At 63.7% G+C, this 53,208-nt stretch carries 63 protein-coding genes and 2 pseudogenes (1 of these 65 only partly in view); 30 read left to right on the top strand and 35 right to left on the bottom strand.

Features of this window, described 5'->3' with window-relative positions; genetic code table 11:
• Both AC1DZU_RS07020 and AC1DZU_RS07015 read left to right on the top strand, forming a co-directional pair.
• On the top strand, positions 1–894 hold the 3' portion of the coding sequence (locus tag AC1DZU_RS07020) for an acyltransferase family protein (RefSeq protein WP_477283030.1). The gene continues 1,146 nt to the left of window position 1, outside the view; the window shows 894 of its 2,040 coding nt (coding positions 1,147–2,040); its start codon lies beyond the left edge, outside the window; it ends in the stop codon at positions 892–894.
• A gap of 132 nt (positions 895–1,026) precedes the next feature.
• Positions 1,027–1,674: a hypothetical protein gene (locus AC1DZU_RS07015; RefSeq protein ID WP_477283028.1), complete on the top strand. Its 648-nt coding sequence runs from the start codon at positions 1,027–1,029 to the stop codon at positions 1,672–1,674.
• A gap of 71 nt (positions 1,675–1,745) precedes the next feature.
• Here AC1DZU_RS07015 and AC1DZU_RS07010 read toward each other — a convergent pair whose 3' ends face one another.
• A complete protein-coding gene (locus tag AC1DZU_RS07010; protein ID WP_477283026.1) occupies positions 1,746–2,495 on the bottom strand; it encodes an SDR family NAD(P)-dependent oxidoreductase in 750 nt (249 codons plus the stop codon).
• A gap of 134 nt (positions 2,496–2,629) precedes the next feature.
• On the opposite strand from AC1DZU_RS07010, the gene AC1DZU_RS07005 reads away from it, so the two are divergent.
• Positions 2,630–3,523 (top strand): LysR family transcriptional regulator, encoded by an 894-nt coding sequence (locus AC1DZU_RS07005; protein WP_477283024.1) that lies wholly within the window; start codon positions 2,630–2,632, stop codon positions 3,521–3,523.
• Between the two features lie 162 nt (positions 3,524–3,685).
• Complete coding sequence (locus AC1DZU_RS07000; RefSeq protein WP_477283022.1) at positions 3,686–3,997, top strand: hypothetical protein; 312 nt, start codon at positions 3,686–3,688, stop codon at positions 3,995–3,997.
• 49 nt (positions 3,998–4,046) lie between these two features.
• On the opposite strand, the gene AC1DZU_RS06995 is transcribed toward AC1DZU_RS07000, so the two are convergent.
• Entirely contained in the window at positions 4,047–4,649 is a 603-nt protein-coding gene (locus tag AC1DZU_RS06995) for a DUF6456 domain-containing protein (RefSeq protein ID WP_477283020.1), read from the bottom strand.
• A 427-nt stretch (positions 4,650–5,076) separates the two neighbouring features.
• On the opposite strand from AC1DZU_RS06995, the gene AC1DZU_RS06990 reads away from it, so the two are divergent.
• Positions 5,077–5,358 carry a DUF982 domain-containing protein gene (locus tag AC1DZU_RS06990; RefSeq protein ID WP_477283018.1) on the top strand — a complete coding sequence of 94 codons (282 nt, stop codon included), beginning with the start codon at positions 5,077–5,079 and terminating at the stop codon, positions 5,356–5,358.
• A 123-nt stretch (positions 5,359–5,481) separates the two neighbouring features.
• Positions 5,482–5,790 (top strand): DUF982 domain-containing protein, encoded by a 309-nt coding sequence (locus AC1DZU_RS06985; protein WP_477283285.1) that lies wholly within the window; start codon positions 5,482–5,484, stop codon positions 5,788–5,790.
• A 179-nt stretch (positions 5,791–5,969) separates the two neighbouring features.
• On the opposite strand, the gene AC1DZU_RS06980 is transcribed toward AC1DZU_RS06985, so the two are convergent.
• Positions 5,970–6,608: a GcrA family cell cycle regulator gene (locus AC1DZU_RS06980; protein ID WP_477283016.1), complete on the bottom strand. Its 639-nt coding sequence runs from the start codon at positions 6,606–6,608 to the stop codon at positions 5,970–5,972.
• 621 nt (positions 6,609–7,229) lie between these two features.
• Between AC1DZU_RS06980 and AC1DZU_RS06975 the strand changes: the two genes are divergently transcribed.
• Positions 7,230–7,934: an XRE family transcriptional regulator gene (locus tag AC1DZU_RS06975; RefSeq protein WP_477283014.1), complete on the top strand. Its 705-nt coding sequence runs from the start codon at positions 7,230–7,232 to the stop codon at positions 7,932–7,934.
• Positions 7,935–7,962: 28 nt separating this feature from the next.
• Here the strand turns inward: AC1DZU_RS06975 and AC1DZU_RS06970 are convergent, their stop codons facing one another.
• Positions 7,963–8,265 carry a hypothetical protein gene (locus AC1DZU_RS06970; protein WP_477283012.1) on the bottom strand — a complete coding sequence of 101 codons (303 nt, stop codon included), beginning with the start codon at positions 8,263–8,265 and terminating at the stop codon, positions 7,963–7,965.
• Between the two features lie 186 nt (positions 8,266–8,451).
• Here AC1DZU_RS06970 and AC1DZU_RS06965 point away from each other — a divergent pair, with 186 nt between their 5' ends.
• Complete coding sequence (locus AC1DZU_RS06965; RefSeq protein ID WP_477283010.1) at positions 8,452–8,820, top strand: hypothetical protein; 369 nt, start codon at positions 8,452–8,454, stop codon at positions 8,818–8,820.
• Positions 8,821–8,922: 102 nt separating this feature from the next.
• On the opposite strand, the gene AC1DZU_RS06960 is transcribed toward AC1DZU_RS06965, so the two are convergent.
• From AC1DZU_RS06960 to AC1DZU_RS06945, 4 genes and pseudogenes are all read right to left on the bottom strand, one after another.
• A complete protein-coding gene (locus AC1DZU_RS06960) occupies positions 8,923–9,939 on the bottom strand; it encodes an ABC transporter permease (protein ID WP_477283008.1) in 1,017 nt (338 codons plus the stop codon).
• Positions 9,936–11,030, bottom strand: coding sequence for a sugar ABC transporter ATP-binding protein (locus tag AC1DZU_RS06955; protein WP_477283283.1), 1,095 nt, complete (start codon positions 11,028–11,030; stop codon positions 9,936–9,938). Before AC1DZU_RS06955 ends, AC1DZU_RS06960 begins: the two co-directional genes overlap by 4 nt.
• Positions 11,004–11,432: pseudogene (locus tag AC1DZU_RS06950) on the bottom strand (ATP-binding cassette domain-containing protein); the annotation flags it as partial. The pseudogene AC1DZU_RS06950 and the gene AC1DZU_RS06955, both read right to left, overlap by 27 nt.
• A gap of 285 nt (positions 11,433–11,717) precedes the next feature.
• On the bottom strand, positions 11,718–12,665 hold the full coding sequence (locus AC1DZU_RS06945; protein WP_477283006.1) for a substrate-binding domain-containing protein: 948 nt from the start codon (positions 12,663–12,665) through the stop codon (positions 11,718–11,720).
• A gap of 376 nt (positions 12,666–13,041) precedes the next feature.
• On the opposite strand from AC1DZU_RS06945, the gene AC1DZU_RS06940 reads away from it, so the two are divergent.
• From AC1DZU_RS06940 to AC1DZU_RS06910, 7 genes are all read left to right on the top strand, one after another.
• Positions 13,042–13,377, top strand: coding sequence for an ArsR/SmtB family transcription factor (locus tag AC1DZU_RS06940; protein WP_477283004.1), 336 nt, complete (start codon positions 13,042–13,044; stop codon positions 13,375–13,377).
• On the top strand, positions 13,374–13,868 hold the full coding sequence (locus AC1DZU_RS06935) for an SRPBCC family protein (RefSeq protein ID WP_477283002.1): 495 nt from the start codon (positions 13,374–13,376) through the stop codon (positions 13,866–13,868). The genes AC1DZU_RS06940 and AC1DZU_RS06935 overlap by 4 nt, the downstream gene beginning before the upstream one ends.
• The gene (locus AC1DZU_RS06930; protein WP_477283000.1) at positions 13,858–14,682 is read left to right on the top strand and encodes an alpha/beta fold hydrolase; all 825 of its coding nucleotides are present in this window, start codon (positions 13,858–13,860) and stop codon (positions 14,680–14,682) included. The genes AC1DZU_RS06935 and AC1DZU_RS06930 overlap by 11 nt, the downstream gene beginning before the upstream one ends.
• A gap of 137 nt (positions 14,683–14,819) precedes the next feature.
• Positions 14,820–15,611 carry a pseudouridine synthase gene (locus AC1DZU_RS06925; RefSeq protein ID WP_477282998.1) on the top strand — a complete coding sequence of 264 codons (792 nt, stop codon included), beginning with the start codon at positions 14,820–14,822 and terminating at the stop codon, positions 15,609–15,611.
• A gap of 133 nt (positions 15,612–15,744) precedes the next feature.
• Positions 15,745–16,491 carry an SDR family NAD(P)-dependent oxidoreductase gene (locus AC1DZU_RS06920; protein ID WP_477282996.1) on the top strand — a complete coding sequence of 249 codons (747 nt, stop codon included), beginning with the start codon at positions 15,745–15,747 and terminating at the stop codon, positions 16,489–16,491.
• 42 nt (positions 16,492–16,533) lie between these two features.
• Positions 16,534–17,580 (top strand): RNA polymerase subunit sigma-70, encoded by a 1,047-nt coding sequence (locus AC1DZU_RS06915; RefSeq protein ID WP_477282994.1) that lies wholly within the window; start codon positions 16,534–16,536, stop codon positions 17,578–17,580.
• Positions 17,581–17,656: 76 nt separating this feature from the next.
• Positions 17,657–18,058, top strand: coding sequence for a VOC family protein (locus AC1DZU_RS06910; protein ID WP_477282992.1), 402 nt, complete (start codon positions 17,657–17,659; stop codon positions 18,056–18,058).
• 137 nt (positions 18,059–18,195) lie between these two features.
• On the opposite strand, the gene AC1DZU_RS06905 is transcribed toward AC1DZU_RS06910, so the two are convergent.
• The 3 genes from AC1DZU_RS06905 to AC1DZU_RS06895 form a co-directional block, all read right to left on the bottom strand.
• On the bottom strand, positions 18,196–18,426 hold the full coding sequence (locus tag AC1DZU_RS06905; RefSeq protein WP_477282990.1) for a GDCCVxC domain-containing (seleno)protein: 231 nt from the start codon (positions 18,424–18,426) through the stop codon (positions 18,196–18,198).
• 128 nt (positions 18,427–18,554) lie between these two features.
• Positions 18,555–18,698, bottom strand: a complete 144-nt coding sequence (locus AC1DZU_RS06900; RefSeq protein WP_269907011.1) for a hypothetical protein — start codon at positions 18,696–18,698, stop codon at positions 18,555–18,557.
• 193 nt (positions 18,699–18,891) lie between these two features.
• Positions 18,892–19,473, bottom strand: a complete 582-nt coding sequence (locus AC1DZU_RS06895; protein WP_477282988.1) for a histidine phosphatase family protein — start codon at positions 19,471–19,473, stop codon at positions 18,892–18,894.
• A 205-nt stretch (positions 19,474–19,678) separates the two neighbouring features.
• Here AC1DZU_RS06895 and AC1DZU_RS06890 point away from each other — a divergent pair, with 205 nt between their 5' ends.
• A complete protein-coding gene (locus tag AC1DZU_RS06890; RefSeq protein WP_477282986.1) occupies positions 19,679–20,128 on the top strand; it encodes a universal stress protein in 450 nt (149 codons plus the stop codon).
• Between the two features lie 10 nt (positions 20,129–20,138).
• On the opposite strand, the gene AC1DZU_RS06885 is transcribed toward AC1DZU_RS06890, so the two are convergent.
• Both AC1DZU_RS06885 and AC1DZU_RS06880 read right to left on the bottom strand, forming a co-directional pair.
• Positions 20,139–20,885 carry a sulfite exporter TauE/SafE family protein gene (locus AC1DZU_RS06885; protein WP_477283281.1) on the bottom strand — a complete coding sequence of 249 codons (747 nt, stop codon included), beginning with the start codon at positions 20,883–20,885 and terminating at the stop codon, positions 20,139–20,141.
• A gap of 24 nt (positions 20,886–20,909) precedes the next feature.
• Entirely contained in the window at positions 20,910–21,107 is a 198-nt protein-coding gene (locus AC1DZU_RS06880) for a hypothetical protein (protein WP_477282984.1), read from the bottom strand.
• 149 nt (positions 21,108–21,256) lie between these two features.
• On the opposite strand from AC1DZU_RS06880, the gene AC1DZU_RS06875 reads away from it, so the two are divergent.
• The 7 genes from AC1DZU_RS06875 (at position 21,257) to AC1DZU_RS06845 (ending at position 27,068) form a co-directional block, all read left to right on the top strand.
• Positions 21,257–22,129: a LysR substrate-binding domain-containing protein gene (locus AC1DZU_RS06875; protein ID WP_477283279.1), complete on the top strand. Its 873-nt coding sequence runs from the start codon at positions 21,257–21,259 to the stop codon at positions 22,127–22,129.
• A 162-nt stretch (positions 22,130–22,291) separates the two neighbouring features.
• Positions 22,292–22,798, top strand: a complete 507-nt coding sequence (locus AC1DZU_RS06870; protein ID WP_184875465.1) for an Lrp/AsnC family transcriptional regulator — start codon at positions 22,292–22,294, stop codon at positions 22,796–22,798.
• Positions 22,795–23,955, top strand: coding sequence for a saccharopine dehydrogenase family protein (locus AC1DZU_RS06865; protein WP_477282982.1), 1,161 nt, complete (start codon positions 22,795–22,797; stop codon positions 23,953–23,955). The genes AC1DZU_RS06870 and AC1DZU_RS06865 overlap by 4 nt, the downstream gene beginning before the upstream one ends.
• 105 nt (positions 23,956–24,060) lie before the next feature.
• Complete coding sequence (locus AC1DZU_RS06860; RefSeq protein WP_477282980.1) at positions 24,061–24,849, top strand: ABC transporter substrate-binding protein; 789 nt, start codon at positions 24,061–24,063, stop codon at positions 24,847–24,849.
• Positions 24,850–24,940: 91 nt separating this feature from the next.
• Positions 24,941–25,612, top strand: a complete 672-nt coding sequence (locus AC1DZU_RS06855; RefSeq protein WP_477282978.1) for an amino acid ABC transporter permease — start codon at positions 24,941–24,943, stop codon at positions 25,610–25,612.
• Positions 25,609–26,283, top strand: a complete 675-nt coding sequence (locus AC1DZU_RS06850; RefSeq protein WP_477282976.1) for an amino acid ABC transporter permease — start codon at positions 25,609–25,611, stop codon at positions 26,281–26,283. Before AC1DZU_RS06855 ends, AC1DZU_RS06850 begins: the two co-directional genes overlap by 4 nt.
• Before the next feature lie 41 nt (positions 26,284–26,324).
• Positions 26,325–27,068, top strand: a complete 744-nt coding sequence (locus AC1DZU_RS06845; RefSeq protein WP_477282974.1) for an amino acid ABC transporter ATP-binding protein — start codon at positions 26,325–26,327, stop codon at positions 27,066–27,068.
• Between the two features lie 9 nt (positions 27,069–27,077).
• Here the strand turns inward: AC1DZU_RS06845 and arsK are convergent, their stop codons facing one another.
• From arsK to AC1DZU_RS06780, 13 genes are all read right to left on the bottom strand, one after another.
• A complete protein-coding gene (gene arsK, locus AC1DZU_RS06840) occupies positions 27,078–28,319 on the bottom strand; it encodes an arsenite efflux MFS transporter ArsK (protein WP_477282972.1) in 1,242 nt (413 codons plus the stop codon).
• Entirely contained in the window at positions 28,312–29,736 is a 1,425-nt protein-coding gene (locus AC1DZU_RS06835) for an NAD(P)-binding domain-containing protein (RefSeq protein WP_477282970.1), read from the bottom strand. The genes arsK and AC1DZU_RS06835 overlap by 8 nt, the downstream gene beginning before the upstream one ends.
• Before the next feature lie 44 nt (positions 29,737–29,780).
• On the bottom strand, positions 29,781–30,101 hold the full coding sequence (locus tag AC1DZU_RS06830; RefSeq protein WP_095091165.1) for an ArsR/SmtB family transcription factor: 321 nt from the start codon (positions 30,099–30,101) through the stop codon (positions 29,781–29,783).
• A 63-nt stretch (positions 30,102–30,164) separates the two neighbouring features.
• Positions 30,165–30,587, bottom strand: coding sequence for an arsenate reductase (glutaredoxin) (arsC, locus tag AC1DZU_RS06825; RefSeq protein WP_477282968.1), 423 nt, complete (start codon positions 30,585–30,587; stop codon positions 30,165–30,167).
• Positions 30,584–31,273 carry an aquaporin gene (locus AC1DZU_RS06820; protein ID WP_477283277.1) on the bottom strand — a complete coding sequence of 230 codons (690 nt, stop codon included), beginning with the start codon at positions 31,271–31,273 and terminating at the stop codon, positions 30,584–30,586. Before AC1DZU_RS06820 ends, arsC begins: the two co-directional genes overlap by 4 nt.
• Positions 31,274–31,340: 67 nt before the next feature.
• Positions 31,341–31,673 (bottom strand): ArsR/SmtB family transcription factor, encoded by a 333-nt coding sequence (locus tag AC1DZU_RS06815; RefSeq protein WP_477282966.1) that lies wholly within the window; start codon positions 31,671–31,673, stop codon positions 31,341–31,343.
• A 116-nt stretch (positions 31,674–31,789) separates the two neighbouring features.
• Positions 31,790–32,488, bottom strand: a complete 699-nt coding sequence (locus AC1DZU_RS06810; protein ID WP_477282964.1) for an RES family NAD+ phosphorylase — start codon at positions 32,486–32,488, stop codon at positions 31,790–31,792.
• Complete coding sequence (locus tag AC1DZU_RS06805) at positions 32,482–32,910, bottom strand: antitoxin Xre/MbcA/ParS toxin-binding domain-containing protein (protein ID WP_477282962.1); 429 nt, start codon at positions 32,908–32,910, stop codon at positions 32,482–32,484. The genes AC1DZU_RS06810 and AC1DZU_RS06805 overlap by 7 nt, the downstream gene beginning before the upstream one ends.
• Positions 32,911–33,078: 168 nt before the next feature.
• The gene (locus AC1DZU_RS06800) at positions 33,079–34,512 is read right to left on the bottom strand and encodes an aldehyde dehydrogenase family protein (protein WP_477282960.1); all 1,434 of its coding nucleotides are present in this window, start codon (positions 34,510–34,512) and stop codon (positions 33,079–33,081) included.
• Between the two features lie 255 nt (positions 34,513–34,767).
• Complete coding sequence (locus AC1DZU_RS06795) at positions 34,768–35,508, bottom strand: SDR family oxidoreductase (RefSeq protein ID WP_477282958.1); 741 nt, start codon at positions 35,506–35,508, stop codon at positions 34,768–34,770.
• 63 nt (positions 35,509–35,571) lie between these two features.
• Positions 35,572–36,174 (bottom strand): flavodoxin, encoded by a 603-nt coding sequence (locus AC1DZU_RS06790; protein ID WP_477282956.1) that lies wholly within the window; start codon positions 36,172–36,174, stop codon positions 35,572–35,574.
• Positions 36,175–36,189: 15 nt separating this feature from the next.
• Entirely contained in the window at positions 36,190–37,173 is a 984-nt protein-coding gene (locus AC1DZU_RS06785) for an aldo/keto reductase (RefSeq protein WP_477282954.1), read from the bottom strand.
• Between the two features lie 28 nt (positions 37,174–37,201).
• A complete protein-coding gene (locus AC1DZU_RS06780; protein ID WP_477282952.1) occupies positions 37,202–37,585 on the bottom strand; it encodes a (R)-mandelonitrile lyase in 384 nt (127 codons plus the stop codon).
• A 155-nt stretch (positions 37,586–37,740) separates the two neighbouring features.
• Here AC1DZU_RS06780 and AC1DZU_RS06775 point away from each other — a divergent pair, with 155 nt between their 5' ends.
• From AC1DZU_RS06775 to AC1DZU_RS06765, 3 genes and pseudogenes are all read left to right on the top strand, one after another.
• Entirely contained in the window at positions 37,741–38,634 is an 894-nt protein-coding gene (locus AC1DZU_RS06775; RefSeq protein WP_477282950.1) for a LysR family transcriptional regulator, read from the top strand.
• 18 nt (positions 38,635–38,652) lie between these two features.
• Positions 38,653–38,940 (top strand): annotated as a pseudogene (locus AC1DZU_RS06770) (IS1 family transposase); the annotation flags it as partial.
• Between the two features lie 563 nt (positions 38,941–39,503).
• Positions 39,504–40,496 carry a carbon-nitrogen hydrolase family protein gene (locus tag AC1DZU_RS06765; RefSeq protein ID WP_477282948.1) on the top strand — a complete coding sequence of 331 codons (993 nt, stop codon included), beginning with the start codon at positions 39,504–39,506 and terminating at the stop codon, positions 40,494–40,496.
• Between the two features lie 186 nt (positions 40,497–40,682).
• Here AC1DZU_RS06765 and AC1DZU_RS06760 read toward each other — a convergent pair whose 3' ends face one another.
• The 8 genes from AC1DZU_RS06760 to AC1DZU_RS06725 all read right to left on the bottom strand — a co-directional run bounded on the left by AC1DZU_RS06760 (position 40,683) and on the right by AC1DZU_RS06725 (position 49,925).
• On the bottom strand, positions 40,683–41,342 hold the full coding sequence (locus tag AC1DZU_RS06760) for an ATP-dependent DNA ligase (RefSeq protein WP_477282946.1): 660 nt from the start codon (positions 41,340–41,342) through the stop codon (positions 40,683–40,685).
• Positions 41,343–41,560: 218 nt separating this feature from the next.
• On the bottom strand, positions 41,561–41,899 hold the full coding sequence (locus tag AC1DZU_RS06755) for a slr1659 superfamily regulator (protein ID WP_184875499.1): 339 nt from the start codon (positions 41,897–41,899) through the stop codon (positions 41,561–41,563).
• A 16-nt stretch (positions 41,900–41,915) separates the two neighbouring features.
• Positions 41,916–42,476, bottom strand: a complete 561-nt coding sequence (locus AC1DZU_RS06750; protein WP_477282943.1) for a slr1658 superfamily regulator — start codon at positions 42,474–42,476, stop codon at positions 41,916–41,918.
• A gap of 1 nt (position 42,477) precedes the next feature.
• Positions 42,478–44,844, bottom strand: a complete 2,367-nt coding sequence (locus AC1DZU_RS06745; RefSeq protein WP_477282941.1) for a SpoIIE family protein phosphatase — start codon at positions 44,842–44,844, stop codon at positions 42,478–42,480.
• Positions 44,841–46,019: a methyltransferase domain-containing protein gene (locus tag AC1DZU_RS06740; protein ID WP_477282939.1), complete on the bottom strand. Its 1,179-nt coding sequence runs from the start codon at positions 46,017–46,019 to the stop codon at positions 44,841–44,843. Before AC1DZU_RS06740 ends, AC1DZU_RS06745 begins: the two co-directional genes overlap by 4 nt.
• A complete protein-coding gene (locus tag AC1DZU_RS06735) occupies positions 46,016–46,489 on the bottom strand; it encodes a ubiquinone biosynthesis methyltransferase UbiE (RefSeq protein ID WP_246462021.1) in 474 nt (157 codons plus the stop codon). Before AC1DZU_RS06735 ends, AC1DZU_RS06740 begins: the two co-directional genes overlap by 4 nt.
• A 209-nt stretch (positions 46,490–46,698) precedes the next feature.
• Positions 46,699–48,390: a putative bifunctional diguanylate cyclase/phosphodiesterase gene (locus AC1DZU_RS06730; protein WP_477283275.1), complete on the bottom strand. Its 1,692-nt coding sequence runs from the start codon at positions 48,388–48,390 to the stop codon at positions 46,699–46,701.
• 395 nt (positions 48,391–48,785) lie between these two features.
• Positions 48,786–49,925 (bottom strand): helix-turn-helix domain-containing protein, encoded by a 1,140-nt coding sequence (locus AC1DZU_RS06725; protein WP_477282937.1) that lies wholly within the window; start codon positions 49,923–49,925, stop codon positions 48,786–48,788.
• A 233-nt stretch (positions 49,926–50,158) separates the two neighbouring features.
• Here AC1DZU_RS06725 and AC1DZU_RS06720 point away from each other — a divergent pair, with 233 nt between their 5' ends.
• The 4 genes from AC1DZU_RS06720 (at position 50,159) to AC1DZU_RS06705 (ending at position 52,537) form a co-directional block, all read left to right on the top strand.
• Complete coding sequence (locus AC1DZU_RS06720; RefSeq protein ID WP_095091148.1) at positions 50,159–50,461, top strand: hypothetical protein; 303 nt, start codon at positions 50,159–50,161, stop codon at positions 50,459–50,461.
• A 116-nt stretch (positions 50,462–50,577) separates the two neighbouring features.
• Positions 50,578–50,808, top strand: coding sequence for a hypothetical protein (locus AC1DZU_RS06715; RefSeq protein ID WP_477282934.1), 231 nt, complete (start codon positions 50,578–50,580; stop codon positions 50,806–50,808).
• Positions 50,809–50,951: 143 nt separating this feature from the next.
• A complete protein-coding gene (locus AC1DZU_RS06710) occupies positions 50,952–51,338 on the top strand; it encodes an ester cyclase (protein WP_477282932.1) in 387 nt (128 codons plus the stop codon).
• 137 nt (positions 51,339–51,475) lie between these two features.
• Entirely contained in the window at positions 51,476–52,537 is a 1,062-nt protein-coding gene (locus AC1DZU_RS06705; protein ID WP_477282930.1) for a YeiH family protein, read from the top strand.
• Positions 52,538–52,614: 77 nt separating this feature from the next.
• Here the strand turns inward: AC1DZU_RS06705 and AC1DZU_RS06700 are convergent, their stop codons facing one another.
• Positions 52,615–53,112, bottom strand: a complete 498-nt coding sequence (locus tag AC1DZU_RS06700; protein ID WP_477282928.1) for a GAF domain-containing protein — start codon at positions 53,110–53,112, stop codon at positions 52,615–52,617.
• Positions 53,113–53,208 lie beyond the last annotated feature (96 nt).

Raw genomic sequence — 53,208 nt, 5'->3', positions numbered from 1 at the left:
GCAATTGCGCTCGCTCCCGCGCTGGCGCTGACCGGTGCCGGCGTGGCGATGGCCTATGCCAATGCGCATCTGGCCCAGCGCAACATCGACCCTGAGCAGCGCGGCATCGAGCAGGCGGCCGAACAACCCTCCATCGCGCGCGCTGTCGACAAGAGTTGCCTGCTCGACTTCCACACGGTGACGCCCAAACCCTGCGTATTCGGCGCCGCTGACGCCGCCCACACCATCGTGCTGTTCGGCGATTCGCATGCCGACCACTGGTCGACGCCGCTGATCGAGGCGGCCAGGCGCAACGACACCAGGGTGGTCACCTATCTCAAATCATCGTGTCGCGCCTCGCGGCTCTCCACCTTCAACACCGTGCTGAAGCGCGACTACACCGAATGCGACGCCTGGCGCGAGCAGGCCATATCGGACATCATCGCCCGCAAGCCGCGCCTGGTGGTGATCTCGGAATTCTCCATCGGCAATCTGACGCGTGACATGCCCGCCGCCAGCCGCACCGCCGAGACCGCGCGCTGGCAGGCCGGCCTGCGCTCGACCTTGCAGGCGTTCAGCCGGGCCGGCGTCGAGGCCGCGGTGATCCGCGACACCCCGATCAACGCAAGCTTCGCCGACTCCTGCGTGGCGCGCGCGCTGTGGTGGCGCGAGGCGCCGTCGCCGCACTGCGACACGCCAAGGGCCGAGGCCGCCAATGACACTGCTGCCGCCGCCGAGCGCGCCATCGTGACCAGCGTGCCCGACACGCTCTATGTCGACCTCACCGACCGCTTCTGCGGCCGCACCTCCTGCCAAGTCTTCATCGGCGGCAAGCTCGCCTTCCGCGACCGCCACCACCTCGCCACCGCGTTTGCCGAGACGCTGGAGGGGCCGCTGGAGCGGGCGTTGTTTTGAGAGCGGCGAAGCAGTCCGCGCAGAACGGCGATCGGTGCCTCGCGCTCCAGAATCCAGAGATAGGTAATCCTCGCCCAATTGATCTTCGCCAGCTACACCGCTAGCTGAGGACTGTCCTTCTGGAGCCAGGTCATGCGTCATCTCGTTTCCTTCGAGCATTTCCTCTCGACTGGCACGCTGGGGCCGCTTTCCGCCGATCTTAACCTGCTGCAGGTCGCCGCCCTGCTCGGCCCCCCACAGCACTGGATGACCAAGAACGTCGAAGCCTATCCGCTCTACTGGATCTATGGCGACACGACTCGCTGGCTCAATCCGGCATTGGAGGTGGAGTTCTATCCGGACGCGCCGCATGCGATGCATATGTTTCAGTTCGAGCATGCAGACATGCTTGAACACGAAGTCCACACTTTCGGCCAGGAGCTTGCGGTTTCAATGGATGGCTTCACCGGCTCGACCAGACCCTCGGAATTTCTGAAGCGCGACATGTGGAAGGGCCGCGACGTCAGGGTCTATTTCACCACGCATCATTTCGAGGTGACGATCGTCGCTGGTCAGGTGATGGTGCACTTCATGATCCACGACGGCGACCAACATGACGAGACGGAAAAGCAGACCTACCTGGAAGCATTCGGCGCCGATAGCCGCTTCGGCGACATCGACCAGCGCTGCGAACTGAACAGCATTGCAGCTTTGCCCAAGGGCGGGAACACCTCCCCTGGGCCCTATTTCGACATGAAGAACTGTTCTGGCCAAGAGTATTTGAAGGCGTTGGCGGGTTGATAACGCACGCTGCACTCTTTTGCCGCTGGCGGCCACCGCTGCCGGCCCCGTGCTTGCGGTATATCCGCCCCCTACCGCCACCCACCTGACGCCACAATCCGCTCGCCCGTCACCCAGCCCGCCTCGTCGGAGGCCAGAAACACCGCCACCTTCGCAATGTCATCCGGCTGGCCGAAGCGGCCGAGCGGGGTGATCGCCACCAGCGCCTTTTCGTGTTCGCTGCCAACGATGCCGACGCGCTGCAGCCCTTCGGTGTCGACACCGCCCGGTGCGATCGCATTGACGCGGATATGGCGAGCGCCGAGTTCACGCGCCATCGACAGCGTGATCGAATCCACCGCCGCCTTGGTGGCGGCATAGACCAGCGAATTGGGCTGCGGATTGGAACTGGCGACCGAGCTGATGTTGATGATGCTGCCGCCAGCCGGCCCGAAATGCTTCACCGCTTCCTGGATGGTCAGCACGACGCCCAGTACATTGGTGTCGAATTCGCGGTGGAACTCGGCCTCTGTCACCGCATCCAGCGGCTCGAACTGGAACACGCCGGCATTGTTGACCAGGATGTCGACGCCGCCGAACGAGGACTTTGCCGCTTCGAACAGGCCGCGCACGTCGGCCGCCTGCGCGACATCGCCCTTGACTGCGACCGCCCGGCCGCCGGCATCCGCGATGGCGGCCACGACGCGCTCGGCCCCTTCCCGCGATGAGGCATAGTTGACCACCACAGCCGCGCCCGCCGCCGCCAGCCCCTTGGCGATGGCTGCTCCAATGCCCTTCGATGCGCCGGTGACGATGGCGACCTTGCCGTTCAGACTGCTCATCCATTCTCTCCTTGTGATCCTGACGATCAGCGGTATTTAAGCGCGCCTAAAAAGCGTATTAGATTATCGGAATGCCGTTCTTTCTTGCCTGGAATTCCGTAATCTGTTTCTTCTCGACATGCGATGATGCCACCATGACCACCATTCTCGAAAAGACCGCCGGCCTCGTCGCCTTCGTGCGCACGGTGGATGCCGGCTCGTTCCAGGCCGCCAGCCGGCTGATCGGCTCCAGCCCGTCGGCGGTGTCGAAGAGCGTGGCGAAGCTGGAGCGGCGGCTCGGCGCAAAACTCATCCAGCGCTCGACGCGCCGGCTGGGGCTGACCAGCGAAGGCATCGCCTACTACGAGCGCGTGGCGCCGCTGCTGCGGGCGCTCGACGATGCGCAGGACATCGTCCAGAGCACCGGCACAGCGCGCGGGCTGCTGCGCGTCACCGCCCCGGTCGAGCTCGGCCGCGGCCTCATCGCTTCATGGGTGCAGCTGTTTCTGGCCGAGCAACCGGAAGTGAAGCTGGAACTCAGCGTCACGGACCGCCACGCCGACCTGATCCGCGAGAACTATGACGTGGCGGTGCGCATGGGCGCGCTGGCCGATGCCGGGCTCACGGCGCGGCGCATCGCCAGCCTGCCGATCGTGTTGGTGGCCGCTCCCGCCTATCTCCAGCGTAGAGGCTTTCCAGCCTCGATCGACGATCTGCGACGCCACGATTTCGTCCGCTATGTCTCGGCCGGCCGCCCGCGGCCCATCGCCTTCGCCGACGGCACGCAAATCGTGCCCGACGGCCTCTTCGACACCGACGACGGCGGCGCCATCCGCAACGCAGCACTTTCCGGCGCCGGCATTGCTCACCTCATGCAAGTCGCCGTACAAGATGACCTCGACACCGCCCGCCTGGTGCGCCTCCTGCCGGAGGTGCCGATGCCAACCATGCCGGTCCACATCGTGCACGCTTTCGGCCGGCAACTGCCGGTGCGGGCAAGGCTGTTCGTGGAGTTTTTGGCACGGCAGATGGGGAGGTTGGGAAGGTAGTTCCCTCTCCCGTTTACGGCAGGGCAATCGCCTATAAAATTCCTGACATGTCGCCCGGCATGGCGCCCTCAGTGTCCGCATTGTTCGTCTCATCTTACAAATCTATGGAACGGGGCCGCGCCTCGGGGGTTATATTAGGCTAACCTTGAAAAGGAGGTAGCCATGAAGAAGCTCCTGCTTGCTTCGGTTATCGCCATTGCTTCGGCGGCGGCGATGATCGCTCCCGCGGATGCCGGTAGTCGCATCACGATCGGCATCGGCGGCTATGCCGACGACTATTACGGCAACGGCTATTACAATGGTTATGGTGACTACGGCGATCGCTACGCCTATCGCCGCTACTACCAGGACGAGTCCTACGACAACGGCTACAGGCCGCGTTATTACCACCGGCACCACCGTTGCCACATCGAACTGGTCAAGCACTGGCGCCATCACCACAGGATCATCGAGGAAATACGCGTCTGCGGATGACCTGATCCGGGAAGACTGATCCGGCCGGCATTGCCGGTCGGGTCGCCTGTCACCCGACCCTTCTCCCCACCATCATCCCATAGTGCACCGCCAGCAGGTCCAGTCCGACCTTCAAGAACTTCGTCACCACATCCCGCCCCTCGCCGGTCTGCTCGGCCAGGCTCTTGATCGAGCCGCCGGCGCAGCAGACTTTCTGCACCACAGCGGCCACCTCCCAATGGCATAGCACCCTGGTGGCGGCGGCATGCGTCCGGCCGGCATCGAGCACGCTGTCGGCGATGCCGCCGCCGTGCCGACCGCCGTCGACGCGCTCGCTCCAGCGCATCGGCTTCACGCTGGCCTGCTGGCTGCAGCGGAATTCCTCGCGGTAGCGCAGGCCAGCCTCGCGCTGCTGGCGCGACAGCGAGGTAATGCCCAGCAGCGGATCCACATTGCGCACCCGCACGATGCCGCCGGTGGAGGTGTAGCCGTCATTCGACACCTCGTACACGCGGCTCGCCTCCAGAGTGCCCGCGGCCAGCCGCTTGCGGCCGAAGTCGTCGTCCTTCAGCGCGAAATCGTGGCCGATCTCATGGCGGATGCGCACCTGCTCGGCCTCGCCCTTCGGCAGTTTTGGCGCCTGCGGTCTTGCGGCTCTGGTTCTCTTGCTCACGGGAGGCTCCTGGTTGGGGTGTTGGGATTGGGTTGGGCCGCGCGGAACCTGGGTTCCTCGCCCCCGCAGAGCGGGGGAGAGGTGGCTCGGGCGAAGCCCGAGACGGAGGGCGGCAGCGCGGCGGATCATGGTTGAGTGCCCTATCCTCAGCCGGTATTGACTGCGCGGAGGTTGCCCCCCTCTCCGTCTCGGCTACGCCAAGCCACCTCTCCCCACTCCGTGGGGCGAGGAACCAAATTTCTGAAGCGCCGCCCTTCCGGCCAGCAGCTCGCAGATGGCGCGGCGTTTCGAACAGCTCGACGCAGAGCTGCGTTGGAGGGGCAAAACCACGCCTTGCCGAGACTGCGGCCATATCCGCGTCAGGACTAATGGAACCAGCGCGAATTTTCCACGTTATGTCGCGTCCATACCAAGGGGAGGTTTGCGTATGACAGCTTTCATGCCGGTTACGCTGCGCTTTTGCGACAGCAGAACCATGTTGGTCGGCTCGGTGGCCGAGGCCGCCGACGCGCTCAGGCAGCAATGGCCAGACAAGACAGCACCTGGCTATGTCGAGGCGGCCAGGCTCGTCGCCCTGGCCGTGGACGGCACTTGCAGCCAGCGCATCGCTTTCGACGCCCTCACCAGGGCGGCTGGGCAACAGAATATATTGGTGGCCAGGCCAAGAAGCCGCGCCCATGCCTGGCTGGACGCCGTGGTCAGCCCGTGAGGGTTGTGAGGTTGGTGGGCAGGGCCGGGCCGAAAATGTGATGCAACCGCCAGCCAGCGTGGCGCGTTGATAAGAGCGGGGTTTCCAGCCCCGCGCAGAGTGAAGGTGAACGCCGTGGGTACGATGAAGACCGGAGTGCCGCTCAAGGTGCGGATCGACGGGCAGACCGAAGAGATCGACTGCGTCAACGACGCCGCCGACTTCCTGCAGCGCTGGCCGCTCGAGCGGCGCGGCCATGTCTACCGCAGCGCCCTCAACGCCTGCAGCGCTGCCATCGCAGCGCAGATTTCCGAATCCGACGCCATGAAAGTGTTCACCGGCTTTGCCAGGGTGGCCGACATCCTGGAGGCCGAAGGCGGACCGGCCATGACGCTCGAGACAAGGACCGTGCAAAGCCGCATGCCCAAGCAAGGCCGGCAGATACCGAAATAGGGCGAGGAGGTTTCTTTCTCCCCGTTCACGCGGTGAAATGCCCGCCAGGGCAATGAAGGGCGGCGCCAGCGCTTCGGTCGGATGCTTGAAGGTCATGTCTATTTTCAATCCCGCCACGTCAGCGCCCCCCCTCATCCGCCTGCCGGCACCTTCTCCCCCGTAAACGGGGAGAAGGAATGCTAACCCGCCTCCGCCTCAAAAACGCGGCGGCGAAAGCGGGCCTGGTGGTAGGGGCAATAGCTTTTCAGCGCCTTGGTGCGCATGCCGCAACACACCATGTCTGTGCCAGGCCGGCTGCCCGGCGCATCGTTTTCAGGATCTTCTTCCAGCGTCAGGTCCAGCGGCGCGCGGCAGCGGCCGAATAGGCAGTCTATGAAGCGCATCGCCACGCCATGCGGCTGGCGGCCGAGACCCGCCCGCTGCGGCAGCGGCACCTCCAGGCGATAGGCTTCGCCGTCGGCCACCAGCACACCCCCGCGCACCAACAGTCGTGGCGGCTCGCGCTTCGGCCGGACCGGCATGCTGGCGACGCCGGTGACGCGCGCGATGTCGATCGTGCTGGCGGCCACCTTGGCGATGGCTATGCCCGTTCCATTCGCCCGCTTGCTCGCCTTGCGTTTGCCGGCTGGCAGCCGCTTGCCACTGGCAAAGCCGATCGCGTCCAACATGGCGTTGCGGTGCACGATGCCGATGATGGCGTTGCGTGACACGCGCGCGCCGCACAGCGCAGTGAAAGCCGCCGCGATCTTCGAGGCGGAAAGCCCGTCCTTCAGCCAGCGGGCGATCTCTTGCAATTCGGCGTCGGTGTAGCTTGCCATCTCAGGGCTCCATCCAAAGTTCCAAAGTTTTGCCTTCGGCTGCCCGACGTCAGGCAAGCGTCAGGGGTTCGCCCCGGTTGGCCGGGCCGCAGTCAGGGTTGTCCTGTTCGGGGCCGGCTGGCGCCGGTTCGCCTCAGGCTGCGCGGGCCCGCCGCCTGGCCGGGTGAGCGAGGCGTGAAAGCCGTGCCTCGGCAATTTTTCTGTCGGAGGCGGAAACCGCCCTACCCGTCAGCGCGTCGAGCAGGATGACAGTGCCGTCCTGCGTGCGGATGCATGACCGGCCTGCTGGACCGGCAGAACCCGGGCCAGGGCCATCTCGATCGAATGGGGGGCCGGAGCCGCTGGGAGCGGCGGCTCCGGCCGTTCCGGTCGCCGGTGACGGGCGGACCGGATCCGAGGCCGATGCAATCAGGCAAGGCGCCTCGGGCTTCACCCCGGCCGGGGAGGATGGCCGGGACGGAAGGGAATGGCTGACGGTGGTGACCGCCGGGTGCGCCTCATGCGAGGCCGGCGCCACGGCGCCATCGAATCTGGACAGATTTTGCATGTCGGTATATAAGCATAACTCAAAAATATATGCAAGCCATTCTTTCATAGACGAGAGCCACTTTCATCGCTCACATGCGCGCCATGGCAAAAACGCAACTGTCGATCAAGGTCGGGGCGGCGATCCGCCAGGCGCGCAAGCAGCGCGGCCTGGTCATGCGCCACATTGCCGAGCACAACGACACCGATGTCGCGGCCGTCGGCAATTGGGAAACCGGCCGCAACCTGCCCAAGACCGAGAACCTGTTGAAGACCGCCGCCTTCCTGCGCGTCGACCCGGTGGCGTTGGGCAAGGGCGAGGTCGTCTTCCTCGACGATGCCGGCCCGGTCGCCGACGTGGAGATCGTCACCGATGCCGGCCCACCGCCCGCCGGACCGATGGATATCCCGGTGCTGGGCGCTGCCGTCGGCGGCGATGACGGCGATTTCACCTTGAACGGCGAGCCGGCCGGCTATGTCCAGCGTCCGCCCGGCATCCGCAACCTCCCCAAGGTGTTTGCGCTGCACGTGCTGTCCGATTCCATGGTGCCGCGTTACGAACCGGGCGACATGATCTATTGCGGCGGCCGCGAGGCGGTGCCCGGCGACCATGTCGTCATCGAGACCTTTCCCGAAGAAAACGAGCGCAACGGCAAGGCCTTCATCAAGAAGCTGGTCAAGCGCACCACCGCCGAGTTGGTGGTCGAGCAGTACAATCCGCCGAAGACGCTGACCTTCAACCGCTACGCCATAAAACAGGTCTGGCGCGTCATCCCGCTCAAGGAACTTCTGGGGTATTAGAGCGCCGGCTCCCGCAGCGCCCCTCTCCTCACGCCCGCCTCGAACCCTCCAGCGGCGCCTCGCGGTCGTTCAGCATCCGGGCTTCGCTGCGCACGCGCTGGCGTTCGTCGATGAACGCCGCCTGGATCGAAATGGCCACGCCCGGCAGCCCGTCGGCGCGGCAGGCCGAGCAGACGATGCGGCCTGAAAGGGCGGCCAGCGACGTATTCCCCGACACCCCGAACCGCTTCAGCTGATCGGGCCGCCACCATCTGTTGCGGCCGCAATCGGCGCACTCGACCGATATTGAGGCGACATGCGCGATCACTGGTTCCTTGCCTGGCAATGCCATCGCCCCTGCCTCGTCTTTTGTTCCTGATTTGTTCGCATAATCCTGTGTTTTAGGCCGCGAGTCGAGTCGCCCATCTCAAAGATTTCCAAAAGTTTTTCTTCTACATTTATTTGAGTTATGCTTATATCAACTCGCAAATGTGAGTCGGGGCGCGAACCGCCCGCCGCATCGTATCCGGGAGTGACGATGGACGCCCTTGCCGCCGATTTCGCCCGCGCCTGCGGTTACACCGGCGACAGCCCTGCTCTGCTCGAAGCTTTCGAGGCGATCCGCCGCAACGGCATCGAGCGCGCCCGCCAGGATCATGTCAGGCGCAAGGCCGTCATCGACGCGCTGAAGCATTCGCAGGCGCTGTTCCTGGCGGCGATCGGTCCGGCGCTGTCGGCGCAAGAAGCCCTCGAGGACGCCGCCCGCTTCATCGCCTTCTGGCGCAACATGCCGCGCTGGCGCCAGGAGCGGCGCCTGCCCGACCTCATCAGAGCCAGACAGCAGCGCCTCGTGGCGCGCTACTTCCGCCGTTACGGCCACCGGATATGGGCGTTGGAAGCGGCCTGACGACCAGGCATCCAATAGCCTTGCCTCCCTATCCGTCCAGCACCCCTCATCCGTCTCGGCGCTGTGCGCCGACCCAACCTTCTCCCCGAGAGGGACAAGCGACTATCTTCTCACCCGCGACTTCAGCCAGCGGTCAAACGCGACCGCCAGAATCAGGATCAGGCCGATGACGATGCTTTGCGTGTAGGACGAGACGTTGTTGAACTGCAGCCCGTTCTGCAGCACGCCGATCAGGGCGGCACCCACCACCGTGCCGCCGACCGAGCCGATGCCGCCGAACAGCGAGGTGCCGCCGATGACCACGGCCGAGATCACCGTCAGCTCGTAGCCGATGCCGGCCACCGCTTCCGAGGAGTTGAGCCGCGCCGACAGCACGAAGGCGGCCAGACCGGCGAAGAAACCGACGATGACATAGACCGAGACCAGGATACGGTCGACGCGCAGGCCCGACAGCCGTGCCGCTTCGGCATTACCGCCGACGGCATAGACGGCGCGGCCGTAGCGCGTGTAGCGCAGCACGATGTGGCACAGGATGGCGGCGGCTGCGAATATCAGCGCCGGCACCGGCACAGGTCCGATCAGGCCAGTGCCGAACCAGCGCATCGAAGCGTCGAAGCCCGAGATCGGGCCGCCATTGGAAATGGTCAGCGTCAGCCCGCGAAACACCGTCAGCCCGCCCAGCGTGACGACGAAGGGCGGCACTTTCAGCCTGGTGATGGCAAGGCCCTGCACGCCGCCTGCTGCAGCGCCAACCACGACGGCGGCCAGCAGGGCGGCGAACCAGCCATAGCCCAGCGTGCCTGAGGTTGACAGCGACAGCGTGTTGGCGGTGCCGCCCTTGGCGACCACGGCGGCGACCATGCCGCAGAAGGCAAGCAGCGAGCCGACCGACAGGTCGATGCCAGCGGTGAGGATGACGAAGGTCATGCCGAGCGCGATCAGGCCGGTGATCGAGATCTGGCGCGTGATGTTGAACAGGTTGATCGGGTCGATAAAGCTCGGCTTCAGCACAGTGAAGACGACGACCAGTGCGGCCAGGAACAGCAGTGGCCCAAAGCTCATCAGCAGCCGCGCGATGTTGATGCCGCTACGCTGGTTCTGCTCTCCCGCCACGCTCATCGTGCCTGCCCCTTTGCTTCCGGCCCGTTCGCATCCCGCTTGTCGAGTGCCATCAGTTCCATCAGTTTTTCCTCGCTTGCCTCGATCCCCGGCATCTCGCCGGTGATGCGCCCTCGGCGCATGGTGACGATGCGGTCCGACACCGCCAGCACCTCGGGCAGTTCGGACGAAATCATCATCACCGCGATGCCGCGCGCCGCAAGCTGCACCAGGATTTGGTGCACCTCGGTCTTGGCGCCGACATCGACGCCGCGCGTCGGCTCGTCGACGATCAGCACTTTCGGATCGCGCGCCAGCCAGCGCGCCAGGATCACCTTCTGCTGGTTGCCGCCAGACAGGCCCTCGATCGCCTGTTCGACCGAGGCCATGCGGATCGACAGCATCTTGCGAAAACCGGCAAGCGCGTCGCGTTCGCGCCGCTCGGCCATGAAACCCAAGCCGTTGCTGAACGTGCCGAGCGACGCGACGGAGAAATTCGGCAGGATGCCGAGTGCGGCAAAGATCGCCTGGTGCTTGCGGTCCTCCGGCACCAAGCCGATGCCGAGTGCTATGGCATCCGCCGGTGACGCGGGAGCGATTGGCTTGCCGTCGAGCGTGATGGTGCCCGCCGCGATGCGGTCGGCGCCGAAAATGGCGCGCGCCAGTTCCGTGCGGCCCGAACCGACGAGGCCGGCGACGCCGAGGATTTCGCCGGCCTTGAGATCGATATCGACGCCGTCGAGCACGATGGCATGCGGCGCCTCGGGGTCGCGCACCGTGCGCAGGCCGCGCACCGACAGCACGACATCGCCGGCGACCGCGCGCTGCGCCGGCCGCGCATAGAGTTCGGATGCGGCGCGGCCGACCATCTTCTCGATGATCTTCGGCAGCGCGATCGGCCCGCCCTGGCGGTCGAGGTGCCCGGCCAGCCTGCCGTCGCGCAGCACCGTCATGCGGTCGCAGATGGCGGAGGCCTCCTCCAGCCGGTGGGTGACGAACATAATGGCGACCTTGTCCCTGCGCAGCCGGTCCATGATTGACAGCAGCCGCTGCACCTCGGTCTCGGTGAGCGCCGAGGTTGGCTCGTCCATGATGATCAGCCGGCTTTCCAGCGACAGCGCGCGGGCAATTTCGACCAGCTGCTGTTCGGCCACCGACAGCGCCGACACCGGCGTCATCGGATCGATCGAGAGGCCGACGCGGGCGATGATCGCGCGGGAGTCTTCCTCCATCTTGCGCCAGCTGACCAGCCCGAGCGGACCGATCGGTGCGCGGCCGATAAAGATGTTCTCCGCCACCGTCAGAGTCGGGATCAGGCTCAGCTCCTGGTAGATGGTGACGATGCCTAGCCGCTTGGCATCCTGGGGGCTGGACGGGTGATAGTCGGCGCCGTCGAAGGTGATGCGACCGCTCGACGGCGGCATGACACCCGACAGGATCTTGAGCAGCGTCGACTTGCCGGCGCCGTTTTCGCCAAGCAGGCCGAGGATTTCGCCCGGCCGGATGTCGAGCGAGACGTCGCTCAGCGCGGTGACGCCGGAGAAATGCTTGGTGACGCCCTCGACGGCAAGCAGGAGGGGCGGTGACGATACGGCTTCAGCTAACGGCAATGGTTGCTCCCTGAGTCATCGAACGTCAGCGCTGCCCCTCACCCTTACCCTCTCCCCGTATAGAGACGGGGAGAGGGGGTCGCCAGCGTCAGAGCGATTCCCTTCTCCCCGTCGCTACACGGGGAGAAGGTGCTGGCAGGCGGATGAGGGGCGGCGCCAGCTTCGGCGATCTGTGCGCAACCTGCCCAACTACTTCGTCTCGCCAATCCGCTCGGCCTTGTCGAGATTGTCCTTGCCGATGACGATTGGCGTCAACAGCACCAGCTTCTCCTTCGGCTCGGTCTTGTCCTTGGCGTAAGCCACCGCGATGCGTACCGCCGTGCGCGACTGTTCGCCGGGGAACTGCTCGACGGTGCCGGCGAGCTTGCCGTCACGTACAGCGACCAGCGCTTCCGGCAGCGCGTCGAAGCCGTAGATTTTCACATCGGTGAAGTTGCGCGCCGCACACGCCTCCATGGCGCCGAGCGCCATGTCGTCATTGGCGCAGACGATGGCATCCGGCTTGCCGTTGGCGGCAAGGCCGGCCTCGGTCACCGACAGCGCCTCGGCGCGGGCGAAGTTGGCGGTCTGCTCGAATACGACCTGGTACTTGTCCTTCAACGGATCGAGCACATTGTGGACACCCTTGTTGCGATCGATCGCCGGGCCGGCGCCTGGCTGACCCTGCAGATGGAAGATCTTGGCGCCATCGGGGAACGCCGCCACCATGGCGTTGGCCTCCGCCTCGCCGCCCTTGACGTTGTCGGCGCCGACATGGGCCAAAATGCCATCGACACCGTCGACGCGGCGGTCGATCGTCACCACGGGAACACCGGCCTTGACCGCTTCCTCGATTGCCGGCGCCAGCGCGTTGACGTCGAGCGGCGAGATGACGATGGCGTTGACCTTCTGCACCAGCGCCGCCTCGATGTCGGCAGTCTGCTTGGTGGCCGAGTTCTGGCCGTCGCTCTCGGTCAGGTTGACGCCTTGCACGGCGGCCTCGGCCTTGATCTCGTTCAGCATGTGCACGAAGAACGGGAAGCCGAGATTGGGCACCGAGCCGAGGATGGTGAGCTTGTCCTCGGCAAACACCGAGGGCGCGGCAAGCATCATGGCGCCAAAGGCCGCGGACGACAGCAGGAATTCACGTCTGTTCATAGAGTTCCTCCTCCACAGGGACGCATCATCCCCAAGGCCGTGATTGGTCTTGGGAAGGGATCATGCGCCGGTTCAAAGTGTTGGAGCATCCTCCGTGCGCCCGAAAACGCGTGCAGCTCCAGCTGATCGCCGCTGTTGAAAAGTGCCTCCCATCGACGTCAGCGCGGGATGCTAACCCAGGGTCATCCGTTTACGCAATAATCGATAGAACGGAACTGTTGGGCAAATTATCGGAATTGTCGGATTTTTGGATTTCTGGGGTCGGCAACGCCTTACCGTTCGCGGCCAGCGTTCTGTTTGCGAGCGTTTTTCCGATTGACGCGGCAATGGGCGTCTTTTATAGAACCAAATAGTTCCAGAACTAAATGGTTCCAAAATGGCAACCCAGATCTCCCTCGACGACACATTCGCAGCGCTGGCCGATCCGACGCGCCGCGCCATCCTTGCCCGATTGCTTGACGGCGAAGCCTCGGTCGCCGAACTGGCGCAACCTTTCGCGCTGACCGTGCGGGCGATCTCCAAGCATGTCGGCGTGCTGGAGCAGGCAGGCCTGGTCACCCGCAGCCGGTCGGCGCAGAAGCATCTGAGCCGCATCGAACTCAGGCCGCTGCGCGACATCGACCGCTGGCTGGACGGCTATCGCAAGCTTTGGGAAGGCCGCTTCGACCGCATGGAGGACTTGTTGCGACGCGACGCGGACAAACCGGCATGAGCGAGCCCATGACCTCGACGGCCGACCGCAGCTTTGCCATCGAGCGCACTTTCGACGCCCCGGTCGAGCGTGTCTTCCGGCTGTGGACGGATCCTGCACTGGTGGCGCAATGGTGGGGTATCAAGGACTGCACCATTCCCCATTGCGTGCTGGACGTGCGTGTCGGCGGCCGCTGGCGCATCGACATGCGCACCTCGAGCGGTGCGCTCTACCGCAACCAGGGGACCTATCTCGAAATCGTGGGGAATAGCCGACTGGTTTATTCCGACGAGCCGGATCCCGAATTGCGCGAATGGGCCGGCAAGCCGCCGGGGCAAAGCCGCCATACGGTGACCTTCACGCCGGATGCGCAGCGAACCCGCGTCCATTTCGAGGTGACGCTGGCCAGCACCGCCGACCGCGAGCGCCTGCTGGCACTCGGCATGCGCGGCGGCTGGACGCAGAGCTTCGACCGGCTCGAGCAACTGATAGGAGCGACCCATGCTGGCTGAAAACGCCGAGCCGACCACGCAGGCCGTCCTGTCGCGGGATGGAACGCCGATCGCCTGCGAGCGCCGCGGCAAGGGCCATCCGCTCATCCTCGTCGACGGCGCGCTTTGTTCCCGCACTATGGGCCCGAGCCTTCAACTCGCCAGGGCGCTTGAAGCCAGCTTCACCGTGTTCCGTTATGACCGCCGTGGCCGTGGCGACAGCGGTGACACCACGCCCTACGCGGTCGAGCGCGAGATCGACGACATCGAGGCCGTGCTCCAGGCAGCTGGCGGCGAGGCCTTCGTCTGGGGCATGTCGTCAGGTGCCATGCTGGCGCTGATGGCGGCAAGCCGCCTGCCCGGCATCGGCAAGCTGGCGCTCTACGAAGCGCCGCTGATCGTCGACGACAGCCGCGAGACCACGCAAGGCGACTGGGCAAAGATCCGGGCCGCGATCGCTGAAGACCGGCGCGGCGACGCGGTGACCGCCTTCCTCAGATCGGTCGGCATGCCCGGCCTGCTGATTGTCTTCATGCGGCTGACGCCGATCTGGCGCAAACTCAAGGCGGTGGCGCATACATTGCCCTATGACGGCGCCATCGTCGCCGGCGATCAGCTCGGCAAGATGCTCGACCCTGCCCGCTGGGCCTCTGTGCGCGTGCCGACGCTGGTGACCGATGGCGGCAAGAGCCCGCTCTGGATGCAGCGTGGAAACAAGGCGCTGGCCGAGGCGCTGCCCAATGCCCGCTACCGGACGCTGGCCGGCCAGAATCACATGCTGAAACCCACCGTGCACGCACCGGTGCTGACGGCCTTCTTCAACGGGCTGGAGTAGCCTCGTCCGGTAAGAATGGCTTCGTGGAAGGAGACAGCCCGCCATCGCCGCATGTGAGCGGGCCTCGCCGCATTCGGCTTGCGAAACCGTCGTGGCCCATGGCATCTGTCTGACACAACGGACCGATCCGCAGCAGCATGGCAGCACGACCACCACCGCCCAACAGCAGGCCACCTGCCCGCAACGCTAGCACTGGCAAGCCGCACACTGGCAAACCGCCTGGCGTCAGCCTCAACCGAGCTTTGTCGAAGCTCGGCCTGTGCTCGCGCACGCAGGCCGAGGTGCTGATCGCCGAGGGCCGCGTACGCGTCGGCGGCAAGGTGGTGCGCAATGCGGCCCTCCGCGTCGACCTCAACCGCGACCGCATCGTCGTCGACGACCGGCCGGTGGTTGCCGAGCGCAAGGTTTATCTCATCCTCAACAAGCCGCGCGGTCTGGTCACAACCCGCGACGACCCGCAACAGCGCGACACCGTCTATGCCTGCCTCGACGGGCTCGACCTGCCCTTCGTCTCGCCGGTCGGCCGGCTCGACAAGGCGAGCGAAGGCTTGCTGTTGATGACCAACGACACCCAGTTTGCCAACCGGCTGATGGACCCGGCCTCGCATCTGCCCAAGACCTACCACGTGCAGATCGGCACGGTACCCGACGCCGCGATGCTGGAAAGATTGCTCGCCGGCGTGACCGTCGACGGCGAGACCCTGACCACGAACGTGATCGAGCTTCTGCGCAGCGGCGGCCGCACCGCGTGGCTGGAGATCGTGCTCGACGAGGGCCGTAACCGCCACATCCGCCGCCTGCTCGCCGCGCATGACATCGAAGTGCTGCGCCTCATCCGCATCGCCATCGGAAGCCTGCAACTCGGCGACCTCGCCAAGGGCACCGCGCGGCACCTGACGCCGGAGGAATTGGCGCTGCTGGCGGGGTAAGTGGCGGGTGCAGGCCCCTTCAACCGCGAGACCTCAAAAAATTCTTGCCCCCCACCGATGATTTCCGCTCACCCGCGCTGTCCTGATCTACAGGCGCTGGAATGGTCCAGACGCCGGACAAGCGAGGTGATCCATGGGATCGTTACAAGGTCAGAATGTCGTCGTCGTCGGAGGCAGCCGGGGTGTCGGCCGCGCGATCGTCGAAACCGTGTTGAGCGAAGGCGCGACGGTGCTCGCCGTTGCCCGCGGTACAGCCGATCTGAAGCAGCTCTCCTGGGAGAAACCCAAGGTGAAGACGCTAGCGGTCGACGCCACGCAGGAGATCGCGCCCGATGCGGTGTTCGCCGCGTTGGAGCCGGATGTACTGGTGATCTGCGCCGGCGCCCTTGCCCCGTCGGCGCCGGTCCAGGACCAAAGTTGGGATGACTTCTCCGCGAACTGGGACATGGACGTCAAGGCATCGTTCCTGTTTTGCAAGGCCGCACTTCAGGGCCGGCTGAAGCCGGGTAGCCGGGTGGTGCTGATCTCCAGTGGCGCGGCGCTCAGCGGCGGCCCACCGAACTCCGGCGGCTATTCCGGCGCCAAGCGCATGCAGATGTTCCTTGCCGCCCATTGCCAGAAGGAAGCCGACCGGCTCGGCCTTGGCCTGCGCTTCATGGCGCTGGTGCCCATGCGGATCATGCCGGACACTGGCGTCGGCCAGCGCGGCATCGACGGCATCTCGGCCTATCTCGGCATCAGCCCGGCGGATTTCCTCGCCAGCATGACCGACATGCAGACGCCGGGCGATGTCGGACACGCCGTGGTCGCGCTTGCCGGCGGCACGCTGCAAGGCGTCTCCTTCACCGTCAGCGGCAGCGGACTTGCCGCGGCGGCATGAGGCGCGCAGGATGCCAGTCGAATTCAACACGATGGGCTCGACATGACAGACGCTCCTGGCCCGCTTGAGCCAATGGGCGAACAAGGCCAGCCGGCCCTCGACCGGCTGGCCTTCGAGCGCCTGACATTGGCCCACCGCCGCGAACTCAAGCTGCACTGCTACCGGATGATGGGCACGCTGCACGAGGCCGACGACCTCGTCCAGGACACGTTCCTGAAAGCCTGGCGGAGCCGGTCGCAATTCGACGGCCGCGGCTCGCTGCGCGGCTGGCTCTACACGATCGCCACCAACAGCTGCCTCAATGCCATCAAGGCGAGGTCATCGGCGCATCGCATTGTCGAGCAGCCAGGACGGCCGCCGAGCGAAGGGCGGGCCGCTGCCGGACCCGCCGCAGAACTCGCCTGGCTGGAGCCCTACCCGGACACCGAGCTGCCGGACCTTGTCGACGGCGAACCCGGCCCGGAAGCGCGCTACGAGGCCCGCGAAGCGGTGCAACTCGCCTTCGTCGCCGCGATCCAGTCCTTGCCGCCCAGGCAGCGCGCCGCCCTTTTGCTGTGCGACGTGCTGGGCTGGTCGGCGCTCGAGAGCGCGCAATTGCTGGGCGGCTCCACCGCTTCGATCAACAGCGCCCTGCAGCGGGCCCGCGCAACGCTTGGGGCCCGCTATCCGCAGGGGCGTCCCGTGCAGCGGTCACGGCCCACCAGCGAAGAGGGCCTGTTGCTGGAGCGCTACATGCAGGCCTGGCAGGCGGCCAACCTCGACGACTTCATCGAACTGCTGCGCGAGGACGCCACCTACCACATGCCGCCATGGCTGGACTGGTATCAGGGCCGCCAGGCGATCCACGGTTTCTTCAAGACTGTGTGGGGCAATTTCGCCGGCTATCACGCGGTCGCCACCCGCGCCAACGGCCAGCCCGCGGTTGCGATCTATGCGCGGCGCCACCAGGATTCCGAATGGCGCGCCCAGTCGCTGCATGTCATCGAGCCGACCGACGGCGGTATCGCCTCGCTGACGGTCTATGTCGGCCCGATCGGCCCCGGCCTTTTTGCTCCCTTCGGCCTGCCGCCGGTCTGGCAGCCCTCCTGACGGGAAGCTGTCAGGAGGGCTGGTCTATATCTGCGCACGGGGGCCGGCAGCGGCCCCGGCAACCAGGGAGCATGCAATGAATTTCGTCTCCGTCCGCATCATCACGTCGGATGTTCAGCGCCTCGTGCACTTCTACGGCGAGATCACCGGCATGCCCGTGACGATCTACACCGAAGACTTCGCCGAACTGGCGACACCGGCCTGCACGCTGGCGATCGGCAGCACGCGCACCTTGCAGCTGTTCGGCGGCGACGTCGCCCGCCCCGCAGACAACCACACCGCCATCATCGAATTCCGCGTCGGCGACGTCGATGCGGAGTTCGCCAGGCTGTCCGACACCATCAAGGACGCGACCGTGCAGAAGCCGACCACCATGCCCTGGGGCAACCGCTCGCTGCTGTTCCGCGACCCGGACGGCAATCTGGTGAATTTCTTCACGCCGGTGACCGCCGAGGCGATCAAGAAATTCGACAAATAGCTGCCGATGGCGACCCTGCCGCAGGTCGCCCCAGGTTTCCATGCTGTCGCGCCTTTGGCAAACGAGGCGCCTTGCGGGAGTGGGTCAGTTTGGAATTCAACGCTCCATCATGCGCATGACGCGCACGGCATTGCCAACTAAGCCGGCGGAGGCTTCTGGCAGTTAGGAGCGGCGGTCACGGCTATTTCCTGAAGCGGCGGGCATGCCAGATCGGCATATGAGCAGAAAACGCAGCAATCACCCGCTAAGGGCTTCAAGAGCACGCTGCAGTTTTTGCATTCGTAGAAGTGAACACAGGCGTCGGTCGGCATCGTTTCCACAGACTGATGTCCGCACTCAGGGCAAGTAAGGGTGCTCTCAAGCTTCATTGCCACTCCGAAGCATTGCGATCGGGGCGAATTTCAAACTGAGACACTAGCCTTCACGATCACTACAATGGCATTGCCGATCACGTCGGCGGGCGTTTTGGCCCTTTGGTCCAATCGCCAGCTATTTGTCACCCTGCCTTGCTGAAGACGACCGTGCCGTCATCTTTGCGAACCTCCACCGCTACAATGCCGTCCTCCAGCTTTCGAGCGGGGAAAGTCGCCATGGCGTGATCCCTCGCAGCCTTCTCGGCATCGAATGGCGTCTTTGCCACAATGCCTGTTTTCCCATACCATATGACAGTGAAGGCCATGGCCGATCCTATGCCGTGCACTAAGCATATAGGAGATCGGAGATGCGACAACGGATCGATGTCGATCAAGGTGCAAGCCGACACCGCGCGCTTTTCTGAGCCACGTCGAACCATTCGGTCGCGGGACAGCTTTGGCAGTTGGCGCCTGCGCCCCCTATTTCTGGTTCCATTTGCGGATGACCGGCTCGGTCAGATCGTGCTCGTGGCCGAGCACGCTGATGCTTGCGGTGTCCAGCACGAACAGCCCGCCGCCTTCCGGCGGCAGGCCGATCCAGCGCGCCGCCAGCACGCGCAGGAAATGCGCGCTGGAAAACACCAGGATGTCGGCATTGGCCTTGCGCAGCGCGGCGATGATCGTGTCGGCCCGGGCGCCGACATCGGCCGCCGTCTCGCCCTTCGGGCAGCCATCGCGAAACACGTTCCAGCCCGGGCGCTCGGCCAGGATCTGTTTTGTCGTCAGCCCCTCGTAGGCGCCGTAGTCCCACTCCTGCAGATCGTCCTTCTTGACGCTCTCTGCGCCGAAGCCGGCCAGCACGCTGGTGTTGTAGGCACGCTGCGACGGGCTCGACCAGACGGCTGAAAACGACAGGCCCTTCAGCCGTTCGGCAACGCCGCGAGCGGCAGCCTCGCCGGCCGGCGTCAGCGGCATGTCGGTGCGGCCGGTGTGCTGCCCCGAAAGGCTCCACGCCGTCTCGCCATGGCGGACCAGATGGATCTGCGGAAACGCGCTGCTCATATGGATGCCCCTGAAAGTCGCCGGCACCTTAGAGGAGGACGCGGCAAAGGGGAATCCGGCTGACGCGAAAGTGTGTGGTTGCCTGGCCCTGTTCCGCATCAAGCTGGCCCCTGTGACGAGCCCGGTGGCGCAACTATATCAAGGTAGCCCTACAGGCTCTCACCACCACAAGGGCATCGGCCCTTGCGCAACAGGTCACATCATCATGTACACACATTTGCTGATCGCCACCGACGGATCGGAACTGGCCGACAAGGGCGTTGCCCACGGCCTGGCACTGGCCAGCCGCCTCGGCGCCACTGTTACCTTTGTCCACGTCACCGAACCATTCCCGATCTTCGCCTGGGGCGGCACCATGGCCGGCTATGCCGCCGGCGATGAATTCGTCGCCTATCAGGAAGGCGGTCGCCGATACGCCAATGACGTGCTCGACAAATGCAAGGCGTCGGCGGACCTCGCCAATGTGCGCGCTGAGGTGGTGCATATCGAGGACAAGAAGCCCGCCGAGGCGATCCTGGAACTGTCGCGGGCTGAGGGCTGCGACCTGATCGTGATGGCCTCGCACGGCCGCCGGGGACTGGGCAGGCTGCTGTTGGGAAGCCAGACGGCGGAGGTGCTGTCCTTCACCGAAATCCCGGTCCTGGTGGTGCGCTAAGCCTGCGCGGCTACAGCACCACCTCTCCCGCGAGATAGACCCCCAGGGCCAGCAGCCCGACGAAGAACACCGTGCGGAAGGTCTCGACGCTCATCCGTTGGCTCAGCGCCTGGCCGATGACCATGCCGGCCAGCGCCGGCACAAGGGCGGCGACCGACCCCGCCAGTTGCGCCGTCGGCGATGCGAAAGCGCCCGTTCTGAACAATCCGACGGCCAGCGCTGCCGTCGAGACGGTGAAGGACAGGCCGAGCGCCTGGATCAGGTCTTCCCTGTCCAGCCGCAGCGATTGCAGATAGGGCACGGCCGGGATGACGAAGACGCCAGTGGCGCCGGCGACCAGCCCGGTCGCCACGCCGACCAGCGGCGACGCCCACGCCTCGTGCCGCGCCGGCGTGGTGAAGCCGGCCCTGGCGAGGCCGACAAGCCCATAAAGCACCAGCGCCGCGCCCAGCCCCGCCGAGGCAAATCCCGTGTGCGAGCCGGTCAAAAGGCCGGCGCCGGCGACGCTGCCGAGCACGACACCGGCCATCATCGTCCACAGCCGCTTGCACAGGCCGCCGAAGGACGGGCCGGTCAACAATTGCCAGAGGTTGGTGACCAGCGACGGGATCAGCAGCAAGGCGGCGGCCTGCGCCGGTGGCATCGTCACCGCCAGCAGCCCCATTGCCACGGTCGGCAAACCCATGCCGACGACGCCCTTGACCACGCCAGCGGCGAGAAAGACCGCACCGATCCAGGTGATAACACCGGCGCTCAGCGCGATCGCACCTTCAGGACAGGATCAGTCATGCAGCAGCATGTCCGTGGCATCGGCCTCAGGGCTGGACATTGCCGGCGCGGCATCGCGGCTGACGGGGGTCGCGGTGCATCCCCGCAGGCCGGGCTCCGCCCGCACCATCGCAAGGCACGCCACAGCGACGGCCAGCACGATTGCCGTGCTTTCAAGAATGCCGGGCCGGCCTGATATTCGTTCGCTCATCACACATCTCCACCCGAAACTGTTTGACGCAGATGCGGGCCGGTCACAATGTGGAAGTTGCGCTGTCAGCCTTCGGCCAGGACGAAGGCTGACCTATGGAAGAAGCCACTGGCTTTGCCTGGCTGCCGAACCGTTTGCAGGAGCAGAAAATGCGCTTCGATCTGGTCGATCTCCGGCTGTTCCTGCTGGTGGCCGAGCGCGGCAGCATCACCCATGGCGCCGAACTCGCCGGCCTTGCCCTGGCCTCGGCCAGCGCCCGCATCAAGGGCATGGAGGATCGGCTCGGCGCGCCGCTGCTGGAACGTCGCCGCCGTGGTGTGGTGCCGACAGCGGCCGGACAGGCCCTGCTCCATCATGCGCGCGCCGTGCAGAACCAGATCGAGGCGATGGCCGGCGACCTCGGCGCCTACGCCACCGGTCTTCGCGCCCGCGTCCGGCTGCTCGCCAACACCGCCGCCACCGGCGAGCTGCTGCGTGGTGTCCTGCCGGCTTTCCTTGTCACGCATCCCCAGATCGACATCGATCTCGACGAGCGCCCCAGCCATGAGATCGCCGAGGCGGTGGCCAGCGGTGCGGCCGATCTCGGCATCGCCGCGACATGGGCCGGACTGTCGCATCTCGAGCAGAAACCGTTCTTCATCGACCGCCTGGTGGTGATCGCCGCGCGGAACTGGCCCGGCCTCGAAGGCCGCACCACCATGCTCGCCGACATTCTCGGTCAACCCTTCGTCGGGCTCGGCACCGGCCATGCGCTGCAGGAGCACGTCACACGCCAGGCCGCCCGCCTTGGCGGACATCTGCATGTCCGCATCCGCGTGCCCGGCCTCGACAATGTCTGCCGGCTGGTCGCGCAAGGCGCGGGCATCGCCATCGTGCCGGAAAGTGCGGCGCGCCGCTCGGCCCGCACGCTGCGCAGCCTGCGGCTGACCGACGACTGGGCAACGCGCCAGCTCAATCTGTGCGCCCGCCGCTTCGACGAGTTGACGCCGCAAGCGAAATTGCTGGCCGCCGCGCTGGTCTGAACCCGACAGCCCAATGGCCAGCAACCGCGACCGCGCAAGACGGCGCACCATGCCGCTTGGTGCGAAAACTACACCTTGCTTTTCAAAAATTCGTGACATAGCTTGTTTTCATATAGGCAAACAATTTGCCAATCTTTTTTCTTTTTATGAAAGACAGAGCTTTTGCGGGAACATCTCGATCTGACCGATCGGCGGCTGGTCAAACAGCTGTCGCAGGACGCGCAGCCGGGCATCAACCGCCTCGCCGAGATGTTGGCGATTTCGGTGCCGACGGTGCGGACGCGGCTGCGCAACCTGCTCGACCGCAACCTGCTGAAGATCGTCGGGCTCTTGAACCTGACCGAGCGTCCGGAGCTGATCTCGGCCATTGTCGGTATCAATGCGCAAGGACGCGGCCGGGCCCGCGAACTGGCGCAGCGCATTTCCGAACTGCCCTTCGTCAACTCGGCTTCGGTGGTCACCGGGCGCTTCGACATCATCGTCGATGTGACCGTGGCCGGTGACGTCGCCGATCTCTACCGCGTCACAAGCGAACTGATCCCGGGTGCCGGCGAGCCAGGCGAAGTCGTGCGCAGCGAGACCTTTGTCGTCATGGCGTCCTGCAACAAATGGGTCAGCCTGCCTGAAGGCTGCTGGTCGGACGACAGCGTCCGTAAGGAGCCGGCATGAAGATCGCGGTTCTCGGCGGCCTCGGCCTGCAAGGCCGGGCGGCCATCGCCGATCTCGTTGCCAGCGGTGTCGAGGAGGTGGTCTGCATCGACACGGCACCGGACGGTGCGGCTCGCCTTGACGGCCTGACCAACCTTGCCCGCGTGCGCTTCGTGGTACCGCAGGGCGCGATCGGGCCGGCGCTGGCCGGCGTACTGGCGGATGTCGACGCCGTCATCGACCTGCTGCCGCAGCCGCTGATGCGCGAGGCGGTCCAGGCCGCGATCGCAACGCGCACCCCGCTGGTCACCACCAATTACGGCAAGGCCATTGCCGACCTCGCGCCGGCCGCCGAACAGGCCGGCGTCCCCATCGTGACCGAATGCGGGCTCGACCCCGGCATCGACCTGGTGCTCTACGCGCGCGCCGCAAGGCAGTTCGATACCATCGCCGCGATCGATTCCTATTGCGGCGGCATCCCCGAGCCGACGGCGATGGCGAAGCCCCTTTGCTACAAGGTGAGCTGGAACTTCGACATGGTTCTGGTCAGCCAGAACCGTGACAGCGTGATGATCGAGGACGGCGAGCGCGTCGCGGTGCCGGCCGGCCGGCAGCACGACAATCCTTTCATCCACGAGATCGAGGTTGCGGGTCTGGGCACGCTTGAAGCCTTCCCCAATGGCGATGCGCTGCACTATGTCGAGATGCTGGACGCGGCAAAAGGGCTGAGCCGCTCGGGCCGCTATACGCTGCGCTGGCCGGGATGGTCGGCCTTCTGGGCGCCGCTGAAGGAACTCGGCTTCCTTTCCGAAGACAAGGTGCCGGGCACCAGTTCCAGCCCGCGCGAATTCCTAGGCCGGCTGCTCGGGCCTCAACTGCAGTACGGCCCCGGCGAAAAGGACCTTTGCGTGATGCGCAATGTCTTTTCCGGCCTCGAAGGCGGCCGCCGCAAGACGGTGACCTCGGACCTGATCATCGAGCGCGACCTGGCCTCCGGCCTGTTCGGCATGAGCCTCGGCGTCGGCTATCCCGCCAGCATCGTGGCGCAGATGCTGGCGCGGTGCGAGATCACCAAACCAGGCCTGCTCAACCCGCTGCTCGATGTGCCCGATGGTCGCTTCTTCGACGAGTTGGCCAGGCGCGGCATCACTGTGACCGAGACGGTGGCCTGGGACTGAGGGTTTTCGAACGGTGGATGCCGCCGGCAACGGCGCTGCCGCTCAAAAAAGCACCCCGAAGGGTGAAACAACAACGTGGAACAATAAAACAAGGAGGAATGCCAAATGAAGATTGCCAGACTTTTCATCGCTGGACTTGCGCTCGCCGGCCTCACCGCGGCGGCCAGTGCCGGAACGCTCGACGACATCACCAAGCGTGGCGAGTTGCGCGTCGCCGTGCAGACACAGGGACCGCCCTTCTCGCTGGTCGGCGCCAATGGCGAACGCACCGGCAGTTCGGTTGAACTGGCCGAACTGATGGCCAAGGAAATGGGCGTCAAGATCACCTTCCTGGACTTCGACTGGGACGGCCTGATCCCAGCGCTGCTGTCGGGCAAGGCCGATCTTCTGGTCGCCGACATGACGCCGACGCTGGCGCGCGGCATGAAGGTCGCCTTCACCAAGCCTTACATGTATACGGGCAGCACCGTCTTCACCAAGGCCGATAGCAAGTTCAAGACCACCGAGGACTGCAAGGCCAAAGGCACCAAGATCGCCGTGCTGCTCGGGGCCACCGGCGAGAAGGAGGCCAAGGCCGTCTTCACGGATGCCGACATCAAGAGCTACAAGGGCGGCGGTCCGCTGCTGCTCGACGCCGTCAACAACGGCCAGGCCGATTGCGGCGTCAACGACGTCTCGGCGGTGACAGGCCAGTCGACCGCCTATCCTGCCGGCACCTTCACCATCATGCCGGAGCTTTTGTCGAAGGAACCGCTTGCCTTCGCCACCCGCTATGACGAGCCCGACCTGCTGGTCTGGATGAACCTGTTCCTCGACCAGGTCAGCATCGACGGCCGCTTGCAGAAGAACCTCGACTACTGGGTCAATTCCGACGCCTGGAAGAAGGACCACTAACCAAGCCTTGGAATCCAGGCGGTTTCGCGCGTCTTAGGCGCCGCGAAGCCGCCTGGCTTTTCACTTCGCCCGCTTTGGGAACCGCCCAGCGATGCTCGAAAATTTCAGTTTCCGCACCATCGTCGAATATCTGCCGCTGTTCGGGCAGGGCCTGGTCACGACCGTGTGGCTGTCGGCGCTGTCCTTTCTCGGCGCGCTTGCCGTCGGCATCGTGCTGTGCGCCATGAATCTGCAGCGCGCCCGGCTGTTTCGTGCCCCGGCCAAGGCCTATATCGACGCCGTGCGCGCCACGCCCTTGCTGGCGCAGCTCTATTTCCTCTATTTCGGCCTGCCCCGGCTCGGCTTCGTGCTGCCCGAACTGGTCGTCGGTATCCTCGCGCTGTCTCTGAACAGCGGCGCCTATGTCGCTGAAATCATTCGTGCCGGTATCCTGTCGATTCCGCGTGGCCAGGTCGAAGCCAGCGTCGCCTCCGGCATGACCTATGTCCAGCGCATGCGCCTGGTCATCCTGCCGCAAGCCTTCAAGGTGACGATCCCGCCGTTGCTCGGCCAGGCGATCGTACTGGTCAAGGATTCCGCATTGCTGTCGCTGATCTCGGTTGCCGAGCTGACCCGCGCCGGCCAGTTGCTCGCCTCCGACCGCTTCATGCCGGCGGAAGGTTTCCTCACCATCGCCGCCTTCTACCTGCTGCTCTACTACTGCCTGAAGGGGCTGGCTGCTCTCTCCGGTCGTTGGCTCGGCACAGCGGGGGCGCGGACATGATCTGGCAACAGCTGCAAAGCCTCGCCGGCAGCTATCCGCTGGCGCTGCGCGGCCTCGGCATGACGGTGGTGCTGTCACTGATCAGCCTGGTGCTCGGCACGCTGCTCGGCTTCGGCCTCGGCATCCTGCGCACCGGCGGCAACCGGCTGGTGGGCAGCGTCATCGGCGCCTGGGTCGACCTGATCCGCGGCACGCCGTTCCTGGTACAGATCTTCCTGATCTTCTTCATCCTGCCGGAGTTCGGCATCGAGCTCGACGCCTTCACCGCCGGCATCATCGCGCTGACCAACCTTGCCGCCTGCTTCATCTGCGAGATCGTCGCCGCCGGCATTCGTTCGGTGCCGACCGGCCAGGTCGAGGCTGCACTGGCATCCGGCCTATCGCGCTGGCAGCGCATGCGCCAGGTGGTGCTGCCGCAGGCGATGCGCATCGTGCTGCCGCCGCTGGTCGGGCAATATGTGCTGCTGATCAAGGACTCTTCGGTGGTCTCGGCGATCGGGCTGACCGACCTCACCCGCGTCGGCTGGCTGGTGGTGCAGCGTGTGCCCAACGGCCTGCTGGTCTTCTTCCTCGTCGGTGTCGGTTATTTCATCGTCTGCTATCCCCTGATCATGCTCGCCCGCCGGCTCGAGCGCCGCATGGGCGCGGCGCATGGCGAGGTGCAGCTGTGACATCGAACTCCAAAGGTCCGGCAACTATGAGCAAAACGGGCATGACCAAAACCGGTATGATCGACTTTCGCGGCGTCAACAAATGGTTCGGCGCGCTGAACGTCCTGAAGGACATCACGCTCAGCGTCGAGCCGCGCGAGGTGGTCGTCGTCTGCGGCCCCAGCGGCTCCGGCAAGAGCACGCTGATCCGCTGCGTCAACGGCCTGGAGACGATCAAGGACGGCGATCTCGTCGTCGACGGCCAGCGCCTCGGCGATCCCGCCACCAACATGACGCAGCTGCGCACCGAGATCGGCTTCGTCTTCCAGTCGTTCAACCTCTACCCGCACAAGACAGCGCTCGAAAATGTCACGCTGGCGCCCATCCATGTCCGCAAGATCCCGCGCACTGAAGCCGAAAAGGCCGGGCGCGAATTGCTGGCCAAGGTCGGGCTGGCCGACAAGGTCAACGCCTATCCGGCGCAGCTCTCCGGCGGCCAGCAGCAGCGCGTCGCGATCGCGCGCTGCCTCGGCATGCGGCCCAAGATCATGCTGTTCGACGAGCCGACCTCAGCGCTCGACCCCGAGATGATTTCGGAAGTGCTCGACGTCATGGTGGCGGTCGCCGAGGAAGGCATGACCATGATGGTGGTGACGCATGAGATGGGCTTTGCCCGCAAGGTCGCCCAGCGCGTGGTGTTCATGGATGCCGGCGCCATCGTCGAAAGCGGCACGCCCGACGAATTCTTCTCGCACCCCAAGACCGACCGCAGCCGGGCTTTCCTGAGCAAGATTTTGCGGCACTAAGTATCCGGGCTAGCTCGCCTCTTCCGGACTGCCGCCAATCGCAAACGCAACCCGGCTTTCGCCCCGTCTCAGCAGCGCGATGGCGGAGAAGGCGATGACGCCGCTCGCGGCGACGATCACCAGCACCCACAGCGAATTGGCGACGGATGTCCGCGCCATCATGAAGGCGAGCGCGAACGGTGCGAAGGCCGAGGTGAACTGGCGGGCAGCGCTCGCCCATCCCAGCCGCGCGCCATAGCCTTTGCGGCCGAAGAGCTCGAGCGGCAAGCTGCCGCCGACGATGCTGGTGAGGCCGGAACCAAGGCCGAACAGCAGCACGAACAGGAAAGCGCCGGGCAGCCAAGGCGTGGTCAACAGCAGCGTGCACAGCCCGGCCGTGAGCAGCGACGCGGCAATGACGGCGAGATGCGTCTGCTGAAGGCGCCCGCCGAACAGCATGTTGATCAGTCGGCTGGCGACCTGCGCCGGCCCGAACAGGGTCGAAACGAAGAGACCGGCCGTGCCGAGCCCAAGTGCCGCCGTCAGCGGCACCATGTGGATGAGGATCGCCGACAGCACGAAGCCCTCGGAGGCGAACCCTGCCAGCATCAGCAGGAACACGGCCTGCCCGCGTCGCGGATCGAGTGCCGCGCCCGCTTCATGGGCCGGCCCGCGCTCTGGCGGCGCGGCCGTCGCGTGGCGGCGCGACAGGCGCATCAGCCAGGCGTGGATCGGCAGGCAGAGCCCGAGATTGAGCGCCGCGAACAGCAGATAGACCTCGCGCCATGTCAAATGCGCATGCAGCGCCGAGGTCAGCGGCCAGAACAGCGTCGAGGCGAACCCTGCGATGAGCGTCAGGTGGGTGATGCTGCGTTGCGGCCGGGGAACCCCGATCTGCACGATCGCCACGAAGGCGGCGCTGTAGAGGACGAAACTGGAGGCCAGCTCCATCGCCAGCAAGGCCAGAACAAAGGTCACGCGGCCGGGCGAGACGGCGCACAGCGCCAGCGCGACGGCTGCCGCGACCGAGCCGATGGTCATGATGCGCCCGGCGCCGAAGCGGTCGGCCCAGCGCCCGGCCGTGGGCGCGAACAGGCTGCCGGCAAACAGCGAGGCGGACAGCCCGCCGAACACCCACCCTTCCGTGAGACCGAACTCCCTGGCCATCGCCGGAGCCAGGATCGAAAAGCTGTAATAGAGCGTGCCGTAGCCGATGATCTGCGTCAGCCCGAGCGCCCATATCGCCTTGCGCAGGACAGACCGGTCAGGCATCGACGCCCACGGCTTCCGTCGCCTTGGCGCCAACCGATGGGCCTGTTGCGCAGCCGCAGCCCGACGCACCCTTTGCCTTGGCGTCCGCGTCCTCGACGCAGCAGGCATCGACATTGGCGGGCGCGGGCCCGCCGCAACAACCAGCACTGTCCGATCCCGTCACGACATCGGCGCTGCACACGCCGGTCTCCGGCAGCACCAGCCGCACCTCGCGCGCCGCGACATGGTCTCCGGCAATGTCGGCGACCACCGAGCGGACCTGCTCGTAGCCGGTCGCCGTCAGGAAGGTCGGGGCGCGGCCGTAGGATTTCGAGCCGACGATGGTGAAGCCGGGTTCGGGATGGGCAAGTTCCCGGATGCCATGCGCGGGAACCGTGCCGCACGAGTGGAAATTCGGATCGATCAGCGGCGCCAGCGCCGGCGGCGCTTCGACGGCGGGATCGAGCGCGAGGCGGATTTCGCCGAGGAACGACAGGTCGGGCCTGAAGCCCGTAGTGACGACGATGCGATCGACGGAAAGGCTGAATGGCTTGCCGGCCAGGCTGGCGTCGACGGCAAGCCCCTCGCCTTGCATTTCGATGCGGTTGACGGCGAAGGCCGCCAGCATGTTCAGCCTTCCATCGGCCATCGCCTGCTTGGCGGCGAGGCCAAGCGCGCCACGTTCCGGCAATTGGTCGTTCAGCCCGCCGCCAAGCAGCCGGTCGACGCTGGCATGACGGAGCGCCCAGAAAATCTCGGTGCCGGGTGCTGCGTCCTGCAGCTCCATGAGCGCCAGGGCGACGTTGATCGCCGAATGCCCGCCGCCGATGACGAGGACACGCTTGCCCGCATAGCTGTCCCTGGCATTGCCGACCACGTCGGGAATGCCATAGGCAATGCGCCCGCAAGCCGCGCCTTCGCCGGCAACCGGCAACCCGTCGACGCCGATGGGGTTGGGCCGCGACCATGTTCCGGACGCGTCGATGACGGCGCGCGCGAGAACGCGGTGCTCGCCGCTCGCATCGCTATAGCGGATGACGAAGGGGGCGTCCTTGCGACCGTCATTTGCGACCTTGTCATGTCCCTGGCGGGTGATCGCGGTGACCTCGGCGCCGAGCTTCAAATTGGCTGCGATGCCGGCAAGTGCGGCAAGCGGCGCCAGATAGTCGCGCACGATCTCGCCCCCGGTCGGCAAGCCTCGCATGTCCGGCGCCGTCCAGCCGGAGCGGTCCAGCAGCGCCCGCGCCGCCGCGTCGATATTGTATTGCCATGGCGAGAACACCCGCACATGGCCCCATTCGAGCAGTGCGGCGCCAACGCTTTCACCGCGCTCGAGGATCAGCGGGCGGATGCCGCGCTCGACCAGATGCGCGGCGGCGGCGAGGCCGACCGGACCTGCGCCGATCACCGCGACGGGAAGGTTGGCCATCATGTCCATATGTTCGATCCTTCCGGTATCTTCGAATTACAAAGCGAAAAAAATCAGGCCAGCGCTTTGCCGACGGCAGGCGCACAGGCGGCATCCGCGCAGCACTCGTCGGCGAGATAGCCGATCAGCGCATTCATGCCCGGATAGTTGGCGCGGCAGATCAGTGTCGTCGCTTGCCGTTCCTGCGTCACAAGGCCGGTATCGACCAGCCGCTTGAGGTGATGCGACAGCGTCGAGGACGGAATATCGAGCTTGCCCTGGACGCTGCCGACGGCAAGCCCATCGTCACCGGCGCGCACGAGAATGCGGTAAAGCTGAAGCCGCGTCGGATTGCCGAGCGCTTCGAGCTGGGCGGCTGCTTTTTCGAGTTTCATGGAAATAAGCTACGCGGCGCCTGTCGAGTCGTCAACCCAATTTCGACAAATATGGAAATAGCGTCAGCCGAGCCGCTTGCCCGAAGTGTCGATGACCGCCTCGCCATCCTCCTTCGTGAACCCGCCGATGTCCGGATTGGGCAGGATGCCCAGCACCTTTTCCGACGGCCGGGCCAGCACCACGCCAAGCGGGCTCACCACGATCGGCCGGTTGATCAGGATCGGATGCGCCAGCATGAAATCGAGGATCTCGTCGTCGGACCACTTCGGGTCGGCAAGGCCGAGTTCGGCGTAGGGCGTGCCCTTCTCGCGCAGCAGCTCGCGCGGTGTCATGTCCATGGAAGCGATCAACTCGACCAGCTTTTGTCGTGACGGCGGCGTCTTCAGATACTCGATCACCTCCGGTTCCTCGCCCGACTGCCGGATGATGGCCAGCGTGTTGCGCGAGGTGCCGCAATCGGGATTGTGATAGATGGTGATGGTCATTTCGCGGCCTGCATCTGTCTGGCTGGTTTCGGTTCGGCAAGCAACCAGCCCGCCAGGGCCATGGCCAGCAGCGCGCCCAGCAATTCGGCTGAGATGAAACCCGGCAGGTCGACCGGGCGGATGCCGGAAAACGTGTCCGACAAGGCACGGGCGATGGCGACGGCCGGATTGGCGAACGAGGTCGAGGCCGTGAACCAGTAGGCGGCCGTTATGTAAAGCCCGACCAGCCAGGGGATCGCGTCGGAACGGAAGCGCAGGCCTGCCAGGATGGTGAAGACGAGGCCGAAGGCGGCGACTGTCTCCGCGAGCCATTGCCCGGCTCCGGTCCGCACCGTCACCGAGGCCTGCAAGATCGGCAGTTCGAACATGGCGTGCGCCAGGAATGTCCCGGCGATGCCGCCGACGATTTGGGCGACGACATAGGCGAGCGCCGCCCTCGTGTCGATTTCGCGGCGGAGCGCGAACACCAGCGTGACTGCCGGATTGAAATGCGCTCCTGAAACCGGTCCGAGTATCGTGATCAGCACGACAAGGATCGCTCCCGTCGGCAGCGTGTTGCCGAGCAGCGAAATGGCAACGTCGTGCGTCAGCCGGGATGCCATGATGCCGGAGCCGACCACGGCCGCGACCAGCAGCGCGGTTCCCAGCGCTTCGGCAACGCAGCGGCGTGGCAGGTCGCTCGCCACGGCGCTTAGCCGGCCTTCGGCAGGGTGCGGGCGATCTCGTCCAGCCACTTCGCTCATCGGCGTGCTCCTAGCAGTCACAGGTCACGGCATTGATGACGGGACGGCAGAGTTCCGGCGCGCCGTTGCAGCAATCTTCCATCAGATAGGCCAGGAGGTCCCGAAACCCGGTCATGTCGGCGACGTAGCGCACGATCCGGCCATCGCGTTGGGGGTGGATCAGCCCGGCATGGGCGAGCACCTTCAGATGCGCCGACATGGTGTTCTGGACCGCGTCCAGCCTTGTGGCGATCTCGCCCGCCGGAATGCCTTCCGGACCAGCGCGGACGAGCAGCCGGAAAGCATCCAGCCGCGTCTCCTGGCCAAGGGCCGCCAGCGCGTTCAACGTGCCTTTTTTATCCATATATCCGAATCCTTGGATTTATGGATATCGACTCTCCCGCGACCTGTAAAGCGGGATTCCGGACGGCCGCAACCAAGCGGGTCTTCACCTCGGATGCAATCCGCCCTCGCCAGCCATCAGGTGACGGCCAGAACCTTGCCCGTATCGTGCTCGCGCACGAAATCCACGCGGGCGCCGTCCCAGTGATAGCTGTAATGCCGGCCCTGCACCGGAATGGTGATGGCGTCCGGCCAGAAGATGCCGATGCAGCCGCCGCCCGGCATGCGCACGCTGTTCCACACCAGCCCGTCGCTGCCTGTTTCCCGCAGCGCCCGCCCCTCCGCCTGCGAGGCGATGTAGTCGTCGGGATCGAGCACGCCGGGCACGGCGTTCACGTCGTCGAGGTCGCGGTCGACGCTGCCGACCAGCACGCGGAAATCCGCCGTCCAGCCCGGATCCTCGTTGGTGGCGCGCATGAATTTCTGATGGTGGTGGATGGTCTCCGCGAGCGCCACCTCCTCGCTGTCGCCGGCATAGTAGATCCCGTAGCTGCCATCCGAGAACCGACCGGGCCGCAGGGTCGAACAATGCACGAAGGGCGCCATCACGAAGCTGGCGCCAGGGCCGGAAACCCGCCTTGTGGCCGCAACCTTGCCAAGGTCGCCGATCTCGAGCCTGATGCGTGGGTTGGTCTTCTCCTCGACCGCCGCCAGCGCCTCCCAGTCGCGCGGGTCGGCAATGTCCTCGAAGAGGTCGATCGGGGGATGGATGGAGCGGATGATGCGGAAGGTCTGGTGCCAGTGGACGCGGCGCCGGACCGCAAGCCCACTCACCATGCACCACGCTCCGCATCGAGCCATTCGCGCATCGCCGCAAGGTCGGAGATTTCGCCGCGAAGCATCAGGTCGAGCGCCGACTGGCCGCCGAAAGCGGCATTGGGCTTGCGGATCCAGGCATAGCCGCGCGCTGGCTCCGTAAAGAGATAGCGCAGGCCTTTGTGGATGCCCATCAGGTGCGCCATGCGGGTGCGCAGGTCGCGGTCGATCCTGCCGACGCCGCCCTCCTTCCAGCGTGCCCCAGTCTTCCAACGTGCCCATGTGCGCGCCGACATGCCGCCGAGCAGGATGCAGGCCTCCAGGTCGGTGAGGTTCCAGGCCTTGAACAGGTTGATGGTGGTGCGCGCCAGCGCGCCCGCCTCTTCATCCGAAATAGCGCTTCCAACTGTGGCCGGCGTGGTGACTATGGGCTGAAGCTGCATTTTGCGTCCTCGCTATTGGCAGATATATAGCATGCATTTGCCAATTGGCAAGAAACAGATCCAACGGCGGATCAGACGCATACCGTCAATCCCCATCCAATCACGCGGACCGCGCCCCTGAATTGCAGGACGGGCCGGCATTGACGCCGGCCCGGAACTGCGTCGTGCCTATTCGGCCGCCTCGTAGCCGGCGATGCCCTTGATCTCGAGGAAATCCTCGAGCCCGTATTCGGCGTATTCTCGACCGTTGCCCGACTGCTTGTAGCCGCCGAACGGCAGGCCGGCGTCCCAGGTCGGATAGTTGATGTAGACATTGCCGGTTCGCATGCGCGCCGCCACTTCGCGCGCCTTCTGCATATCCTTGGCCTGGATGTAGGAGGCAAGGCCGTAGACCGTGTCGTTGGCGGTTTCGATCACCTCCTCGACGCTGTCATAGGGCATGATCGCCAGCACCGGTCCGAAGACCTCCTCGCGCGCGATGCGCATGTCGTGGGTGACGTCGGCGAACACGGTCGGCCTGACATAATAGCCGCGGTTGAGTTCGGCCGGACGACCCGGGCCGCCGGCGACCAGCGTGGCACCTTCTTCGATGCCGCTCTGGATCAGCTCCTGGATCTTGTCGAACTGGACCTGGCTGACGACCGGGCCAAGCTTGGTGCCGGCAGCATCTGCCGGACCGACAGTGAACTTTTCAGCCGCAGCCTTGGCATAGCCGGCGGCCTCGTCGTGGCGGTCGCGCGGCACGAACATGCGCGTCGGCGCATTGCAGGACTGGCCGCTGTTGCCGAAGCAGCCGGCGACACCCTTGGTGACGGCCTTCGCGAGGTCGACATCGCCAAACAGGATGTTGGCCGACTTGCCGCCGAGTTCCTGATGCACGCGCTTGACGGTGTCGGCGGCTGCCTTGGCCACCAGGATGCCGGCGCGGGTCGAACCGGTGAACGACATCATGTCGATGTCGGGGTGGCTGGACAGCGCCTGGCCAACGCCCGGTCCGTCGCCATTGACGAGGTTGAAGACGCCCTTCGGCACGCCGGCCTCATCCAGGATTTCGGCGAAGATGATGCCGTCGAGCGGCGCGATCTCGGACGGCTTCAGCACCATGGTGCAGCCGGCGGCAAGGGCGGGACCGACCTTGCAGGTGATCTGGTTCAGCGGCCAGTTCCACGGCGTGATCAGGCCGACGACGCCGATCGGCTCCTTGACCACCAGCGAGCTGCCCTTGACATGGCGGAACTCGAAGCTCTTCAGCACGTCGGCCATCTTCTGCAGATGCGCGAGGCCGACGCCGACCTGGCTGTCGAGCGCGAACTGGCGCGGCGCGCCCATCTCGCGCGATACGGCAAGCGCCAGATCGGCGCTGCGTTTCTTGTAGACCTCGATGATGCGGTTCAAGAGTTCGAGCCGCTCGCCGACCTCGGTGAAGCCAAAGGTGTTGAAGGCGCGCTTGGCGGCGGCCACCGCCTTGTCGACATCGGCCTTGGAGCCGAGTGAAATCTGCGCGAAGGCATCCTCGTTCGAGGGATCGATGACGTGGAATGTGTTGGGCACAACAGGATCGACCCACGCGCCATCGATATAGAACTGCAGATTGTGTGACATGGTTTTCTCCTTGGGGTGCGCCGCATGGCTTTGCCGGCCGTCATATGTGGCTGGAGATAACGATGCACAAACGCCGCTGTCAAACGCAAGAGCCAAGTGATTGAGCCAGCGTGTGCAATTTGCCTTCGTCGTTCCAGGACGAAGCCGCTACGCTTATCGGAACCGGTCAAGAACCGCCGTCGAGTTCCTTCGCGCCCCCCTCTGTCCTGGGCGCCACAGAGCGCTACCTTGAGCCGTTCACGCTCTTCGCCCCGGTCAATACTCCTGCGCCGTTGGCCGAAACAGGATCTCGTTGATGTCGACCTCGTCCGGCTGGCTCATGGCAAACACCACTGTCCTGGCGAAGGAATCGGCTGGGATGGCCACCCGGTCGTAGAGTGCGCGCACGCCTTCGGCGACATCGGGTTCGGTGACGCTGTCGGGCAATTCGGTCGCCACGGCGCCGGGCGAGATGATGGTGGTGCGGATGTTGTAGGGCTTTACCTCCTGGCGCAGGCCCTCCGAGATGATGCGCACCGCGTGCTTGGTGGCCGCATAGACGGCGCCGCCCGGCCCTACCTTGTGGCCGGCGACCGACGAGACGTTGATGATATGGCCGCTCTTCTGCGTCTTCATGTGCGGCAGTACGGCGGCAATGCCGTAGAGCACCCCCTTGATGTTGACGTCGATCATCCGGTCCCAGTCCTCGACCTTGCCGCGTTCCAGCGGCGAGTGCGGCATCAGCCCGGCATTGTTGATGATGACGTTGACGCGGCCATGTATCTCGACGGCATGATCGACCAGACGCCGGACCTGGCCGACATCGGTCACGTCGGTTGCAAGGATGGCGTCCTGGCCGAGCGATAGCTCATCGGCGAGTGCCTGCAGCCGGTCGAGGCGGCGCGCGCCCAGCACCAGCTTCGCGCCCTCTTTCGCCAGGAGCCGCGCGGCCGCCTCACCCAACCCGCTGCTTGCGCCGGTGATGACGACCACCTTGTCCTTGATATTCTCGGTCATGATCTCTTCCTTCTGATTTTTGGCATTGCTGTCCCCGGCAGCTTGCGCGTTCGAATTGGCGGCTCAGCCGGGCACGTCGACCCTGCCGAGCCAGCCTATGACCTGCTCGAGCGTCTCGCGTTCCTGGTCGCACTGCTTGGAAAATCCTTCGATGAGCCGCGCCCCTGGCGCGTGGTCGCCGAGGACTTTCAGGCTCTGCCCGAGGCCGTAGCCTCCATGGGTGATGAACGGCACCAAGGTCTTGCCGGACAGGTCGTGCCGCGACAGGAAGGAGCGGATCACCGAAGGCGCGGTCATGCCCCAGATCGGAAATCCCAGGAAGACTGTCTCATAGGATGCGATGCCCGGCACGGTGGCGGCGAGCGGCGGTTCAAAGCCTGAATCTCGCTGCTGTTGCGCGACAGCGACCTGTTGCTCGTAGTCTTCCGGGTAGGGATCGACGGTCTGGATCTCGAAAATGTCAGCTCCGAGAGCGCGACCGATCTGACGGGCGACGACACGCGTATTGCCGGTGCGGGTGTAGTAGGCCACCAGAATCTTGGCGCCGCCCGCCGGCCGCGCGTTCGACGCGCCGGCAGGCTGGCTCAATCCGGCACTCAATCCAGTGCCCAGTGGCAATGCAAGCGCGGTCATGAGTGCACCTCGTCTTGAGACCGACTGGCTCATCCCGCTCTCCTTGCGCTAACGCCCAACCCGCGCCTGCAGATGTGCCGGATAGCGGTCGCCCTGCACGGTGATGGCGGACACTGCGTTCTCGATGTCGCTGAGGTCGTCGGCGGTCAGTACGACACTGGCCGCGCCGATGTTTTCCTGGAGCCGGCTGAGCTTGGTGGTGCCGGGGATCGGCACGATCCACGGCTTCTGCGCCAAGAGCCAGGCCAGCGCAATCTGGGCCGGCGTCGCCTGCTTGGCCCTTGCAATGGTGCCGAGCACATTGACCAGCGCCTGGTTGGCCTTGCGCGCCTCGGGCGAAAAACGCGGCACGATGTTGCGGAAGTCGTCGCTGGCGAAGGTGGTGGTCTCGCTGATCGCGCCGGTCAGAAACCCCTTGCCGAGCGGGCTGAACGGCACGAAGCCGATGCCGAGTTCTTCAAGCGTCGGAATGATTTCCTTCTCGGGTTCGCGCCACCACAGCGAATATTCGCTCTGCAAAGCGGCCACTGGCTGCACGGCATGCGCGCGGCGGATGGTCTGCGCGCCCGCTTCCGACATGCCGAAATGCCCGACCTTGCCTTCGGCGATGAGTTCCTTCACCGCGCCGGCGACATCCTCGATCGGCACGTTGGGGTCGACGCGATGCTGGTAGAAGAGTTCGATGTGGTCGGTCCTGAGGCGCTTCAGCGCCGCCTCGGCGACCTCGCGGATATTTTCCGGCCGGCTGTCCATGCCGCGCGACACCTCGCCGCCGGCAAAGCCGAACTTGGTCGCGATGACCACTTTGTCGCGGACCGGCGCCAGCGCCTCGCCCAGCAGCTCCTCATTGACGAAGGGGCCATAGGCCTCCGCCGTGTCGAACAAGGTGACGCCGTTGTCGACGGCCGAGCGGATGAGCTCGATAGCCTGCCCCTTGTCCGTCGCCGGGCCGTAGCCATAGCTCAGCCCCATGCAGCCCAGCCCGATGGCTGAGACTTCGATGCCGCTGTTTCCAAGTGTGCGCTTTTGCATTGTTGTTCTCCGTTGTTCAGGCTTGGTATTACGCGTCGGTGACCTTCTCCATCCAGTCGACGGCCTTGCCGTCGAGCGCTTCCTGGATGGCGATGTGCGTCATGGCTGTGGTCGGTGCCGCGCCATGCCAGTGCTTCTCGCCCGGCTCGAAGCGAACCACGTCGCCGGGCCGGATCTCCTCGACCGGGCCGCCCTCGCGCTGCACGCGGCCACAGCCGGCTGTGACGATCAGCGTCTGGCCGAGCGGATGGGTGTGCCAGGCGGTGTGCGCGCCGGGCTCGAAAGTGACCGCGTTGCCGGCCGCGCGCGCCGGCGCGATGGCTTGAAACAGCGGATCGATGCGGACAGTGCCGGTGAACCAGTCGCCCGGACCCTTGGTCGAAGGCTGCGAGCCGCTTCGCTTGATATCCATGGTTTTGTCCCTTCTCGAAGCGGGGCCAGACGCGGCCGCCGGCCTCAGAGCCGGCGCCCTTTGGGCCGCCCGATTGCGATGGTGCCTATTTAGGGCCTGCGATTGATCGCGATTAGCTGCTATATCCGGCATGTACTTATGAGGAGGGCTCATGAATGCCGCGCGACAATCTGAACGAGCTGACCGCCTTCCTCGCCGTCGCGCGAGAGCAAAGCTTCACCCGAGCGGCGGCCAGGCTGGGCGTCTCGCAATCGGCGCTCAGCCATACATTGCGGGCGCTGGAGGAGCGGCTGGGCGTGCGGCTTCTGACCCGCACCACACGCAGCGTCTCGCCGACCGAGGCGGGCGAGCGCCTGGCTCGCAGCATTGGGCCGAGGCTCGACGAGATCGAGATGGAACTCGCCGCCTTGAGCGCATTGCGCGAAAAGCCCTCCGGCACCATCCGCATCACCGCCGGCGAACACGCCGCCGATGCGATCCTGTGGCCGGCGATCGCCGGGCTGCTGCCCGACTATCCCGACATCAGGATAGAGATCATCGTCGATTACGGCCTGACCGACATCGTCGCCGAGCGCTACGACGCCGGCGTGCGGCTGGGCGAACAGGTAGCGCGCGACATGATCGCGGTGCGCATCGGCCCCGACATGCGCATGGCGGTGGTCGGCGCTCCAGCCTACTTCGCCGCCCGGCCAAAGCCGCGCGCGCCGCAGGACCTGACCACCCACAACTGCATCAATCTACGGCTACCGACCTATGGCGGGCTCTATGCCTGGGAATTCGAGAAGGCGGATCGCGAACTGAAGGTGCGGGTCGAGGGTCAGCTGGTGTTCAACACTGCCGCGCTGCGGTTGAATGCCGTGCTTGCCGGCTTGGGTCTTGCCTATTTGCCCGAGGACCAGGTGACGACCTATCTGGCCGACGGCCGGCTGGTGCGGGTGCTGGCCGACTGGTGCCCGCCCTTCCCCGGCTACCACCTCTACTACCCCAGCCGGCGACAGGCGACGCCGGCCTTCTCGCTGCTGGTCGATGCCTTGCGCTACCGCGGCTAGGTAGTGGGTCAGTTTGAAACGTCGTTTGCAGAGCGCCAGAACCTTACCATGCGGATGCACATGCGCCGCTTCACCCGCCTGACCAATGGCTTCTCAAAGAACGTGGAAGCCCACGCCAACGCCGTAGCCCTGCACTTCATGTACTATAATTTTGTGCGCATTCATAAGACGCTGCGCGTCACGCCTGCCATGGCGGCTGGCGTGACTGACAAGCTTTGGGAAATCGCGGACATCATTGCGTTAATCGAGGCAAAGGAAGCCGAAAAACCGGTAGTGCGCGGCCCCTACAAGAAACGCATTGGCTAGAGCGGTCATTTCCGCGATGTGGATGGCCCACGGGTAGGAAAGCGAAGTGGGGTTGCCGGATCAAGCCCAACCTCGGAAACCCGAAGCGGTACAACTGTATCGTGCGGATGAGCGCGACCAACCCAATTTCCCCATACCACTTCAGCCATAAACCTGCGGCCGCGACATTCGACCTCAATCAAGTCACCGACCACCGGAGCCGTTCCAGCAAATACGTTTTCGTCTGCGCGAAGCTCACGTTCCGTGACTACTTCGCCGTCCTTCAGTGCAATACGCTTTACCCAATAGGCCATAGCGACGGTATAATTCCTGCGTCTGTCAGGGTCCAGTCGGTCTTTCAAATTTCAAACTGACCCACTACCCGCGGCTAGATGGAGTTGACGAAGCAGGACCGCATCGGCATCATCTGCGCGGCGTGGCCTGCGCCGAACCTCCAAGGGCTGTCCCGAGCACGGTCTTGAACGGAGGCAAAGGGACTTCGAGTCTCAGGCCGCTGTCTTTGGTCCGATCGTTTCGAATGTGGTTGCTGGGGAACTCCGTCCGGAACGTGAAAGGCCATGACAATGACCCAAAACGCAAATTTCAAACGTCGCGTGCGGGCTCGCGCCGCCAAGACAGGCGAGTCCTACACGGCCGCTCTCAGGCATTTTCACCGCGACGCGCCGGATGATCCCACGCCCGAAGCCAGGTCGCTGCGATTGGCCGTGGCGCAAACCACTGTCCATGATGACCCTCGCAACATCGCCAAGCTGCGCGACAGCGGGATGGAGATGCGACGCCTGATGCGAGAGGCGCGGCAGGCGGGAGCGAGGCTGCTGCACTTTCCCGAAGGCGCGACCTGCTCCCCCAACAAGCGCATCATGTCGGCCAATGGTCCCGCAACAATCGGGCCGGCCGATTGGGACCGCTTCGAATGGACCGTCCTGCGCGAGGAACTGGAGGCGACGCGCGAACTTGCGCGCGAGCTAGGGTTGTGGGCGGTCTTCGGTTCGGTGCATCAACTCAGCCAACCGCACCGGCCCCACAACAGCCTGTACGTCGTCTCCGATCGTGGCGAGCTGGTAACGCGCTACGACGAGCGCATGCTTTCGAACACCAAGATCTCGTTCATGTACACGCCAGGTTCGATCCCGGTGACGTTCGAGGTCGATGGGTTCCGCTTCGGTTGCACGCTCGGCATGGAATCGCACTTTCCCGAGATTTTCATCGACTATGAGAGGCTCGATGTCGACTGTGTCCTGTTCTCGACAATCTCTCCCACCGATGGCCCGGCTTTCGCCGTCGAGATGCAGGGACACGCGGCAAGCAACAATTATTGGGCCAGCTTCTCGGTCGCTGCACAACACGGCCAGACCGCCCCTTCGGGCGTCGTTGCTCCCGGCGGCCGGTGGGCGGTGCAATGCCCTGCCGATGGAACGCCCTCGATCGCCGTCGTCGATCTCGACAACAATCCTGGAGACCCGGCCCGGCCATGGCGGCGAACGGCACGAGCCGGAATTTATCAGTCGCATCTGGTGGAAGACGACCGGCGGAGCAACGACCGCGGCATGTTCTGACGCGTGTCGCCCAAAAGTGCACAGCGGTTTTGGGTGAAGTAATGATTTGAATCGCGTCGCATGGATCCGTTTCGACGCGACGCACTTTAGGGTCAAAGCTCAATCAGCAGGTTGCCGCAGACGGCCCGTCAGGAATTGACTGGATCAAGGCGATGATAGTGCCGCCGGCATACCCGTCTTTCGCCCTCATGCGTGGCCATCAGGGCCGAAATACTTGGCCTTCAGCCATGTGTTCGACGGTCCGCTTCTGTAGCGGCTGTCGGCGCGCTTCGAGATGATGATCTCGAGCTTCTCGATGGTGCGGAAGATCGCCAGCGCACGGCCCTCGAAATGCTCGCTGTACTGGATCTTGCCGAGGCCGTGCTCAACCAGTTGCCACAGCGCCTGCTTGCGCCGCAGCAGGGGCAAGGAGGTTAGATTGCGACCGTCGAGATGGAGGATGTCGAACGCGACGAACACCAGCCGGCTCGGTTCGTTCCAGATCGCGGCTTCCAGCGCAGGGCAATCGGGAGCGCCCTGCTCGCCCGGCACAATGACTTCGCCGTCGATAATGGCCGACCGGCATGGCAGCTCGACAGCCAGCGCTATGGGCCAGTATTTCGTGGTCCAGTCACGGCCGTTCTTGCTGTAGAGACGCACGCCGCCTTTATCGATGATGATCTGCGTTCGGTACCCGTCAAGCTTGACCTCGTGAACCCATCCCTCACCTTCGGGCGGCCGCTCGACCCGAGTCGGGATCTGCGGCGGAATAAATTCCAGCCGGCCGCTGCTGACCTTGGCACGCTTACTCAATGACGCCACCTTTGACCGAGCAGCGGCGGCTGATCGGCACAGGCAGCCCGACATCCTCCCAACCTGGACGCCTGCCGCCTGTGCCGAGCCCCCGCCGAGCATTGCGAGCATCTGCGCACGGGGCCGGATTGTCGTTAGCTTCGCATCCAAAAATTTATCCTGGCGTACATATCGCACTCGGTGCGGCGCTCTTGCGCCATCACCGACTGGCCTATCTATCCCGGATGGCCTCCGGCCCACGCATTGCCCTGTCAAATTTCGGGCGACCCTGGTTAGTCCATCAAAAGCACCAGGGCGGGATGCAGCTTCTTCAGATTCGGCAATGATTTCGATTGCCAGGGTATGTCGGGCGTTCCGCGAACGACGAGCCGAACATCGGGATGTTTGCGCACCTCGATGGTAAATTTCGCCAGCAGGTTGATGCCGGAAGAGTTGAGAAAGTGAAGGTCCTTCAAGTTGAGCGTAATGGAAGGGGGATTTGCGGCAAGAACACTGGTCGCCAAGGCCGTGACAGGGGCACCTGCTTCTGAACTTGCAAGCCGCATGGCGCCGTCGAAGAAAATTTCACTTCCTTCGATCCACACACGATAGTCGTCTGTCTTGATTTCCATGGCCTTGCTTCGTGACCTAGTTGTGAGTTTGCGAGATCGGAATGGAGGCATATGTCTCCAGGCAAATCCGATCGGTTTCGTCGGCGGGGCTGAATATCCAGGCCAGGCGTGCGCCATAGTCGCTCATCAACGTCAGCAATCCGAGTCCGGAGCCTGTCACGTCGGGGTTGGCAGCATTCGCTTCAATTCGCTGTATCAGCAGGTCTCTGGGGTCCCCAACCGTGATATCCGCCAGGAGACTTTGGAACTCGGACGCGTCTTCACCATCGAGGTCATTCGACACCTTGAGCTTGAAGCACTCCGAATCCATCGACGCCTCGATCACGATTTCACCCGGTGCGCGAAACTTGACAGCATTTTCGATGAGCTCGTTGGCCAGGTATCCGATGCTGTGCCGCACTTCCCTGTAGTCATTGCGGGACGACTGAAAGCGCAATGCGAAAAGATCGGCGATGAAGTCCGAAGTCGTCGCGCAATGACGCCAACTCAAGTCGAGAGGTCCGTCGAACAGCCGCACCCGGCTGACGCTTTCCATCATTCCGATTGCAAGGTCAGGGGTACCGAACAGCGTGGTCATCCTATGTGTGCCTTATGATCACGAGGGTGATGTCGTCGTGGATCTTCTGGATTCCGATATGGGCCATCAGATCCTCGATGATCCCGGTTTTGATTTCCTCGGCGCTGCTGCCATGACGTTTTCGGGCGCTCTGGCAGAGGCGCTCGAACCCGAACAGTTTTCTGTCATGGTCTTCCGCCTCGGTCACACCGTCGGTGTGCAGCACGATCACATCGCCACTCCCGAACAGAATGTCACGCGTGGCAATGAACTTCGAGATGTCTTTCTCCAGACCAACCGGCAGACCCAGATCAAGCGTATCGATGCGTTCGACTTCGCCACCCGCACGGACAACGAGAACATCCTCATGCTGGCCCGATAGCGTTACGCGCTCATCCTCGAAATCAAGAAAGGCCAGCGAGAGATGCTTGTCGGTGTTCGTCCGCTCGATGTTCTTATAGATCGCTCTGTTCAGCCGATCCAGAAACTGGTGTGGATCGGCTTCGTTGGTCTCCTGTAGCGCGCGTGCAACGGATTGGACCATCAGCATCAGCACGCCGCTCTCGAGACCATGACCGGTCACGTCGCCGATGCCGATCTTGACCCGTGACCCGTTCTGCAGGACGTCGTAGTAGTCACCCCCGACCTCGTCGGCCGGTCGCATGTATGCCGCGATCTCCAGCCCTGGAATCGCTCGGAGTTCGAATGGTTTCGGCAGGACCATCATCTGGATATGCCTGGCGACTGCGAGCTCGGCACCGAGGCGGACGTTTTCGTCCCGCAACTTTTCGTTGAGTGCGGATATTTCCTGATTTGCGTCCCCGAGCTCCCTGGTTCGTTCGTCGACGAGTTGCTCGAGGTTTTCCGTGTGAAAGCTAATCTGCTCGGCCATCCGGTTGAAAGCGATGCCTGCCGCTCCAACCTCGTCGCGCGTCGGAATGCTCACGCGGACTGAATAATCCTTGGACTGGAGCCGCTGGGCGGCGCTGGCAAGCGCCCTGAGGCCCGCGGTGATGCGCTTCGAAATTCCGAGTACGGCCGCGAAAACAATCAGAAGCGAAACGATGATCGCACCGACCTGAAAGAGCAGGATACGATTGGTTGCCCGCGAAATACTCTCTTGCGCGGCGAACAGGGACGCATAGATCTCCCGTTCGGGAACGACGATCCCGACCGACATCGTTTCGGACTTGATCGGTCCCGAACTCCACAGATTGGTCGGCTTCAATCTCTTGAGGACGACGATGTAGGGTACGCGCTCGCCCTTGCTGTCGAGCATGATGTGCTGAATGACGCCGTCATTGTTCTGGTCGAGAGGCAGCGACGCGATTGCCGGCTGCAGACTTCCCCGCAGGGACCTCTCCAGGCCGGTGACGCCTTGCGTGCCCGCATCGCTCGATGAAGTCAGGCCGATAATCGCCTGGCCCGACGGATTGATCGCCACCACGTTGCCAGTCGACATCGTGAGGAAGCCGAACCCTGTTTCAGCGATCTTCACACGCTCGACGACTTGCGCGAGCTGGTCGAGAGTGATGTCGGCCCCCGCCGTACCGGCGATGCCTGTGCGATCGCGCGTCCACAGCGGGTGGAAAAAGCTGACGATCAGCTTTCCGGTGATTGCATCGGTGTAAGGCGCTGTCTGGGTAATGTCGTCAGGGACGGGACGAGAGGCCGGATTCCCGGCCCATTGCTGCCATGAACCATAGATACCTGGAAAGAAGAACTCCCAGAACTCCGCCTTGTTGTGGCCCGGATAGAGCTTGTCGAAGGTCTGAGCCTGGTCCGTATACGGAACCGTCCTGAAGATCGGCCGTTCTTTAGGGCCAATATAGTACATCTGCAATTTGGACGACCCGCTGGCCATGAGAGTCGGCGCGACGAGATCGATCACGGTACTGTCTTCTATTTCCTTCTGAACGCCCGGCAGCGGGGTGTGGTCGGCACCCAGCAGATAGCCCCAAACGCTTACCACCGAAGGCGCGCCCGGCAGATTCTGCGCCCAATCGCCCCGCGCGTCATAGACGACCTTCACGGAGCCGGGCGCCTCATGCGAAAGCGTCGCGCCGACCTGTTGCTGCCTGCCCGGATCGTCGATCTGGGCCTGCAGCACGCCGGCCAGCGCCTTGACGTCGCCATGAACTCGGTCGAGCAGCAGGTCGACGCTCAACGCGGTCGATTGGGCATAGGAACGAATGTATTCCTGGTTTGCGGTCGTCAGGCCCTCACCGACTTCCGATGTGGCATCGCGCGACAGCTTTTGAACGTTCCAAAGCGCCAGACCACCGCTCAGCAGGAGGTCGAACAGTACGGCGCCGCCAACGACCAATACGAATTTCGCTCGAAAGGAGCGCAGGCCGAAGCGCGGTGTGGGCTCATCGTGGGCGTTCATTGCGGCCGTCGCCCCGATGCGACCCAAATCGGCCACGCCGCATAACCCTTGGGGTGGAGCGCAGCGAAAATGTGGTCCTGGAAGCCCTGCCGGAACCGTGCGACGAACTCCGGTCCGTCGCCGCGTCTGGTCGCCATCTCGCCCGCATAGACATCCGCCCAGGCTACAATGACATCGGCGAAGTCCTGCGGATCACCGTCCAGGTTAGTGACCATGAAGGTCTCGACACGTATATCTTCGAACCCGGCCTCGATCAGGTACCGCCGACTCTTGGGCCCAAGCTCGACGTCCATCTCGAAATGCCCGAACAGCTTCGCCACCTCGTTGTAGGTCCAACGAATGCTCTCGGCGCGCGGCTCGCCGAGGCAATGCGAATTCTTCTCGTTGGTGATATAGACCCGACCGCCTGGCTTGCATATGCGGTAGAGCTCCTTGAGGATGAGTTCAGGTCGATTGAAGATTTGAAGGGAATGCCGGCAGGTGACCAAGTCAAACTGGGCTTCGTCAAGCAGCATCTCCGACGCATCGCCATAGGTATATTCCACGCCCCGGATATCGAACTCCCGCATCACGCGTCGAGCATAGCTGAGGCTTGACATGGAGTGGTCGAGGGCGACGATCCGCGATGGCTGGAATTCCTTCTGCACGAGCAAGGCGAAATCACCGATCCCGCAACAGATGTCGGCCATGACGATCCCCGGCCTCATGCCGTGTCGCGGCAAGATTGCGCGCTCGTGGCGCCAGGTCATCTTTGTTTGTGTGCGCAGGATTGGAACGAACCCGCCTTCCTCAAGGAAGCCCTGCCCAGGATAGAATTTGCTGTCATACTCCTCGACCGAGATGTTGGGCTCGATCCCGCTCAGGCGACCGAATTTTCGCGAGGTCCATCCGACGACGCTTGATGTGATGACGACGAATTTGAGATCCGGTCGAGCCCGACAGGCGTCAAGGAGGATCCTCGAAAAGGCGTGAAACGCAGCGTTGTTCATCTGCGTCAGGCGTCTGACATTGACGTAGAGAACGCCGCGCACACGACTGATCGCATCGCGGAGCAATGCTATGCTGGGCCCAAGCTCATCGATCGCCTGAGGCCGGACCACGCCCGATATGGAGAACTCCTGATTGTTCGCGTCGTATTGCGCCTTGAAGCGTGGCGGAAGGTCGTAAGGGCTCAATTTTGCAGGCCTTCGAGCGGAAGATCCACGACAAGCCTGATTGCATCACCATCGGCTTCCTCGACCCTGAGTGTGGCGTTGTAGTCGACAGCCAGTTCCAGAAGTACGACCTCCCGGCTTGCCGCAATATCCCCAGACACCGAGTTGAGGTATCGCTCCCTGGCCTCGAATCCCGCGACTTGCGACATGGCTTCTTCGTAGAACTGGCGCTCCCCTGGCACGCATGGGAATGTCAGTTCGATCCTGTCCGTGGCGCCATGGCGAGACACCCTGCATGCCAACTCGCCGTCGGCATGGCGCGTCCGAAAGGCAATTTCCAGCAGTTCGTTGAAGGCTGAGGAAAAGAGGTTTGAATGCCGGACCGAGTCTGATCTATTTTGACTGATCATCCGGGCCATGTATGTCGAGACATAATCGCAGTGTCTCCAAGCGGAGACAAAGGCTTTGATCTCCATGTCGATCTGGATCATGGGCTCAAAAGTCGGCTCGCCAGCCAGGTCATGTTGAACAGGTCCCATCGGCATCCTCACTTACAGTATTTGAGCCCTGGTGGGGCGATGGGCTCCGAGGCGGAAATTTGACCGCCTCCAAATCAGTCAGTCCCGCACTGACCAGAAGAATTGCGTGGCATCTGCGTCGATCGTTTCCACAACTGCCCACTTACGAAGGGTGCAAGGCGCTAGAGCGCCCGATTTGATTTCTCCATCTCTCGTACCACCTTCGGCGGGGACCGCCTGATGAAATCGCTGGTTGCCTCGGCTCCGAGCGGGCGCCCCAGGAGATTACCTTGCAGGCAATCACAATTTTCCTTGATCAGCCACCGTGCCTGTGCCGACGTCTCGACCCCCTCGGCGGTGACACTTATTCCCAGGCCGTGCGCCAGATTTATTATCGATCGCACGATCGTTTGGCTTTTGAGATCGGTCTCCAGGTCTGCAATGAAGTACTGATCTATCTTCAAAGTGTCGAAGGGAAAGTTCTTGAGGTAGCTCAACGAAGAATAGTACGTTCCAAAGTCGTCGAGCGAAATTCGTATTCCCAAGACGTTCAGGGTATTCAACGTGTCGATATTGTCGATCGTCCTCTCAAGAAGGACTGTCTCGGTTATCTCTAGTTCAAGTCTGTCGGCCCGAATTCCCACTGCGTCGATGATCTGGGCGACCGTGTCCGTCAGCGTACCGCTAAGGAACTGAGCCGGCGAGAGGTTCACCGCGACTGTCAGCGAAGAAGGCCACTTTAATGCCTGGCGACAGGCTTGCTCGAGCACCCATCGTCCAATCTCATCCATCAGACCGTCGGCTTCGGCGATCGGTATGAACACGCTGGGTGGAATGATTCCGACGTCGGGATGCCGCCACCGCAGCAGCGCTTCGAAACCGATGGTCGACGAGGGAGGCCGAATGAGCGGCTGATACTCGAGATAGAGCTCGCCCCGCTCCAGCGCGGTTCGAAGGCTGCGCCTCAGATTTTCGCGTTGCTCGAGCAAGAGCAGCATCGAACGGTTGAAGGTTCGAGCGCAGCCGCGTCCATCTGTCTTGGCAGCGTAAAGAGCAATGTCAGCGGCTTTCATCAGCTGCTCGCCATCGGTCCCGTGCTCCGGCCCGAAAGCAATTCCGATACTTGAGCCGACGAAGACCGGAATGCCGTTGATGACGAACGGTTCCTTGAACGCGTCGACCAGCGATCCGGCGAGGCGCTCAGCCTCTGCTGGCTGCTCCTTTCCCAATTGGATGACAGCGAACTCATCGCCGGCATATCGGTACGCGGATTCGCCGTCCTGCAGCGCGTCGCGGATACGACCCGCCGCGAGCTGAAGAAGTGTGTCGCCTGCCGCATGACCGAGCGTGTCGTTGACCGCTTTGAAATCGTCAAGGTCGATTTGCAGCAGGGCGGCTTTCGGCTTCGGTCCGCCGAGGGCCGCCATTGCTTGCTGCAGCCGCTCGCCGAATCGCCGCCGATTCTGCAGTCCGGTCAGCGCGTCGTGCGTTGCCTGATGGAGGAGAATTACATGCTCCTGCTCCTCCGCTACGCTCCGCCCGCCGCGGTCCCTTGATTCGATGATTCCGGCACCATCTGCAGTGCTGAAGACAAAAACCGACCGGGGCGCTCCTCCCGATGATCGCGGCAGGTCGAGGCTTGCCGGAGAGCCACCCTGGAACACGCGAAGAAATTCGTCGCGATACTTCGCATCGAGAAAGCTCGGGTAGATCTCCCAGATGGCGGCGCCCAGCGCCACCGCGGCTCCGTACACGCCTTTGAGCCTGGTTGCGTAGTGCGTCAGACGGAAGTCGCGGTCATAGAACGACAAAAGTTCGGCCGTGTTCGCCAAAAGGTCGAAGAGAACCCCTTCGCCGGCACGTGGAAGATCGATCGAGGTAGGCCCCTCACTCTCCGTGCCGACGCCTGATGCCTCTGGGCGCAAGAGCCACCTCCATGGGCGGCGCAGATTCGCGCCAACCAGTTTAAAAATAGCATAAATGCCATGCTTGGCAAACTTTCAACTCGCAGTCTTAACAAGCGCCGCGTTCGGCATAGTTGCAATAACTTCTCCGCTGTGATTGGCAGCAAATTGTCGATAACGTTCAACAGTCACAGTTCGTTAACAGATCGTGAATTGACGGGAATCAGCTATGCGATTTGACGGCGCGGTGGACGCGACACGAAGATATTGTGGTCGACGATATCGTGGTCCCTGAGGCAGCGTAGCCTACCCGCTCCCGGCAAGCCTCTTTTAGCCCGCCCCATCCGCATCGCCGATCCCCATATTCAGTTTCCGAGCGCCTTGAGCCAACCTTCGAAGGAAGGGGCCTTCTCGTGTCCAGCAAGCGAAACAGAGTGGGCGGGGCGCGGCAACACCATAGTGCTGCGGCCTTCGCGGGGACTGTAGCCGAATTCCTTGCTGAATGCCCGGCTGAAATTAGCCGCTGAACTAAACCCGAAGGCTTCAGCAATTTCGACAATGCGCCGCCTGTCCGCCGCATCGCTAAGCGCAACATGGGCTGCCAGAAGGCGGCGACTTTGTATGTAATGGAGAACACCACCGCTCGGTTCGAACAACTGATAGAGACGGGAGCGTGAGACTGCGAGCGCACGGCACATTGAATCCGGTGTCAGATGAGCCGCATCCAGATTGTTCTGGACGTATCGGCGCGCTCGCTCCATCAGCGCGACACTCGCCAATTGTTCGGCGGCCGCAGCATGTTCCGCCGGAGGCGCGAGGCAGGCAATGATCATGCTGCGTGTTGCGTGCACGATGCGGGGCAGGTCATCAACCGTGAGACTGCGCAGGCTTGCTTCGATGCTGTTGACGTAGTCGACCAGAAGGTTGGCAAAGTTGCCCGACAGAATTGAATTGTTCCTTGCGTCGAGGTTTGCCGCGGCGTCAGAGAACAAATCACGCGGCAGATAGAGAACGAGACTTTCGGAGTCTGTTGTCCTCCCGCGAAACGGATAGCCAAGCGACCTGATCTCCAATTTGCCCGGTTGGCCTTCTGCAATGCGGCGATCGACCTCCGTCCACGACTGGCCGGTATGTGGCAAGGCGATATACCAGTGATCGATCGCGCTGGACCGAAGCTTCGCGGCAGAACGCATGTAGCTATGTGCCGGTGCATGCTGTTGAACGATCAGCATGCCACCGAGATTCCAAGCCGTGTGGTTGGCGGGAAAGCCATCGTCCAGCGACTTGTCATCCGGCAACCTGACCTCGACAAGCGGTGCCATATGCGCTTGCCAAGCGGCGAATTGATCCTGCGGCGCCAGTTCGAGCGTTGAAAAGGACAGCGGTTCGAGCGCTGGCGCGAGTGAGGGAGCAGCCTCATTGCGGGGTTGAGCCTCGCGCGGCCAACGACGTCGATCGCGCTCCGGCGTCTGTCCGGGGGTCTCGTCTTCCCTTTTAGTGTCCATCGTATGGTGCCATATCCGATTCCGGTATGCCCATGCCCCTCTCAATCATGTGGTGTACCACAGGCATCTAGCAAGACTGGCGGGAACTCGTGTCCACAGAAACGACGATCACGCTAGATTACAGTAAGAAATGCATGCCGAGATAAGTTTCTGGATGCGAAGCTAACGACACTCTTCAACCCCGTGCGTATAGATTCGGGCACCATGACATCGTAGTTGAGGAGGCCATCGAAATGAACACAAAGCTCGACAGCGAAGCTCGTCGCAAGATCATTCTTGATGGATACGGTAACAACGAACCGTTGAAGGATATTGCGGCAAAAATAGGGTGTTCACTGGCCAGTTTGAAAGTCACCGCCAGCAAAATCGGTTGCACTCGAACTCCGAAAGAGGCGGCAGACTTTCGACGTGGCTTTCATATCCCGGAGGACAAACGGCAGGACTACCATCAACTCATGACTGTTGGACAGTATAAAGCTCGCGAGTGCGCGCTGATTTTGGGACTCTTAACACAGCAATCATCCAGTGGCGAGTAAACCGATTCCAATACACTATCGACGATAGTGTCACTCGAACAGTCCATCGCCTCGGCGGTTCATCAGCAAAAGACCCTCTGCAAACACGGGCGGCGGGCTCTGAAAGGTTCGCGCAGATGCTGCGCCGGCGCTCCAATCGCACCTGCCTGAGCCATCACGATCTGGCGATTTGCGAACGTGTGTTCAACCAGGTATGCGCGGATGAGGATCTCGATCCTTTGGATCCGAAAGCGGAAATCTTGGCGATGATGGTTGTCGCCCTTCTTCGAAAAGCGCACACCAGCGAGCGCGAACTGCTGGAAGCGGTCAGGTCTCGTCGGCAAAAGGTCGCGAGAAACAGGTACTAGTGCATACCGTCCAAAGCATGCTGCGGTGTTGGTGCATCGACAGAAACCTAAGGCGCGTGATTCCGTTCAGTCACGACGCGCTTTAGTCACGGCACCGGAGTTGATAGAAGTCGGCATGGCATCAATCCATCAGAGCAATCGCCGTGACCGACACCAAGCTTGCCGACACCTATCGCGGCTATATCGCTTGCCTCAACAATCAGGACTGGAGCACCTTGCACCGCTTCGTCCATGACGAGGTGCACTACAATGGCGACCGGGTCGGGCTGTCCGGCTATCGCAAGATGCTGGAGCGGGATTTTTCCGAGATCCCTGACCTCTATTTCGACATCCAGCTGCTGATCTCCGATAGGCCTTTCATTGCGAGCCGGCTTCAATTCAACTGCACGCCAAAGGGAAATTTCCTTGGCCTGCCCGTCAACGGCAGGAAGGTCTCCTTCAGCGAGAACGTCTTCTATGAATTTCTCGACGGCAGGATCAGGCACGTCTGGTCGGTCATCGACAAGGCGGCAATCGAAGCGCAGCTATAGCGGATGAGAGCCGGCGGCGGCTTCCGCGATGCGACCAGAAATCGTTCGCTAGAAGCGATCATTCTAATGCAAATAATTCGTTGGAAAGATCGGTTCAGGAATGGCATTCCTCCGGCATACCCGCCTGGAGCATTGCATTGTCTTCCCTTACCCACATCGCGAACGATATTCCGAAAAGCCTGATTTCCGCCGAACACGCCCAAGGGGGAAAGTCCCTCAATTCGGTGTGGAACGGCGTTGTGCCCGGCATCGTGCTGGTCGCGATGATCACAGGCGTCGCCTTCTCGGCCCGCAATGTGTCCGGCTTCGCTCTGTTCAGCCCGATGATCCTCGCCGTCGTCGCCGGCATGATCTATTCCAACGTGCTCGGCACCCCTGCCCACGCCAAGGCCGGCATTGCGTTTTCGCAGCGCCGGCTGCTGCGTTTCGCCATCGTGCTGCTCGGCCTCCAGCTGACGCTTGGCCAGGTGGTGTCGATCGGCGCCGGCGGCGTCGGCATCGTGGCGCTGACGCTTGGCTCCACCTTCCTCTTCACCATCACGCTCGGCCGGCTGATCGGCGTCGACGCCAAGCTGGCGCAGCTGATCGCCGCGGGCACCTCGATCTGCGGTGCCTCGGCCATCGTCGCCACCAACATCGTCACCGATGCGCGCGACGAGGACGTCACCTACGCCGTCGCCTCGATCACTTTGTTCGGCACCGTCGCCATGCTCGGTTTCCCGTTGCTGGCGCCATTGCTCGGCCTCGACCAGCACGCTTTCGGCCTGTGGGCCGGCGCCTCGATCCATGAGGTCGCGCAAGTCATCGGCGCCGGCTTCCAGAACGGCACCCAGTCCGGCGAGATCGCCACCGTCGCCAAGCTGACCCGCGTCGCCATGCTGGCGCCGATGGTCATCGCGCTCGGCCTGATGGCGCGCCGCAAGAGCAGCAATCAGTCGGCGGCACGGCCACCCATGCCATGGTTTGTCGCCGCCTTCGTCGCAGTCGTGGCGTTGAACAGCCTCGTCACCGTGTCGGCCGAAGTGAAGTCGGCGATGGCGCTCGCCACCACCATCATGCTGACCATGGGGCTGGCCGCCATGGGCCTGCAGGCCGACATCTCGCAGTTGCGCTCGCGCGGCCTGCGCCCGCTGGCGCTGGCCTTGTCGGCCTTCCTGTTCATCGGCTGCTTCAGCCTGATGCTGGTGAAGCTCGCCTAGACCAGGCCAGGGCATGTTGAGATTCAGGTCAGGTCGACCTCACCTGAATCTCAATATGCCCTAATCCTCGATATGCCCTAATCCTCGAACGAGCTAGCGCTCGCATAGATCGCCGCCAGCATCTCGATGCCGGCCTGGTCGGCCTTGTCGAAGCGGCCGGGCAACGGGCTGTCGAGATCGAGCACGCCGAAGACGCCGTCATCGTCCTCGAGCAGCACGACCAGCTCCGAGCGCGAGTCGGCATCGCAGGCGATGTGGCCCGGAAAATCATGCACGTCCTCGATCAGCATCGAGGTGCCCAGTTCGACCGCCGTTCCGCACACGCCCTTGCCGACCGCAATGCGCACGCAGGCTGGCTTGCCCTGGAACGGACCGAGCACCATCTCCTCGTCGGATTGCAGGAAGTAGAAGCCGGCCCAGTTGAGGTCGGGCACCATCTGGAAAATCAGCGCCGCCGCATTGGCGGCGTTGGCAATCGAATCGCGTTCGCCCTCGAGCAGCGCCTTCAGTTGCGTGGCGAGGTCGCGGTAGAACGCGGCCTTGTCCGAGGTGTCAATGGCCTTGGCCGCAAACATCACTTGTCTCCGTATCGAGGATCGCGGTTTCGTTTCCGCAAGCTCTCTGCACCAAACGACCACCGGACGATACTAGCGTGAATTCCGGTCGCCGCG

This window comes from Mesorhizobium sp. P2_A12 (genome assembly GCF_056405075.1).
Note: the sequence above shows the minus strand (reverse complement) of the source record. Positions and strands in the feature narration are given on the sequence as shown.

What these genes read in the sequence shown, in the direction of transcription:
- AC1DZU_RS06810 (WP_477282964.1), bottom strand. Translation starts at nt 32,488, where the DNA reads ATGGTGAGTGGGCTTGCGGTCCGGCGCCGCGTCCACTGGCACCAGACC.
- arsK (WP_477282972.1), bottom strand. Translation starts at nt 28,319, where the DNA reads ATGCCTGACCGGTCTGTCCTGCGCAAGGCGATATGGGCGCTCGGGCTG.
- AC1DZU_RS06760 (WP_477282946.1), bottom strand. Translation starts at nt 41,342, where the DNA reads ATGTCGGGCTGCCTGTGCCGATCAGCCGCCGCTGCTCGGTCAAAGGTG.
- AC1DZU_RS06755 (WP_184875499.1), bottom strand. Translation starts at nt 41,899, where the DNA reads ATGGAAATCAAGACAGACGACTATCGTGTGTGGATCGAAGGAAGTGAA.
- AC1DZU_RS06790 (WP_477282956.1), bottom strand. Translation starts at nt 36,174, where the DNA reads ATGAGCCAGTCGGTCTCAAGACGAGGTGCACTCATGACCGCGCTTGCA.
- AC1DZU_RS06935 (WP_477283002.1), top strand. Translation starts at nt 13,374, where the DNA reads ATGAGCGAGCCCATGACCTCGACGGCCGACCGCAGCTTTGCCATCGAG.
- AC1DZU_RS06745 (WP_477282941.1), bottom strand. Translation starts at nt 44,844, where the DNA reads ATGAACGCCCACGATGAGCCCACACCGCGCTTCGGCCTGCGCTCCTTT.
- AC1DZU_RS06800 (WP_477282960.1), bottom strand. Translation starts at nt 34,512, where the DNA reads ATGTCACACAATCTGCAGTTCTATATCGATGGCGCGTGGGTCGATCCT.
- AC1DZU_RS06875 (WP_477283279.1), top strand. Translation starts at nt 21,257, where the DNA reads ATGCGCTTCGATCTGGTCGATCTCCGGCTGTTCCTGCTGGTGGCCGAG.
- AC1DZU_RS06780 (WP_477282952.1), bottom strand. Translation starts at nt 37,585, where the DNA reads ATGGATATCAAGCGAAGCGGCTCGCAGCCTTCGACCAAGGGTCCGGGC.
- AC1DZU_RS06905 (WP_477282990.1), bottom strand. Translation starts at nt 18,426, where the DNA reads ATGAAGCTTGAGAGCACCCTTACTTGCCCTGAGTGCGGACATCAGTCT.
- AC1DZU_RS06865 (WP_477282982.1), top strand. Translation starts at nt 22,795, where the DNA reads ATGAAGATCGCGGTTCTCGGCGGCCTCGGCCTGCAAGGCCGGGCGGCC.
- AC1DZU_RS06925 (WP_477282998.1), top strand. Translation starts at nt 14,820, where the DNA reads ATGGCAGCACGACCACCACCGCCCAACAGCAGGCCACCTGCCCGCAAC.
- AC1DZU_RS06750 (WP_477282943.1), bottom strand. Translation starts at nt 42,476, where the DNA reads ATGACCACGCTGTTCGGTACCCCTGACCTTGCAATCGGAATGATGGAA.
- AC1DZU_RS06945 (WP_477283006.1), bottom strand. Translation starts at nt 12,665, where the DNA reads ATGAACAGACGTGAATTCCTGCTGTCGTCCGCGGCCTTTGGCGCCATG.
- AC1DZU_RS06965 (WP_477283010.1), top strand. Translation starts at nt 8,452, where the DNA reads ATGGACGCCCTTGCCGCCGATTTCGCCCGCGCCTGCGGTTACACCGGC.
- AC1DZU_RS07005 (WP_477283024.1), top strand. Translation starts at nt 2,630, where the DNA reads ATGACCACCATTCTCGAAAAGACCGCCGGCCTCGTCGCCTTCGTGCGC.
- AC1DZU_RS06795 (WP_477282958.1), bottom strand. Translation starts at nt 35,508, where the DNA reads ATGACCGAGAATATCAAGGACAAGGTGGTCGTCATCACCGGCGCAAGC.
- AC1DZU_RS06700 (WP_477282928.1), bottom strand. Translation starts at nt 53,112, where the DNA reads ATGTTTGCGGCCAAGGCCATTGACACCTCGGACAAGGCCGCGTTCTAC.
- AC1DZU_RS06860 (WP_477282980.1), top strand. Translation starts at nt 24,061, where the DNA reads ATGAAGATTGCCAGACTTTTCATCGCTGGACTTGCGCTCGCCGGCCTC.
- AC1DZU_RS07010 (WP_477283026.1), bottom strand. Translation starts at nt 2,495, where the DNA reads ATGAGCAGTCTGAACGGCAAGGTCGCCATCGTCACCGGCGCATCGAAG.
- AC1DZU_RS06835 (WP_477282970.1), bottom strand. Translation starts at nt 29,736, where the DNA reads ATGGACATGATGGCCAACCTTCCCGTCGCGGTGATCGGCGCAGGTCCG.
- AC1DZU_RS06975 (WP_477283014.1), top strand. Translation starts at nt 7,230, where the DNA reads ATGCGCGCCATGGCAAAAACGCAACTGTCGATCAAGGTCGGGGCGGCG.
- AC1DZU_RS06725 (WP_477282937.1), bottom strand. Translation starts at nt 49,925, where the DNA reads ATGGACACTAAAAGGGAAGACGAGACCCCCGGACAGACGCCGGAGCGC.
- AC1DZU_RS06895 (WP_477282988.1), bottom strand. Translation starts at nt 19,473, where the DNA reads ATGAGCAGCGCGTTTCCGCAGATCCATCTGGTCCGCCATGGCGAGACG.
- AC1DZU_RS06910 (WP_477282992.1), top strand. Translation starts at nt 17,657, where the DNA reads ATGAATTTCGTCTCCGTCCGCATCATCACGTCGGATGTTCAGCGCCTC.
- AC1DZU_RS06720 (WP_095091148.1), top strand. Translation starts at nt 50,159, where the DNA reads ATGAACACAAAGCTCGACAGCGAAGCTCGTCGCAAGATCATTCTTGAT.
- AC1DZU_RS06830 (WP_095091165.1), bottom strand. Translation starts at nt 30,101, where the DNA reads ATGAAACTCGAAAAAGCAGCCGCCCAGCTCGAAGCGCTCGGCAATCCG.
- AC1DZU_RS06980 (WP_477283016.1), bottom strand. Translation starts at nt 6,608, where the DNA reads ATGGCAAGCTACACCGACGCCGAATTGCAAGAGATCGCCCGCTGGCTG.
- AC1DZU_RS06715 (WP_477282934.1), top strand. Translation starts at nt 50,578, where the DNA reads ATGCTGCGCCGGCGCTCCAATCGCACCTGCCTGAGCCATCACGATCTG.
- AC1DZU_RS06775 (WP_477282950.1), top strand. Translation starts at nt 37,741, where the DNA reads ATGCCGCGCGACAATCTGAACGAGCTGACCGCCTTCCTCGCCGTCGCG.
- AC1DZU_RS06880 (WP_477282984.1), bottom strand. Translation starts at nt 21,107, where the DNA reads ATGAGCGAACGAATATCAGGCCGGCCCGGCATTCTTGAAAGCACGGCA.
- AC1DZU_RS06805 (WP_477282962.1), bottom strand. Translation starts at nt 32,910, where the DNA reads ATGCAGCTTCAGCCCATAGTCACCACGCCGGCCACAGTTGGAAGCGCT.
- AC1DZU_RS06845 (WP_477282974.1), top strand. Translation starts at nt 26,325, where the DNA reads ATGACCAAAACCGGTATGATCGACTTTCGCGGCGTCAACAAATGGTTC.
- AC1DZU_RS06920 (WP_477282996.1), top strand. Translation starts at nt 15,745, where the DNA reads ATGGGATCGTTACAAGGTCAGAATGTCGTCGTCGTCGGAGGCAGCCGG.
- AC1DZU_RS06815 (WP_477282966.1), bottom strand. Translation starts at nt 31,673, where the DNA reads ATGGATAAAAAAGGCACGTTGAACGCGCTGGCGGCCCTTGGCCAGGAG.
- AC1DZU_RS07015 (WP_477283028.1), top strand. Translation starts at nt 1,027, where the DNA reads ATGCGTCATCTCGTTTCCTTCGAGCATTTCCTCTCGACTGGCACGCTG.
- AC1DZU_RS06855 (WP_477282978.1), top strand. Translation starts at nt 24,941, where the DNA reads ATGCTCGAAAATTTCAGTTTCCGCACCATCGTCGAATATCTGCCGCTG.
- AC1DZU_RS06940 (WP_477283004.1), top strand. Translation starts at nt 13,042, where the DNA reads ATGGCAACCCAGATCTCCCTCGACGACACATTCGCAGCGCTGGCCGAT.
- AC1DZU_RS06765 (WP_477282948.1), top strand. Translation starts at nt 39,504, where the DNA reads ATGACCCAAAACGCAAATTTCAAACGTCGCGTGCGGGCTCGCGCCGCC.
- arsC (WP_477282968.1), bottom strand. Translation starts at nt 30,587, where the DNA reads ATGACCATCACCATCTATCACAATCCCGATTGCGGCACCTCGCGCAAC.
- AC1DZU_RS06970 (WP_477283012.1), bottom strand. Translation starts at nt 8,265, where the DNA reads ATGGCATTGCCAGGCAAGGAACCAGTGATCGCGCATGTCGCCTCAATA.
- AC1DZU_RS06960 (WP_477283008.1), bottom strand. Translation starts at nt 9,939, where the DNA reads ATGAGCGTGGCGGGAGAGCAGAACCAGCGTAGCGGCATCAACATCGCG.
- AC1DZU_RS06890 (WP_477282986.1), top strand. Translation starts at nt 19,679, where the DNA reads ATGTACACACATTTGCTGATCGCCACCGACGGATCGGAACTGGCCGAC.
- AC1DZU_RS06850 (WP_477282976.1), top strand. Translation starts at nt 25,609, where the DNA reads ATGATCTGGCAACAGCTGCAAAGCCTCGCCGGCAGCTATCCGCTGGCG.
- AC1DZU_RS06915 (WP_477282994.1), top strand. Translation starts at nt 16,534, where the DNA reads ATGACAGACGCTCCTGGCCCGCTTGAGCCAATGGGCGAACAAGGCCAG.
- AC1DZU_RS06990 (WP_477283018.1), top strand. Translation starts at nt 5,077, where the DNA reads ATGACAGCTTTCATGCCGGTTACGCTGCGCTTTTGCGACAGCAGAACC.
- AC1DZU_RS06785 (WP_477282954.1), bottom strand. Translation starts at nt 37,173, where the DNA reads ATGCAAAAGCGCACACTTGGAAACAGCGGCATCGAAGTCTCAGCCATC.
- AC1DZU_RS07000 (WP_477283022.1), top strand. Translation starts at nt 3,686, where the DNA reads ATGAAGAAGCTCCTGCTTGCTTCGGTTATCGCCATTGCTTCGGCGGCG.
- AC1DZU_RS06930 (WP_477283000.1), top strand. Translation starts at nt 13,858, where the DNA reads ATGCTGGCTGAAAACGCCGAGCCGACCACGCAGGCCGTCCTGTCGCGG.
- AC1DZU_RS06985 (WP_477283285.1), top strand. Translation starts at nt 5,482, where the DNA reads ATGAAGACCGGAGTGCCGCTCAAGGTGCGGATCGACGGGCAGACCGAA.
- AC1DZU_RS06735 (WP_246462021.1), bottom strand. Translation starts at nt 46,489, where the DNA reads ATGATCCAGATCGACATGGAGATCAAAGCCTTTGTCTCCGCTTGGAGA.